The sequence below is a fragment of the Variovorax sp. CF079 genome, from assembly GCF_900101545.1.
Lineage (GTDB): Bacteria > Pseudomonadota > Gammaproteobacteria > Burkholderiales > Burkholderiaceae_C > Variovorax.
On sequence record NZ_FMZU01000002.1, the window covers coordinates 330,611 to 384,071 of the forward strand.

At 66.5% G+C, this 53,461-nt stretch carries 60 protein-coding genes (2 of these 60 cut by a window edge); 18 read left to right on the plus strand and 42 right to left on the minus strand.

Features of this window, described 5'->3' with window-relative positions:
• Window positions 1-379: the 5' end (the start) of an exodeoxyribonuclease III gene (gene xth, locus BLS74_RS04050; RefSeq protein ID WP_093103278.1), read on the minus strand. Its footprint begins 401 nt before the window's first position; the window shows 379 of its 780 coding nt (coding positions 1-379); its start codon is at window positions 377-379; its stop codon lies off the left edge, out of view.
• A gap of 299 nt (window positions 380-678) precedes the next feature.
• On the opposite strand from xth, the gene BLS74_RS04055 reads away from it, so the two are divergent.
• Both BLS74_RS04055 and BLS74_RS34285 read left to right on the plus strand, forming a co-directional pair.
• Window positions 679-1,761, plus strand: coding sequence for a type IV toxin-antitoxin system AbiEi family antitoxin (locus BLS74_RS04055; protein ID WP_093103132.1), 1,083 nt, complete (start codon window positions 679-681; stop codon window positions 1,759-1,761).
• Window positions 1,749-1,910, plus strand: coding sequence for a hypothetical protein (locus BLS74_RS34285; RefSeq protein WP_170855474.1), 162 nt, complete (start codon window positions 1,749-1,751; stop codon window positions 1,908-1,910). The genes BLS74_RS04055 and BLS74_RS34285 overlap by 13 nt, the downstream gene beginning before the upstream one ends.
• A 109-nt stretch (window positions 1,911-2,019) precedes the next feature.
• Here the strand turns inward: BLS74_RS34285 and BLS74_RS04060 are convergent, their stop codons facing one another.
• The 3 genes from BLS74_RS04060 to BLS74_RS04070 form a co-directional block, all read right to left on the minus strand.
• Window positions 2,020-2,454: a hypothetical protein gene (locus BLS74_RS04060; protein ID WP_093103134.1), complete on the minus strand. Its 435-nt coding sequence runs from the start codon at window positions 2,452-2,454 to the stop codon at window positions 2,020-2,022.
• Between the two features lie 241 nt (window positions 2,455-2,695).
• Complete coding sequence (locus BLS74_RS04065) at window positions 2,696-2,857, minus strand: hypothetical protein (protein WP_348272414.1); 162 nt, start codon at window positions 2,855-2,857, stop codon at window positions 2,696-2,698.
• Window positions 2,858-2,992: 135 nt separating this feature from the next.
• Window positions 2,993-3,901, minus strand: coding sequence for a LysR family transcriptional regulator (locus tag BLS74_RS04070; RefSeq protein WP_093103135.1), 909 nt, complete (start codon window positions 3,899-3,901; stop codon window positions 2,993-2,995).
• Window positions 3,902-3,985: 84 nt separating this feature from the next.
• Between BLS74_RS04070 and BLS74_RS04075 the strand changes: the two genes are divergently transcribed.
• The 4 genes from BLS74_RS04075 to BLS74_RS04090 are packed head-to-tail and all read left to right on the plus strand — an operon-like array spanning window position 3,986 to window position 7,107.
• On the plus strand, window positions 3,986-4,981 hold the full coding sequence (locus BLS74_RS04075; RefSeq protein WP_093103280.1) for a 2Fe-2S iron-sulfur cluster-binding protein: 996 nt from the start codon (window positions 3,986-3,988) through the stop codon (window positions 4,979-4,981).
• A 29-nt stretch (window positions 4,982-5,010) separates the two neighbouring features.
• Entirely contained in the window at window positions 5,011-6,273 is a 1,263-nt protein-coding gene (locus BLS74_RS04080) for an aromatic ring-hydroxylating dioxygenase subunit alpha (protein WP_093103137.1), read from the plus strand.
• A gap of 2 nt (window positions 6,274-6,275) precedes the next feature.
• Window positions 6,276-6,749, plus strand: coding sequence for an aromatic-ring-hydroxylating dioxygenase subunit beta (locus BLS74_RS04085; protein WP_093103138.1), 474 nt, complete (start codon window positions 6,276-6,278; stop codon window positions 6,747-6,749).
• A 22-nt stretch (window positions 6,750-6,771) separates the two neighbouring features.
• On the plus strand, window positions 6,772-7,107 hold the full coding sequence (locus BLS74_RS04090; protein ID WP_093103140.1) for a non-heme iron oxygenase ferredoxin subunit: 336 nt from the start codon (window positions 6,772-6,774) through the stop codon (window positions 7,105-7,107).
• A 24-nt stretch (window positions 7,108-7,131) separates the two neighbouring features.
• On the opposite strand, the gene BLS74_RS04095 is transcribed toward BLS74_RS04090, so the two are convergent.
• The 6 genes from BLS74_RS04095 to BLS74_RS04120 are packed head-to-tail and all read right to left on the minus strand — an operon-like array spanning window position 7,132 to window position 10,919.
• The gene (locus BLS74_RS04095; RefSeq protein WP_093103141.1) at window positions 7,132-7,626 is read right to left on the minus strand and encodes a dihydrofolate reductase; all 495 of its coding nucleotides are present in this window, start codon (window positions 7,624-7,626) and stop codon (window positions 7,132-7,134) included.
• A gap of 3 nt (window positions 7,627-7,629) precedes the next feature.
• Window positions 7,630-8,460 (minus strand): thymidylate synthase, encoded by an 831-nt coding sequence (locus BLS74_RS04100; protein WP_093103143.1) that lies wholly within the window; start codon window positions 8,458-8,460, stop codon window positions 7,630-7,632.
• A 1-nt stretch (window position 8,461) separates the two neighbouring features.
• Window positions 8,462-8,776 (minus strand): CcdB family protein, encoded by a 315-nt coding sequence (locus tag BLS74_RS04105; RefSeq protein ID WP_093103145.1) that lies wholly within the window; start codon window positions 8,774-8,776, stop codon window positions 8,462-8,464.
• Window position 8,777: 1 nt separating this feature from the next.
• The gene (locus tag BLS74_RS04110; protein WP_093103146.1) at window positions 8,778-9,047 is read right to left on the minus strand and encodes a type II toxin-antitoxin system CcdA family antitoxin; all 270 of its coding nucleotides are present in this window, start codon (window positions 9,045-9,047) and stop codon (window positions 8,778-8,780) included.
• A gap of 46 nt (window positions 9,048-9,093) precedes the next feature.
• Window positions 9,094-10,518: an FAD-binding oxidoreductase gene (locus tag BLS74_RS04115; protein WP_093103148.1), complete on the minus strand. Its 1,425-nt coding sequence runs from the start codon at window positions 10,516-10,518 to the stop codon at window positions 9,094-9,096.
• A complete protein-coding gene (locus BLS74_RS04120; protein ID WP_093103150.1) occupies window positions 10,515-10,919 on the minus strand; it encodes a DUF2069 domain-containing protein in 405 nt (134 codons plus the stop codon). Before BLS74_RS04120 ends, BLS74_RS04115 begins: the two co-directional genes overlap by 4 nt.
• Window positions 10,920-10,970: 51 nt before the next feature.
• On the opposite strand from BLS74_RS04120, the gene BLS74_RS04125 reads away from it, so the two are divergent.
• The 3 genes from BLS74_RS04125 to BLS74_RS04135 are packed head-to-tail and all read left to right on the plus strand — an operon-like array spanning window position 10,971 to window position 13,276.
• A complete protein-coding gene (locus BLS74_RS04125) occupies window positions 10,971-12,188 on the plus strand; it encodes a YihY family inner membrane protein (RefSeq protein ID WP_093103151.1) in 1,218 nt (405 codons plus the stop codon).
• Between the two features lie 37 nt (window positions 12,189-12,225).
• Window positions 12,226-12,609 (plus strand): thioredoxin family protein, encoded by a 384-nt coding sequence (locus BLS74_RS04130; protein ID WP_244503741.1) that lies wholly within the window; start codon window positions 12,226-12,228, stop codon window positions 12,607-12,609.
• A 4-nt stretch (window positions 12,610-12,613) separates the two neighbouring features.
• The gene (locus tag BLS74_RS04135) at window positions 12,614-13,276 is read left to right on the plus strand and encodes an NAD(P)H-binding protein (RefSeq protein ID WP_093103155.1); all 663 of its coding nucleotides are present in this window, start codon (window positions 12,614-12,616) and stop codon (window positions 13,274-13,276) included.
• Here BLS74_RS04135 and BLS74_RS04140 read toward each other — a convergent pair.
• Together BLS74_RS04140 and BLS74_RS04145 are read right to left on the minus strand one after the other, a co-directional pair.
• Window positions 13,260-14,072, minus strand: coding sequence for an alpha/beta fold hydrolase (locus BLS74_RS04140; protein WP_093103156.1), 813 nt, complete (start codon window positions 14,070-14,072; stop codon window positions 13,260-13,262). The genes BLS74_RS04135 and BLS74_RS04140 overlap by 17 nt on opposite strands.
• On the minus strand, window positions 14,072-15,382 hold the full coding sequence (locus BLS74_RS04145; RefSeq protein ID WP_093103158.1) for an O-acetylhomoserine aminocarboxypropyltransferase: 1,311 nt from the start codon (window positions 15,380-15,382) through the stop codon (window positions 14,072-14,074). The genes BLS74_RS04140 and BLS74_RS04145 overlap by 1 nt, the downstream gene beginning before the upstream one ends.
• A gap of 138 nt (window positions 15,383-15,520) precedes the next feature.
• Between BLS74_RS04145 and BLS74_RS04150 the strand changes: the two genes are divergently transcribed.
• Entirely contained in the window at window positions 15,521-15,970 is a 450-nt protein-coding gene (locus BLS74_RS04150) for a CBS domain-containing protein (RefSeq protein ID WP_093103159.1), read from the plus strand.
• 4 nt (window positions 15,971-15,974) lie between these two features.
• Here the strand turns inward: BLS74_RS04150 and BLS74_RS04155 are convergent, their stop codons facing one another.
• The 3 genes from BLS74_RS04155 to phaZ are packed head-to-tail and all read right to left on the minus strand — an operon-like array spanning window position 15,975 to window position 19,295.
• Window positions 15,975-16,958 (minus strand): Bug family tripartite tricarboxylate transporter substrate binding protein, encoded by a 984-nt coding sequence (locus BLS74_RS04155; RefSeq protein ID WP_093103161.1) that lies wholly within the window; start codon window positions 16,956-16,958, stop codon window positions 15,975-15,977.
• Window positions 16,959-16,960: 2 nt separating this feature from the next.
• Window positions 16,961-18,043 carry an adenosine deaminase family protein gene (locus BLS74_RS04160; RefSeq protein ID WP_093103162.1) on the minus strand — a complete coding sequence of 361 codons (1,083 nt, stop codon included), beginning with the start codon at window positions 18,041-18,043 and terminating at the stop codon, window positions 16,961-16,963.
• Window positions 18,044-18,077: 34 nt separating this feature from the next.
• Window positions 18,078-19,295 (minus strand): polyhydroxyalkanoate depolymerase, encoded by a 1,218-nt coding sequence (gene phaZ / locus BLS74_RS04165; RefSeq protein ID WP_093103164.1) that lies wholly within the window; start codon window positions 19,293-19,295, stop codon window positions 18,078-18,080.
• Between the two features lie 122 nt (window positions 19,296-19,417).
• On the opposite strand from phaZ, the gene BLS74_RS04170 reads away from it, so the two are divergent.
• Complete coding sequence (locus tag BLS74_RS04170; RefSeq protein ID WP_093103165.1) at window positions 19,418-20,080, plus strand: glutathione S-transferase; 663 nt, start codon at window positions 19,418-19,420, stop codon at window positions 20,078-20,080.
• Between the two features lie 6 nt (window positions 20,081-20,086).
• Here BLS74_RS04170 and BLS74_RS04175 read toward each other — a convergent pair whose 3' ends face one another.
• The 4 genes from BLS74_RS04175 to BLS74_RS04190 all read right to left on the minus strand — a co-directional run bounded on the left by BLS74_RS04175 (window position 20,087) and on the right by BLS74_RS04190 (window position 23,622).
• A complete protein-coding gene (locus tag BLS74_RS04175) occupies window positions 20,087-21,106 on the minus strand; it encodes an SRPBCC domain-containing protein (RefSeq protein WP_244503742.1) in 1,020 nt (339 codons plus the stop codon).
• Window positions 21,103-22,041, minus strand: a complete 939-nt coding sequence (locus BLS74_RS04180; RefSeq protein ID WP_093103167.1) for an SAM-dependent methyltransferase — start codon at window positions 22,039-22,041, stop codon at window positions 21,103-21,105. Before BLS74_RS04180 ends, BLS74_RS04175 begins: the two co-directional genes overlap by 4 nt.
• A gap of 22 nt (window positions 22,042-22,063) precedes the next feature.
• Entirely contained in the window at window positions 22,064-22,975 is a 912-nt protein-coding gene (locus BLS74_RS04185) for an NAD-dependent epimerase/dehydratase family protein (RefSeq protein ID WP_093103168.1), read from the minus strand.
• Window positions 22,976-23,043: 68 nt separating this feature from the next.
• Entirely contained in the window at window positions 23,044-23,622 is a 579-nt protein-coding gene (locus BLS74_RS04190) for a GbsR/MarR family transcriptional regulator (protein WP_093103170.1), read from the minus strand.
• Window positions 23,623-23,749: 127 nt separating this feature from the next.
• Here BLS74_RS04190 and BLS74_RS04195 point away from each other — a divergent pair, with 127 nt between their 5' ends.
• Window positions 23,750-24,838: a PA0069 family radical SAM protein gene (locus BLS74_RS04195; protein ID WP_093103171.1), complete on the plus strand. Its 1,089-nt coding sequence runs from the start codon at window positions 23,750-23,752 to the stop codon at window positions 24,836-24,838.
• Between the two features lie 9 nt (window positions 24,839-24,847).
• Window positions 24,848-25,381, plus strand: a complete 534-nt coding sequence (locus tag BLS74_RS04200) for a gluconokinase (RefSeq protein ID WP_244503743.1) — start codon at window positions 24,848-24,850, stop codon at window positions 25,379-25,381.
• Here BLS74_RS04200 and BLS74_RS04205 read toward each other — a convergent pair.
• Genes BLS74_RS04205 through BLS74_RS04235 form a run of 7 tightly spaced genes read right to left on the minus strand, consistent with a single transcriptional unit; the run spans window position 25,345 to window position 31,051 of the window.
• Complete coding sequence (locus tag BLS74_RS04205) at window positions 25,345-25,956, minus strand: 3'-5' exonuclease (RefSeq protein ID WP_093103174.1); 612 nt, start codon at window positions 25,954-25,956, stop codon at window positions 25,345-25,347. The two genes, BLS74_RS04200 and BLS74_RS04205, sit on opposite strands and share 37 nt — an antisense overlap.
• Entirely contained in the window at window positions 25,953-26,303 is a 351-nt protein-coding gene (locus BLS74_RS04210; RefSeq protein ID WP_093103176.1) for a TfoX/Sxy family protein, read from the minus strand. Before BLS74_RS04210 ends, BLS74_RS04205 begins: the two co-directional genes overlap by 4 nt.
• Window positions 26,300-27,163: an S-formylglutathione hydrolase gene (gene fghA, locus BLS74_RS04215; RefSeq protein ID WP_093103177.1), complete on the minus strand. Its 864-nt coding sequence runs from the start codon at window positions 27,161-27,163 to the stop codon at window positions 26,300-26,302. Before fghA ends, BLS74_RS04210 begins: the two co-directional genes overlap by 4 nt.
• The gene (locus BLS74_RS04220) at window positions 27,160-28,080 is read right to left on the minus strand and encodes an alpha/beta fold hydrolase (protein WP_093103179.1); all 921 of its coding nucleotides are present in this window, start codon (window positions 28,078-28,080) and stop codon (window positions 27,160-27,162) included. Before BLS74_RS04220 ends, fghA begins: the two co-directional genes overlap by 4 nt.
• Window positions 28,073-29,182: an S-(hydroxymethyl)glutathione dehydrogenase/class III alcohol dehydrogenase gene (locus tag BLS74_RS04225; RefSeq protein ID WP_093103180.1), complete on the minus strand. Its 1,110-nt coding sequence runs from the start codon at window positions 29,180-29,182 to the stop codon at window positions 28,073-28,075. The genes BLS74_RS04220 and BLS74_RS04225 overlap by 8 nt, the downstream gene beginning before the upstream one ends.
• Before the next feature lie 45 nt (window positions 29,183-29,227).
• Complete coding sequence (locus BLS74_RS04230; RefSeq protein ID WP_093103281.1) at window positions 29,228-30,064, minus strand: amidohydrolase family protein; 837 nt, start codon at window positions 30,062-30,064, stop codon at window positions 29,228-29,230.
• Window positions 30,065-30,076: 12 nt separating this feature from the next.
• A complete protein-coding gene (locus BLS74_RS04235) occupies window positions 30,077-31,051 on the minus strand; it encodes an aldo/keto reductase (protein WP_093103182.1) in 975 nt (324 codons plus the stop codon).
• Window positions 31,052-31,103: 52 nt separating this feature from the next.
• On the opposite strand from BLS74_RS04235, the gene aroQ reads away from it, so the two are divergent.
• Window positions 31,104-31,559, plus strand: coding sequence for a type II 3-dehydroquinate dehydratase (gene aroQ, locus BLS74_RS04240; protein WP_093103183.1), 456 nt, complete (start codon window positions 31,104-31,106; stop codon window positions 31,557-31,559).
• Window positions 31,560-31,565: 6 nt separating this feature from the next.
• Complete coding sequence (locus BLS74_RS04245; protein ID WP_093103185.1) at window positions 31,566-32,207, plus strand: DNA-3-methyladenine glycosylase I; 642 nt, start codon at window positions 31,566-31,568, stop codon at window positions 32,205-32,207.
• Here the strand turns inward: BLS74_RS04245 and BLS74_RS04250 are convergent.
• The 5 genes from BLS74_RS04250 to BLS74_RS04270 form a co-directional block, all read right to left on the minus strand.
• Entirely contained in the window at window positions 32,200-33,717 is a 1,518-nt protein-coding gene (locus tag BLS74_RS04250) for a SpoVR family protein (protein WP_093103186.1), read from the minus strand. The two genes, BLS74_RS04245 and BLS74_RS04250, sit on opposite strands and share 8 nt — an antisense overlap.
• Window positions 33,714-35,006 carry a YeaH/YhbH family protein gene (locus BLS74_RS04255; protein WP_093103188.1) on the minus strand — a complete coding sequence of 431 codons (1,293 nt, stop codon included), beginning with the start codon at window positions 35,004-35,006 and terminating at the stop codon, window positions 33,714-33,716. The genes BLS74_RS04250 and BLS74_RS04255 overlap by 4 nt, the downstream gene beginning before the upstream one ends.
• A gap of 22 nt (window positions 35,007-35,028) precedes the next feature.
• The gene (locus tag BLS74_RS04260; RefSeq protein ID WP_093103189.1) at window positions 35,029-36,951 is read right to left on the minus strand and encodes a PrkA family serine protein kinase; all 1,923 of its coding nucleotides are present in this window, start codon (window positions 36,949-36,951) and stop codon (window positions 35,029-35,031) included.
• A gap of 423 nt (window positions 36,952-37,374) precedes the next feature.
• Window positions 37,375-38,361, minus strand: coding sequence for a tripartite tricarboxylate transporter substrate binding protein (locus tag BLS74_RS04265; protein ID WP_093103191.1), 987 nt, complete (start codon window positions 38,359-38,361; stop codon window positions 37,375-37,377).
• 38 nt (window positions 38,362-38,399) lie between these two features.
• Window positions 38,400-39,269, minus strand: coding sequence for a fumarylacetoacetate hydrolase family protein (locus tag BLS74_RS04270; RefSeq protein ID WP_093103192.1), 870 nt, complete (start codon window positions 39,267-39,269; stop codon window positions 38,400-38,402).
• A 121-nt stretch (window positions 39,270-39,390) separates the two neighbouring features.
• Between BLS74_RS04270 and BLS74_RS04275 the strand changes: the two genes are divergently transcribed.
• The 3 genes from BLS74_RS04275 (at window position 39,391) to BLS74_RS04285 (ending at window position 41,855) form a co-directional block, all read left to right on the plus strand.
• The gene (locus tag BLS74_RS04275) at window positions 39,391-40,062 is read left to right on the plus strand and encodes a FadR/GntR family transcriptional regulator (protein ID WP_093103194.1); all 672 of its coding nucleotides are present in this window, start codon (window positions 39,391-39,393) and stop codon (window positions 40,060-40,062) included.
• A gap of 108 nt (window positions 40,063-40,170) precedes the next feature.
• On the plus strand, window positions 40,171-41,169 hold the full coding sequence (locus tag BLS74_RS04280; protein WP_244503744.1) for a tripartite tricarboxylate transporter substrate binding protein: 999 nt from the start codon (window positions 40,171-40,173) through the stop codon (window positions 41,167-41,169).
• Window positions 41,166-41,855 carry a molybdate ABC transporter substrate-binding protein gene (locus BLS74_RS04285; RefSeq protein ID WP_093103195.1) on the plus strand — a complete coding sequence of 230 codons (690 nt, stop codon included), beginning with the start codon at window positions 41,166-41,168 and terminating at the stop codon, window positions 41,853-41,855. The genes BLS74_RS04280 and BLS74_RS04285 overlap by 4 nt, the downstream gene beginning before the upstream one ends.
• Window positions 41,856-41,865: 10 nt before the next feature.
• On the opposite strand, the gene dnaJ is transcribed toward BLS74_RS04285, so the two are convergent.
• The 11 genes from dnaJ to BLS74_RS04340 form a co-directional block, all read right to left on the minus strand.
• A complete protein-coding gene (gene dnaJ / locus BLS74_RS04290; protein ID WP_093103197.1) occupies window positions 41,866-42,999 on the minus strand; it encodes a molecular chaperone DnaJ in 1,134 nt (377 codons plus the stop codon).
• 82 nt (window positions 43,000-43,081) lie between these two features.
• Entirely contained in the window at window positions 43,082-45,016 is a 1,935-nt protein-coding gene (dnaK, locus tag BLS74_RS04295) for a molecular chaperone DnaK (RefSeq protein ID WP_093103199.1), read from the minus strand.
• Between the two features lie 104 nt (window positions 45,017-45,120).
• The gene (gene grpE / locus BLS74_RS04300) at window positions 45,121-45,690 is read right to left on the minus strand and encodes a nucleotide exchange factor GrpE (protein ID WP_093103200.1); all 570 of its coding nucleotides are present in this window, start codon (window positions 45,688-45,690) and stop codon (window positions 45,121-45,123) included.
• Between the two features lie 130 nt (window positions 45,691-45,820).
• Window positions 45,821-46,171, minus strand: a complete 351-nt coding sequence (locus BLS74_RS04305; RefSeq protein ID WP_093103202.1) for an FKBP-type peptidyl-prolyl cis-trans isomerase — start codon at window positions 46,169-46,171, stop codon at window positions 45,821-45,823.
• Between the two features lie 40 nt (window positions 46,172-46,211).
• A complete protein-coding gene (locus BLS74_RS04310; RefSeq protein ID WP_093103203.1) occupies window positions 46,212-46,571 on the minus strand; it encodes a winged helix-turn-helix transcriptional regulator in 360 nt (119 codons plus the stop codon).
• 174 nt (window positions 46,572-46,745) lie between these two features.
• Window positions 46,746-47,597 carry an archaetidylserine decarboxylase gene (gene asd / locus BLS74_RS04315; RefSeq protein WP_093103205.1) on the minus strand — a complete coding sequence of 284 codons (852 nt, stop codon included), beginning with the start codon at window positions 47,595-47,597 and terminating at the stop codon, window positions 46,746-46,748.
• 67 nt (window positions 47,598-47,664) lie between these two features.
• Window positions 47,665-48,657 (minus strand): Bug family tripartite tricarboxylate transporter substrate binding protein, encoded by a 993-nt coding sequence (locus BLS74_RS04320; protein ID WP_093103206.1) that lies wholly within the window; start codon window positions 48,655-48,657, stop codon window positions 47,665-47,667.
• Window positions 48,658-48,702: 45 nt separating this feature from the next.
• Window positions 48,703-49,800 (minus strand): lactonase family protein, encoded by a 1,098-nt coding sequence (locus BLS74_RS04325; RefSeq protein ID WP_093103208.1) that lies wholly within the window; start codon window positions 49,798-49,800, stop codon window positions 48,703-48,705.
• 28 nt (window positions 49,801-49,828) lie between these two features.
• Window positions 49,829-50,593, minus strand: coding sequence for an SDR family NAD(P)-dependent oxidoreductase (locus tag BLS74_RS04330; protein WP_093103209.1), 765 nt, complete (start codon window positions 50,591-50,593; stop codon window positions 49,829-49,831).
• Between the two features lie 13 nt (window positions 50,594-50,606).
• Window positions 50,607-52,181: a galactarate dehydratase gene (garD, locus tag BLS74_RS04335; RefSeq protein WP_093103211.1), complete on the minus strand. Its 1,575-nt coding sequence runs from the start codon at window positions 52,179-52,181 to the stop codon at window positions 50,607-50,609.
• Window positions 52,178-53,461 carry the 3' portion of a TRAP transporter large permease gene (locus tag BLS74_RS04340; protein WP_093103212.1) on the minus strand. 15 nt of this gene lie beyond the right edge of the window, so 1,284 of the gene's 1,299 nt are visible here — the last part of the coding sequence; the start codon falls outside the window, past its right edge; the stop codon is at window positions 52,178-52,180. The genes garD and BLS74_RS04340 overlap by 4 nt, the downstream gene beginning before the upstream one ends.

The following is a 53,461-nucleotide window of genomic DNA, read 5'->3' on the forward strand; positions in this document are numbered from 1 at the left end:
GCCAGCTCATCTTGTAGGCGAACTTCTCGGTGCCCGGCGCCTGGCCGTTGACGAAGTAGCCGTTGACGACGCGCAGCTCGCCGGCCGGCGTGTCGATGGTGGCACTGATCACGCGCGAATGATCGTCGGCAAAGCCACCGATGTTCTTCGCGATATCGCGCACCGGAGCGAGGCTCAGGATCGCGACGCCGTTGTAGGTTTTCTGGCCGAACACCGCCGCGTGATAGCCGGCCGACTGCAGCACTTCGAGCGGGAACTTGTCGTCGCTCATCTTCAGCTCCTGCAGGCACAGCACGTCGACCGGGTTGGCGATCAGCCAGTCGAGCACGTGCTGCAGGCGAGCTGTGAGGGAATTGACGTTCCAGGTGGCAATTCGCATGGTCATATTAACGTGTTGTTTTTAAATGATTTAATTTTCTTCTTCATGATTCATACCCCCTAAAGTACCCCCAACTGATTGCCTCGCTTGCTTGCTCGCCTCAGGGTTCCAACGCCTTCCGCGCCAGGGCGGAATGGTGGGCAAGGGGCGCGCACCCAGTGTATAGAAGGTCTCATGTCTACCGTTCATTCCTGAGTTGTCAGATTTTCACCCATTGGCCCACTTTCAGCATCAGTTGAAATCAGTTGTTTTGGTGAAAGTTGCTTTGACGATTTCACCAATCATGGTAATTTCAGCATATGCTGAAAGCCGATGATTTGATGAAAGATGTGGAGCGCCAGGCTGCGGGTGCTCTTCGCCTGCTCCTGGAGCATGTGCCTGCGATCAAGCTTCTGGACATCGAGCACGAGGCACTGACACCCGATCACGGGGTCGATATCGTGGCGCACATCGAGGTATATGGCAGGCGACAGGAGTTGGTCTGCGAAGTGAAGTCCAGTGGCCAGCCGCGCCACGTCCGGCTGGCGCTGCTGCAGCTACGCGATTACGTGGCGAATCAAGCAAAGGATGCCGTGCCCGTTTTCATCGCTCCCTACCTGTCGCCTGAAGCCCAGGCGCTGTGCCGCGAGCAGGAAGTGGGCTACCTCGATCTGGAAGGCAACGCGAGGTTGGCCTTCGGCAGCGTTTTCATCGAGCGCCAAGTCGCAAGCAAACCTGTTGCGGAGCGGCGTGAACTCAGGTCGCTGTTTAAGCCGAAGTCCGCACAGGTGCTGCGAGCGATGCTTCGCGATCCGCAGCGAGCATGGCGTGTCACGGAGCTTGCAGAGTCGGCGGATGTCAGCCTCGGGCACGTGAGCAATGTGCGCGTTGGCTTGCTGGACCGCGAGTGGGCACGAGTTTCAGAGGAAGGTCTGTACCTGTCCGAGCCCGACGCGCTTCTGGATGAATGGCGCGACGCCTACGAACCGCCAGTTGGCCGGCGTATGAGTTTCTACACGACGTTGCATGGCAGTTCGTTCGAGGAGGCCGCGCGGCGAGCGATGAGCTCGGATCGTGAGACGGGGCTTGTGGCATTGGCGTCCTTCTCGGCAGCGCACTGGCTCGCGCCGTATGGCCGAACCGGTACGCAGTACTTCTATGCAGACGACGCTGGTCTTGAACAACTGAAGTCGGGCCTGAAGCTGTCGTCCGCCTCGAAAGGCGAGAACGTGATGGTGACGTTGCTCAAGGACCTCGGTGTATTGCGCGATACGGTGGAGCCAGCACCTGGCGTCACCTGCACCAGTCCTGTCCAGACCTACCTGGATCTCGCCGCGGCTGGGGAGCGGGGGCGGGAGGCGGCCGACCATCTGCGACAAGAAAGGTTGAAATGGCAGAAATGACCCCAGGCGAGCCGCAGTCCGCAGCCGACTACGATGACCGCACGACGGCGGCCGTCAAGACGGTGCTGATCGAAATCGGCCAGATCCTCGGAAGCGCGCCAATGCACACTTCAGGTGGCAATTTTCATAAATTGCGCAAGGGTACCTGAGTTAGGGATCGCCCATGCCCGCGACAGCGCTGGTGCGCGCTTCTAGTTCGTTCGACTTGTCAAAGACCGCATCTGCGCCGGCCGCCAATCAGACCAAGGTGCCTGCCGCTCATTTCTTCATGGCCTTGATGTCGGCCTTGCCCTTCGCCTGTTCCGACTGGGCCTGCTTCACGCACGCAGTCTTGGCATCGCCCTTCTGGTCATCGCATTTCTCCTTGGCGACGCTGTAGGTGGCCTCCACCTTGGCCTCGGCCACCTTGCGCGCATTGCCGTCGCTGGGCTTGCGCTGCTGGTCGAACTCGGCCTTGGCGACCTTTTCCTTGCCCTTGGCTTCCGCGATGCAGACGTCCTTGGCGTTGTCCTTCATGGCGTCGCACAGCGCCTTGGCTGCCTTGTAGTCGGCTGCGATCTTGTCGCGGGCGGCCTTGTATTCGGCGTCGACCGGATCGATCTTCCCCGGTGGTGAGGGAGTCAGCTGTGCGCTGGCCTGGACGGCAAACAGGCACAACGATGCAATGGTGAACATCGACAGAAGCTCTTTCATGGTGGTCTCCTCGTCGCTATCCAGACAGGGTGCAGAGGGCTGATGCGGCGGCGTGCCTGCATGCGGTCCGGCGTCAACAGCAATGTAGAAATCGACGGGTCCCGCAAAGGTAGGACGCTCCGTGGAGCGATCGTAGGTACATGCCGACGCGAGACTTGTCTTCATCGACCTTGACGACGTTGCTCGATTCGGTGCTCAGGCCATTTCCGGTGTCTCGGGGACTTGCTCATGTCGTACTTTCCTAGAGCTGACGGTTGAAATGGCTGAGGAACCAATCGCGCGCCAGCGCGGAAACAGCGCCGAGCGCGTCGGGCTCTTCGAACAGGTGGGTCGCGCCAGGCACGATCGCAAGCCGCTTCTGGCTGTGCAGCAACGCGAGCGCTTGCCGATTCAAGTCGATCACCGCCTCGTCGTTGCCGCCGACGATCAGCCACGCGGCTCGGCGTTGCGAACGGGCTGGGTCCCGATCGGAACTTCATCCGCCGCCGGGGTTTGTGTCACCGCGCCGTGCGGCGTGAAGTTTCGGCTTCGTGCAGGATCAGGTGTCGGCAAAGCGGTCGAATAACACACCCCGCAGCCACTGGTTGCCCGGATCGCGGTGGAAGCGCGCATGCCAGAACGCGTTGATCGCGATCTGCGGCAGCGCCACCGGGTGCGTGCGCCAGACCAGCCCGAAGGGCTCGGCGATGCTTTGCGCCAGGCGCTCGGGCACGGTGGCGATCATCGGCGTGGAGCGCAGGATGTGGCCGATGGCCACGAAATGCGGCACCGTGAGCCGGATGCGCCGCGCGACGCCCTGCGCGGCCATCAGCTCGTCGACCTGGCCGTGGCCGGTGCCCGCGGCCTTGACCAGCAGGTGCTCGGCGGCGCAGAAATCCTTCAGCGTCAGCTTCGGCTTGGTCGCGAGCGCATGCGTGGCGCTGAAGAGGCACACGTAGCGCTGCTTGAACAGCCGGCGCTGGAAGATGCTGGCCTTCAACTGCGGCAAGAGGCCGATCGCGATGTCCACCTGGCCGGCCTCCATGGCATCGCGCAGGTTGACGGCGGTGTTGCGCACGGTGCTGATGGTCACGCCCGGCGCAGCGCGCGACAGCACCTCCATGAGCACCGGCGCGAAATAGATCTCGCCGATGTCCGTCATCGCGAGCGTGAAGCTGCGCGTGCTGGTGGCCGGATCGAAGACGGTCTGTTGATTGAGCGCGCCGTGCAGCGTGCCCATCGCGTAGGCCACGGGCTCCGCGAGCGACAGCGCGAAGGGCGTGGGTTCCATGCCGCGCGCGGTGCGCAGGAACAGCTCGTCGCCGAAAGCCCGGCGCAGCCGCGCCAGCGCATTGCTGATGGCAGGCTGCGAGAGGCCGAGCGATTCCGCCACGGCCGAGACGCGCTTCTCGGCCAGCATCCGGTCGAAGACCAGCAGCAGGTTGAGGTCGATGTCCCGAAGCTCCATGCCGCACCTTTATTCACAACGGTGATTCGATGAATTCACGAGATTCTATTGGCCAATGTGAGAAGGATGCCGATGATCGGCGCCATGGAACTGCATATTCGCCCCTTCGCACGCACCATCGAGGTCCGCCCGGGCGCGAACCTGCTGGAGGTGCTGCGCGAGCACCAGGTGCCGGTCTCCTACAGTTGCATGGCCGGGCGCTGCGGCACCTGCCGCTGCAAGGTGGTCGAAGGGCGGGTGCTGGACGCAGGGCAGGGGCAGGACGCGATGCGGCCCGAGGGCCTGCGCGAAAGCCATGTGCTGGCCTGCCAGAGCACACTGACCGAGAACTGCACCATCGAGATTCCCGAGCCTGACGAAGTGGTCGTGCACCCGGCGCGCATCGTCAAGGCCACTATTGCGGAGATCGAGACGCTCACGCACGACATCCGCCGGCTGCGCCTGAAGCCGGCCAAGCCCTTGTCGTTCTCGCCGGGCCAGTACGCCCAGCTGCAGTTCGCGCCCGAGCATGTGCGGCCTTATTCGATGGCCCGGCTCAGCGGCGACGCGGAGCTGGAGTTCCACGTGCGGCGCGTGCCCGGCGGCCGCGTGACCGACTATGTGTTCGAGCAACTGAAGCCCGGCGACGCGGTCCGTGTCAGCGGCCCGATGGGCGCCGCCTACCTTCGCACGCGGCACACCGGCCCGATCCTGTGCGCGGCCGGCGGCACGGGGCTGGCGCCCGTGCTCGCCATCGTGCGCGGCGCCATCGAGGCCGGCATGCCCAACCCGATCCACCTCTATTTCGGCGTGCGATCGGACGCCGACGTCTACGGCCTCGAAGAATTGCGCGAGCTCCAGGCGCTGCATGCGGGACTCAAGGTGCACGTGGTCGGCGTGTCGGGCGCGATGCGCCCGGGCTCGCGCCAGGGGCTGATCACCGACGCCATCCGGTCCGACTGGCCCGGCGGCTTCGAGGGCTGGCGCGCCTACCTCTGCGGCTCGCCCCCGATGGTGGAGGCGGTCACGCTGCTGCTCAAGGATCGTGGCCTGGCCGCAGAGAAGATCCATGCCGATGCCTTCTACATGCAGGGCACCTGAGACAGAGAAAGCGAGAAAAGGAGACTCCCATGACCACCCCCCAATCCATCGTATTCCCCGAGAAGATCCACTGGGAGTCGGAGAAGACCAGCCGCATTCCCTTCATGGCCTACATCGGCGAGGACCAGCACAAGAAGGAGCTGGAGCGCTTTTTCTACAACAAGCACTGGTGCTACGTCGGCCTGGAAGCCGAGATCCCCAACGCCGGCGACTTCAAGCGCACCGCGATCGGCGAGCGCTCGGTGATCATGGTGCGCGATGCCGAAGGCGGCATCAACGTGGTGGAGAACGTCTGCGCCCATCGCGGCATGCGCTTCTGCCGCGAGCGGCAGGGCAATCGCAAGGAATTCGTCTGCCCCTACCACCAGTGGAACTACACACTCAAGGGCGACCTGCAGGGCGTGCCCTTCCGGCGCGGCGTCAAGCAGGACGGCAAGGTCAACGGCGGCATGCCGGCCGACTTCAAGCCTGAAGAGAACAGCCTCAACAAGCTCAAGGTGGCCACGCGCGGCGGCGTGGTGTTCGCCTCCTTCGACCACGAAGTGGAGTCGCTGGAAGACTTCATGGGGCCGGCCATCCTGCATTACTTCGACCGCCTGTTCGACGGCCGCAAGCTCAAGATACTCGGCTACAACCGCCAGCGCATTCCGGGCAACTGGAAGCTGATGCAGGAGAACATCAAGGACCCGTACCACCCGGGCTTGCTGCACACCTGGTTCGTCACCTTCGGCCTCTGGCGCGCGGACAACAAGTCCGAACTCAAGATGGATGCGCACGGCCGCCACGCCGCGATGATCTCGACGCGCGGCAGCGCGGGCAAGGCCGCGCAGGTCACGCAGGTGTCCAGTTTCAAGGAGAGCATGCAACTGAAGGACCCGCGCTTCCTCGACATCGTGCCCGAGCCCTGGTGGGGCGGCCCGACCGCGGTGATGACCACGCTGTTCCCGAGCGTGATCCTGCAGCAGCAAGTGAACAGCGTGTCGACGCGCCACATCCAGCCGGTGGGCCACGATGCCTTCGATTTCGTCTGGACGCACTTCGGCTTCGAGGACGACAGCGAGGAGATGCAGCAGCGGCGCCTGCGCCAGGCCAACCTGTTCGGGCCGGCCGGTTTTGTCTCGGCCGACGACGGCGAGGTCATCGAGTTCTCGCAGCAGGGCTTCGAGCAGAAGCCTTATCACCGCACGCTGGCCGAGCTCGGCGGGCGCGAGGTGGAAGACACCGATCACATGGTGACCGAGACGTTGATCCGCGGCATGTACAAGTATTGGCGCAAGGTGATGGAGGCATGACCATGGCGCCGCATGACTACTTCGAGCTGAGCCAACTCTACGCCGACTACGCACGTGCCGTTGACTCGGGCAACTGGGATTTGTGGCCCGCCTTCTTCATCGACGAGTGCAGCTACCGCCTGCAGCCGCGCGAGAACCACGAGCGCGGCCTGCCGCTCGCCACCTTGTCCTTCGAGAGCAAAGGCATGCTGGAAGACCGCGTCTACGGCATTCGCGAGACGCTGTTTCACGACCCCTACTACCAGCGCCATGTAGTAGGCCTGCCGCTGGTGCATGGCGTCGACGAGGACGGCACGATCCGCAGCGAAGCCAACTACGCCGTGTTCCGCACCAAGCTCAGCGAACTCTCCACCGTCTTCAATGTGGGCCGCTACATCGACACGGTCGTGCGGCGGCCCGAAGGCCTGAAGTTCGCTTCACGCCTCGTCGTCTACGACAGCGAAATGATCCCGAACTCCATCATCTATCCGATCTGAGACGAGGCCCACGAGGATGAACATGAGCACTACTTCCTGGATCGACGCCGCCGCCGTCGACGAACTGCCGGCCGACGACGTGTTGGGCATCGAGGTCGAGGGACGCGACCTCGCGCTCTACAGCGTGGACGGCGAGGTCTTCGCGACGAGCAACACCTGCACGCACGGCCAGGCCCGCCTGTGCGACGGCTTTCTCGAAGGCCACGAGATTGAGTGCCCCTTGCACCAGGGCAAATTCGACGTGCGCACCGGCAAGGCGATGTGCGCGCCGCTCACCGAGGACCTGCGCAGCTATCCGGTGAAGATCGAGGCCGGGCGCGTGTACGTCGCGCTCGACGAGATCGAATGGGCGCCGTGATGTGCGGAGAGCGGTTGCCGGCCTTCAGGGCCGTTCGAGCGTGACGAAGGCGTAGGGCAGGCCGTTGGCCGCGATGTGCGACTCGCGTGCGGTCTCGCGCCAGGACACGTCGAAGCGCGGCGCCCAGGCGTCGCCTTCGTAGTCGCGCCCGATCTCGGTGACGAGGGCGCGCTGCGCCAGCGGCTCGGCCTCGGCATAGATCTGTGCGCCGCCGATCACCCAGACCTCGGGCAACTGCTCGTCTTCGCAGCGGATCAAGGCCTCGCGCAGGCTGCCGGCACGCTCTGCGCCGTCGCTCTGCCAATCCGCCTGGCGCGTGATCACGATGTTGCGGCGGCCCGGCAGCGGGCGGAAGCGCGGCGGCAGCGAGTCCCAGGTCTTGCGGCCCATGATCACCGGCGCGCCGGCGGTCTGTTGCTTGAAGTGCGCCATGTCCTCGGGCAGATGCCAGGGCATCACGCCGTCGCGGCCGATCACGCCGTTGGCGGCGCGTGCGAGGATCAGGTTGATGCGCGTCATGGTTCAGACGGCCACGGGTGCCTTGATGGCCGGGTGATGCTGATAGTCGACGACCTCGAAGTCCTCGTATTCGTAGTCGAAGATCGAGGCCGGCTTGCGCTTGATGACCAGCGTCGGGTAAGGGTAGGGCGTGCGGCTCAGCTGCAGCGCCACCTGCTCGGCATGGTTGCTGTAGATATGGCAGTCGCCGCCGGTCCAGACGAAATCGCCGACGTCCAGATCGCATTGCTGCGCGATCATGTGCGTGAGCAGCGCGTAGCTCGCGATGTTGAAGGGCACGCCGAGAAAGATGTCGGCGCTGCGCTGATAGAGCTGGCACGAGAGGCGGCCCCGTCCTGAGCCTGTCGAAGGAGCCACATAGAACTGGAAGAAGGCATGGCAGGGCATCAGCGCCATCTTCGAGAGCTCGGCCACGTTCCATGCGCTCACGATGATGCGGCGCGAATCCGGGTTAGTCTTGAGCGTGTCGATCACCTGCTGGATCTGGTCGATGTGGCCGCCGTCCGGGGTCGGCCAGCTGCGCCACTGAACGCCGTAGACCGGACCCAGGTCACCGTCCTCGCGCGCCCATTCGTCCCAGATGGTGACGCCGCGCTCCTTCAACCAGTTGTTGTTGCTGGAGCCGGTCAGGAACCACAGCAGCTCCTGGATGATGGATTTGAGATGCACCTTCTTCGTGGTGACCAGCGGAAAGCCTTCGTTCAGGTCGAAGCGCATCTGGTGGCCGAACACGCTCTTGGTGCCGGTGCCCGTGCGGTCGCTCTTGTGCACGCCGGTCATGTCGACGTGGCGCATGAAGTCTTCGTATTGGGAGCGGATGGGGCGGGTGGTCATGTCAGTAGCCTGGAAACAGGGTATCCAGGGCGTCTTGGATTTCGAGTTGTCTATCGGCGAGGTTGGTGACGGGGCGGCGCAGATCGCTGATCGGCACGGCGCCGATCGAAGCCGTGTCCATGATCACCGCCTTGCCTGCCACCTCGAGCTCCGGATTCAGGTTCCGGACGCGGGTGGTGAACCTGCCGCGTATATAGAGAGGCACCACCACGCGTGTTTCGAGGACATCCAGAAAGCCGTTCTGAACGTCGAGCATGAATGGAATTGTCGTGCGGTCTGCGGGATCGGGATTGGCGTAGACGTCGAAGCGAGCCATCTCAGCCTTTTTTGCCATCGCCGAGGCTGCGTGCAAAACTGCGGTACTTGGCCAATGGCAGACCTTCCTTCGCAATCCGCGCGTTGTAGGCCTCCATGGCTTCCTTGTTCTCCGCAGCCCACTTTTCCCAATAGCGGCGTTTGACTTCTTCGGCAAGCAAACCGTCCACCGTCTGCGAGACGTTCATACCCAACTCGCGCGCCATCTCGAGAACCTTGCTATTGAGCGACAGGTTGGTGGCTTTCTTGGGCGCGTTGTCGAAGCGAAGCATGGGGTCTTCCTTGCTCATGGAGCATGCGCATATTTTACGCGCACGCTTACTCTGCGCGAATCACCCGACCCGGATTCAGGATGTTCTGCGGGTCCAGCCCGCGCTTGATGGCGCGCATCATCTCGAGCGCGACCGGCGACTTGTGCTTTTCGAGCTTGTCGACCTTGAGCGAGCCGACGCCGTGCTCGGCCGAGAAGGAGCCGTCGAACTTCTCGACCGCGTCGTAGACCAGCGTGTTGATGCGCTCTTCGTGCTCGCGCAGGAAGGCGCCGTTGTCGCCGCCGGCGGGCGCCTGCACGTTGTAGTGCAGGTTGCCGTCGCCGAGGTGGCCGAAGTTCACCAGCCGTACGCCCGGCACCTCGCGTTCCAGCAGCGCGTCGGTCTCGGCCACGAAGGCCGGGATGCGCGACACCGGAATCGAGATGTCGTGCTTGATGTTGAGCCCTTCCTCGGCTTGCGCCAGCGGAATGCTTTCGCGGATGTGCCAGAGCTGGTGCGCCTGCGTGAGGTTCTCGGCCACCACCGCGTCGCTGACGCAGCCGGCCTCGAAGGCGGTTTCGAGCAGTGCCTCGAAGCGGCCACGGGCATGGTCTTCGGATTCGTTGTCGGAGTTCTCGAGCAGCACGCAGTAGGGCGCCGCCGCATCGTCGATGAAGGGCACGCGCAGCTGCGGCATGTGCTTGTCGACCAGGCTCAGCGCGAACTTGCCCATGACCTCGAAGCCCGTGAGCCCCGGGCCCAGGCGTTTGTGCGCCAGGCCGAGCAGCGTCACCGCATGGTCGAGTGAAGGCACGGCCGCCCAGGCGGTGAGCCGCGCGGCCGGCAGCGGGTAGAGCTTCAGGGTGGCGGCGGTGATGATGCCCAGCGTGCCTTCGCTGCCGATCATCAGGTCGCGCAGGTCGTAGCCGGTGTTGTCCTTGCGCAGGCCGCTGGTGCCTTCCCAGATGCCGCCCTGCGGCGTGACGACCTCGAGCCCCAGGCACAGCTCACGCGCATTGCCGTAGCGCAGCACCTGCGTGCCACCCGCATTGGTCGCCAGGTTGCCGCCGATGGTGCAGCTGCCTTCGGCCGCCAGGCTCAGCGGGAACAGGAAGCCGGCCCTTTCGGCGGCTTCCTGCAGGGTCTGCAGCACGCAGCCGGCATCCACCGTCATCGTGAGGTTGGCGGCGTCGATGCCGCGGATCGCGTTCATGCGCTGCAGGCTCAACAGCACCTGGGTGCCGCTCTCGTCGGGGATCGAGCCGACCGCAAGCCCGGTGTTGCCGCCCTGCGGCACGATCGTCGTGCCGGCGGCCGCGCAGGCCTTGACCACCTCGGCCACCTGCTGCGTGCTGGCTGGCCGCACCACTGCCAAAGACTTGCCGCGCGAGCGCTTGCGCCAGTCCTGCTCGTAGGCGCTGAGGTCTCCCTCGGTCAGCACATGGGCGGCACCGACGATGGTGCGCAGCTTGTCGATCAACGATGCGCTCATGGCGCGGCTCCTTCCAGATTGCGGGCCCGCGCCGCGTGGCGCAGGCGAAGACGAACATGCCAGGCGCAGGCGGCGAAGAGCGCCAGGCACAGCGCCACCTCGATCAGCGCAAGCACCTGGCTCGTGCCGTCGGCGTCGCTCCAGGCGCGCACCACGCCTTCGGTGAAATAGAGCCAGACCATGAGGCTGACCCAGCGGTAGGTGTACATCCGGTTCTTGAGCAGGCCCGCGAGCGGCACCACGAGCGGCAGCACCTTGAGCGCCAGCCAGGAGCCGCCCGGGCGAAGCGGCGCCAGCCACATTTCCCAGGCCAGGCCGAGCACGATCAGGCCGACCAGGCTGCCGACGGCGAGCCAGCGCGTGGCGGAAACGGAAGGAGGGGAGGCGTTGGGAGCGGTCACGGCAAGGGGAGATCGATCGGGCGGCGCCGGAGCGGCAGAGGACCCGATGGCATGATACCGGCCATGAATCGCCGGCAACTCTGGAGGGATCTTTCGCACTTTCCCTGGGGCAATACCGCCGCGGTGCTGGGCGAACGTTTTCGCGAGGACCGGCTGGGCCTCACGGCCAGCAGCCTGACCTTCACCACCACCATCGCGATGGTGCCTTTCTTCACCGTCGCGCTGGCGCTGTTCACGGTGTTCCCGATGTTCTCGGCCATGCAGGGCCGGGTGCAGCGCTGGCTGATCGAGAGCCTGATCCCGGACAACATCGCACGCCAGGTGCTGGGCTACCTCAACCAGTTCGCGAGCAAGGCCAGCGGCCTCGGCGTCGCCGGCCTGGTGCTGCTGCTGGTGACCGCCATCGCGCTGATCCTGACGATGGACAAGACGCTCAACAACATCTGGCGCGTGCGCACGCCTCGGCCCTTCGCGCAGCGGGTGCTGATCTACTGGGCCGCGATCACGCTCGGGCCGCTGGTGCTGGCCCTGAGCCTGAGCACCACGGCCTATGTCTTCTCGGTCTCGCGCGATGTGGTGGGCCGCGGCATGCTCAAGCTGGTGTTCGACACCTTCGAATTCGTGCTGCTGGCCGGCGGCATGGCCTCGCTCTATCACTACGTGCCCAACACCCACGTGAAATGGGTGCACGCCTGGGCCGGCGGCATCTTCGTGGCTGCCGCGATCGAGATCGCCAAGCGCGTCCTGGGCTACTACCTGAGCCTGGTGCCGACCTACTCGGTGCTCTACGGCGCCTTCGCCACCGTGCCGATCCTGTTGGTGTGGATCTATGTGGCCTGGGTCATCGTGCTGCTGGGCGCGGTGATCGCGGCCTACTTGCCCAGCTTGCTGACCGGCGTCGCGCGACGCGGCGGCACGGCCGGCTGGCCGCTGCAGCTTGCGGTGGAAACGCTGCAGCAGCTGGCGCGCGCGCAGACGTCGCCGGCCAAGGGGCTGGGCGCGGCCGAGCTGGTGGCGCGCATGAAGGTCGACGCCCTGCAGCTCGCGCCGGTGCTGGAAACGCTGGTCGCGCTCGACTGGATCGGGCCGCTGGCCGAGGAGCCGGCCAACGAGGATCCGCGCTACGTGCTGCTGGCCGACCCCCGCAGTACGCGGCTCGAACCCTTGCTCAAGGAATTGCTGATGCCGCAGGCGCCGGCCCTCGATAACCTGTGGCAGAAAGGTCCCTTGCGGACGTTGCTGCTGCAGGATGTGCTTCCGTATCGATAATGGCATCGCTTTCCGTTCCACCCTCATTCATTCGACCTTGAACGATTCCACAGTTCCCGCGAGGCTGGCTCTGGCCGACGATGCCCTGTGGGTGGTCTGCCTGTGCGCCGAATGGTGCGGCGCCTGCCGCGAGTACCGGCCGCTGTTCGAGCAGGTGGCGCGCGCGCATCCGCAGTTCCGCTTTGCCTGGGTCGACATCGAGGATCACGCCGACCTGGCCGACGATTTCGACGTCGAGACCTTCCCGACCATCCTGGTGGCGGGCGAGTCCGGCACCCGCTTCCTCGGCCCGCTGCTGCCGCATGCCGAAACGCTGGCGCGCATGCTCGGCGCGTTGCAGCCGGGGCAGGCGTCGGCCGCCGAGGTTTCAACCCTGCTCCGCGCACTGGCGCGCGAGCCCGATACCTTCTGCGTCGGCTAGCGCCATGAACGTCCTGCTCTTCGGCGCGACCGGCATGGTGGGCCAGGGCGTGTTGCGCGAATGCCTGCTCGACGCCGGCGTGTCGCGGGTGCTGAGCGTCGGGCGCAGCACGACCGGGCAGACCCATCCGAAGCTGCGAGAACTGATCGTGGCGGACCTCTTCGACTTGAGCGCCGTCCGGGAACAGCTCGCGGGCTTCGATGCCTGTTTCTTCTGCCTCGGCGTCTCGTCGGCGGGCATGAGCGAAGAGGCCTATCGGCACGTCACCTACGAGCTCACGCTGGCCGCCGCCAAGGTGCTGGTGCGGCTCAATCCGCAGATGACCTTTGTCTATGTGTCCGGCGCCGGCACCGACAGCAGCGAGCGCGGCTCCAGCATGTGGGCGCGCGTCAAGGGCGCGACCGAGAACGCGCTGATGCGCCTGCCTTTCAAGGCCGCCTACATGTTCCGCCCCGGCTTCATCCAGCCCTTGCACGGCGTGCGTTCCAAGGTGGCGCTCTACCGCTGGATCTACGTGCTGGCCCGCCCGATCTTCGGCCTGATCAAGCGTCTGGCGCCGCGCCACGTGACCACCAGCGAACAGGTGGGCCGCGCGATGCTGGTCGTCGCCCGGCGCGGCGCGCCCACGCCGCTGGTCGAAACCGCGGACATCAACGCGCTGCGCTGAGAAAGTCCCGCAGCGCGAACAGCACCTCGTCCGGCGCTTCCGACATCAGCTGGTGGCCGGCCCTGACGGTGAGCACCTGGGCCCGGGGCGCTTTCGCGCTCAGCGCACGGGTCGCGCGCGCCGGCGTCATCTGGTCCGCGTCGCCGAGCAGGAACAGGATCGGGCACTGCACGGCCGCGATCGCCGCTTCGCCGTTCGCATAATCGTTGCAGGCCTTGAAGCCGATGTGGAACACGTTGGCGTCGCGGTTGCTGGCCAGCACCCGCCGCATCAGCGCGCGCGAACCGCCGTAGAGCCAGGTGCCCGGGCCCAGCGAGGACGGTGGCGGCGCCAGCAGCGAATGCGAAAAGGTGTTGACCATGTCGATCGCGCGCTGCGGATCGTTCAGTGCGCCGTCGAGCAGCGCGGGTGACACGGTCATCGGGTAGGCCGTGCCGACCAGCGCCAGGTGCGTGACCCGCTCCGGCGCGCGCGCAGCCGCTTCGAGCGCGATCAGCGAACCGAAGCTGTGGCCGACCAGAGCTGCCTTGCCGATGCCGGCCGCATCGAGCAGCGCGACGACGAATTGCGCCGCCTCCTCGACGCTCGCGGGCGGCGGGCCCTCGCTCCTGCAATGCCCGGGCAAGTCGATCGCCAGCACGTTCCAGCCGTGGTTGGCGAACCAGCGGCTTTGCAGGATCCACACGCTGTGGTCGTTGAGCACGCCATGGATGAACACCACGCTGGGCTTCGCGGCATCGAAAGTCTTGCCGCCGGTGTAGCAGTAGCTGCGGTGACCGTTGACGAGCAGATCCATCACGCGCCTGCCTTTTCTGCGGCCTTCAAGGCACGCTTGAGATCGTCGATCAGGTCGGCCGGGTCCTCGAGCCCGATCGACAGACGGATCGTGCCCTGCGAAATGCCTGCGCCGGCCAGCGCCTCGTCGGTCATGCGGAAATGCGTGGTACTCGCCGGATGGATCACCAGGCTGCGGCAGTCGCCCACGTTCGCGAGATGGCTGAAGAGCTTCAGCGCCTCGATGAACTTCTTGCCCTGCTCGCGGTTGCCCTTGAGGTCGAAGCTGAAGACCGCGCCGGCGCCCTTGGCGCCGTGGCGCAGCAGCTTGGCCGCCAGCGCATGGCTCGGATGCGTTTCGAGCAGCGGATGTCCCACGTGCGCCACGAAGGGATGCGCCGCCAGGAACTCGACCACCTTCTGCGTGTTGTCGATGTGGCGTTCCATGCGCAGCGGCAGGGTCTCGATGCCCTGCAGGATCAGCCAGGCCGTGTGCGGGCTCATCGAGGCGCCGAAGTCGCGCAGCCCCTCGCGCCGAGCGCGCAAGAGGAAGGCGCCGACCGTGCTTTCCTCGCTGAAGACCATGTTGTGGAAGCCGTCGTAGGCCTGCGTCAGCTCGGCGAACTTGCCCGAGCGCTCCCAGTCGAAACTGCCGCCGTCGACCACCACGCCGCCGATCACGGTGCCGTGGCCCGAGAGGAACTTGGTGGCCGAGTGGTAGATCAGGTCGGCGCCCCAGTCGAAGGGCTTGATCAGGTAGGGCGAGGTCAGCGTGGAATCGACCAGCAGCGGCACGCCGGCCGCGTGCGCGATCTCGCTCACCGCCGGGATGTCGAGCACGTCGAGGCCCGGGTTGCCCACGGTCTCGCCGAACAGCAGCTTGGTCTCCGGCCGGATCGCGGCGCGCCAGCCGTCGAGGTCGCCCGGCTTCACGAAGGTGGTCTGGATGCCGAAGCGCCGCAGCGTGTAGTGCAAAAGGTTTTGCGAGCCGCCGTAGAGCGCGGTGCTCGCCACGATGTGCGAGCCTGCGCCCATCAGCGTCGCGATCGAGAGGTGCAGCGCGGCCTGGCCGCTGGCGGTCGCGATCGCACCGATGCCGCCTTCGAGCGCGGCCACGCGCTGTTCGAGCACCGCGTTGGTCGGGTTGCTGATGCGCGAGTAGACATGGCCCGCGCGTTCGAGGTTGAAGAGCGCGGCCGCATGGTCGCTCGACTCGAAGACGAAGGAGGTGGTGAGGTGGATCGGCACCGCGCGTGCGCCGGTGGCGGGGTCGGGTGCGGCGCCGGCGTGCAGTGCCAGCGTATCGAAGCCGGGGTCGGAATAGCCGGGCATGGGAGCCTTTCGATGGTCGTTTCTGCAATGCCCCGTGGCGCGCGCAATGCCTGCGACGCCGACATGGGCCTGTGGACGGGCGGCCATTGTGGGCTATATTCAAATCGGCACGCCGCCGAGCAAGTGAGGAGCACCACGATGAAAGTCAGCGACATCCTGCGCGTGAAGGGCAACACGCTCTACACCGTCACGCCCGACGAACCCCTGTCCGATGCGGTCAACACCATGGCCGACAAGGACATCGGCTCGCTGGTGGTCATGGAGCATGGCGACCTGGTGGGCATGCTCACCTTCCGCGAAGTCATCGTCGCCATCGTCGGCAACGGCGGCCAGGTCGGCGGCACGCTGGTGCGCAAGGCGATGGACGACCATCCCGTCACCTGCACGGCCGAAACCGACCTCGACGAAATCCGCCGCATCATGCTCGAGCGCCATGCGCGCTATATGCCGGTGATGGACAAGCGCATGCTGATGGGCGTGATCAGCTTCTACGACGTCGCCAAGGCCGTGGTCGACAGCCAGAACTTCGAGAACAAGATGCTGAAAGCCTATATCCGCGACTGGCCGGCGGAAGACGAGTCCTCGTAGCTCTTCACTCCTTGATGTTCGCCGCCTGCACGATCTTCTGGTTGCGTGCGTACTCGGCGTGTACGAACTTGCCGAGTTCTTCAGCCGAACCGCTGCCCGGTAGCGCGCCTTGCTCCGTCAGCTTGGTGCGCACCTCGGGGTCCTTCAACACCGCATTGAGCTCTTGGTTGAGGCGGGTGACGATCGCCGGCGGCGTGTTGGCCGGCGCGAAGATGCCGGTCCAGCTCAGCATCGAATAGCCCTTGAGGCCCGGCATCTCGTCGAAGGCCGGCACGTTGGGCAGCGCGTCGAGACGCTTGCTGCCGGTCACGCCCAGCGCCTTCAGGCGGCCGCCGTTCACATGCGGGATCGCGCTGGTGCTGACCAGCATGGCCAGGTCGATCTGGTTGCCGATCACATCGGTGGCGATCTGCGCGCCGCCGCGATAGGGCACATGGGTCACGTAGATGCCGCTTCTTTCCTTGAGCAGCTCCATCGCGAGCTGCAGCACCGTGCCTACGCCCGAGGTCGCGTAGTTGTACTTGCCCGGCGCGGCCTTGGCGAGCTTGACGAAGTCGGCGTAGCTCTGCGCCGGCAGGCCCGGCCGCGCGACCAGCACCATCGGCGCGGTGTTGAGCATGCCGACCGGCGCCAGGTCCTTCAGCGGGTCGAACTTGAAGGCGGCGGGGTTGATGAGCTTGCCGATCGCGATCGCGCTGTCCGGCCCCGCCACCAGCGTGTAGCCGTCGGGCGCCGCGTTGGCGGCCTTGGCCACGCCGATGGCGCCGCCGGCGCCGGTTACGTTCTCGATCACGACCGACTGCTTGAGCCGTTCGCCTAGCTTGGTGGCGACCAGGCGCGCATTGAAGTCCACGCTGCCGCCGGCAGAGTAGGGAACGATCAGCGTGATCGGCTTGGCGGCGGGCCATGCGGGCGCTTGGGCGAATGCCGCGCCGGGCAGCGCGGCCAGGAGCATCGAGGCGAGGAGCAGGGGCTTGGGTCTAGGCATGGTCAGTCTTCGGAAGTGATCTGGTCTTGCGGCAGCTGTGCGCGCAGCGCATCGAATTCGGCGCTCCATTGCACGCGCCATTCGCGGCGCGTCGTGTCGTCGATCCACGCGCCGTCGAGCCCGTTGTGCATGAAGCCGCGCAGATCGTCGAGGCCGAAGCCGAAGTCGCGCACCATCATTCCCCAGGCTTGCGTGGGCGTGACCTTGTGCAGCGTGGGGTCGTCGGTGTTGGGATGGATGCGCAGGCCCAGGCCGGGCATGCGGCGGATCGGATGGTCCAGCGCCCAGCGCTCGGGCGGCAGCGTGCGCAGGTAGTAGGAGTTGGTCGGCACCACGGTGAAGAGCACGCCGCGCTCGGCGCACTCGCGTGCGAACTCGGGCTGGTCGACCACCGTGTAGCCGTGGTCGATGCGGTCGACCTGCAACACGTCGAGCGCGGTGCGCACGTTGGTCCACGGCATGCCGAACTCGCCCGCGTGCGCGGTCGTCTTGAGGCCGGCGCGCCGCGCGTCGCGGTACGCCTCCTGGAAGAGCTCGGGTGGCCGGTCGACCTCGCGGTAGTCGATGCCGATACCGATCACCTCCTCGCAGAGGTTGGCCGTGACCCAGCCGACCATCTCGACAGCAGCCTCGGGGCTGGCCTCGCGGTCGATGGCCGCGATCAGCCGGCCGGTGATGCCGAACTCGTCTTTTGCGTCATGGATGGCGCGCACGATGGCCTCTTGCGCGCTGCGGTAGGCGATGCCGGAGTCGCGCACAGTGCCGGTCGGGTTCCAGAAGAACTCGGCGTAGCGCACGTTGTGGGCCGCCGCGTCCTCGAGGTATTCGAAGGTGAGCCGGTGCAGGTCGTCGGGCACGCGCACCAGCCACGCATCGAGCGCGCGCAGCACGCGAAGCACGCCGACCGGCTTCTCGCCGCGCGTGTAGAAGCCTTCGATCTCTTCATCGGCCAGCGGCCGCCCGGCGCGGCGATTGAGCGCCGCGAAGCTGTCGTGCCGCACTGTGCCGAACAGGTGGCAATGCAGCTCGAGCTTCGGGATCGCATGCAGGAAGGCATCGAGCGGGGAGGCGGGCGCGGGCGTCATCCGGGCCAGTCTAGACCAGCGCCAGCCAGTGGAGTCAGTGCACCTCGGCAGCCGTGTGGATCGCCTCGCGCACCCGCGGATAGATCTGCGCATTCCACTTGCTGCCGCTGAAGACGCCGTAGTGCCCCACGCCCGCCTGCAGGTGGTGGGTCTTGAGGTAGGGGCGCACGCCGGTGCAGAGGTCTTGCGCTGCCACCGTCTGGCCGACCGCGCAGATGTCGTCGCGCTCGCCTTCGACGGTCAGCAGTGCGGTGCGGCGGATGGCAGCGGGGTTGACCTTGCGCTCGCCCACGGTGAGCGCGCCGCGCGGCAGGTCGTAGGTCTGGAACACGCGCTCCACCGTCTCCAGGTAGAACTCGGCCGGCAGGTCGTTCACCGCCAGGTACTCGTCGTAGAAATCGCGGATGGTGGCGGCCTTCTCGATTTCTCCTTCGACCAGGTACTCGAAAAGCTTCTGGAACTGCTGCTTGTGGCGCTCCGGGTTCATGCTCATGAAGGCGGTGAGCTGCAGGAAGCCGGGGTAGACGCGCCGCATCATGCCTGCATGCGGCCAGGGCACGCGGCTGATCAGGTTGCGTTCGAACCAGCCGATCGGGCGCTCGTTCGCAAGCTTGTTGACGGCCGTCGGGTTGATGCGGCAATCGACCGGCCCGGCCATCAAGGTGAGGCTGCGCGGCGTGGACGGGTTGTCGTCCTCGGCCATCAGCGCGGTGGCCGCCAGCGCCGCCACGCAGGGCTGGCAGACCGCAACCATGTGCACGCCGGGTCCGACGGCCTCGAGAAACTTGATGAGCTGCAGCGTGTAGTCGTCCAGGCCGAAGCCGCCATGCCAGAGCGGCACGTCGCGGGCGTTGTGCCAATCGGTCAAATAGACGTCGTGGTCCCGCAGCAAGGTGCGCACGGTTTCGCGCAGCAGGGTCGCGAAATGGCCCGAAAGTGGTGCGGCCAGCAGCACCGGCGGATGCACCGCGCTGGTGTTCTTGCGGAAGTGAAGCAAGGTGCCGAAGGGCGCGACCAGCGCAACCTCTTCATGCACGGCCACTTCTTCGCCGTCGACCGTCACGCTCTGGATGCCATAGGCCGGCCGCGTGTGGGTGAGCCGCATGCGCGAGTAGACCTCCATGGCGGCGGCGATGCGCCGCGCCGCGCTGCGCTGCGAATTCTGCTGCCACAGGGAACTGCCGAGGTACTGCGCCGCGAGCCGCGATGGCGAAAGCAGGTCGGCGCTGGTTTGGTAGGCCCTGTACAACATATATACCTCTCGCAGGCAATTTGCGGGCCAAGGCGCGCGCCGGGGTGGGTGCGGCATGCACTGTTCTGGCACAGGCCTTGCACACACTGCAGGGCCTATCCCGGCAGCCGAGGAGCGTCCCCATGGCGAGCAGCAAACCCGTTCTCACGATCAGCAGCAAGAACTACGGCGCATGGGCGCTGCGCGGCTGGCTGATGTGCCGGCTGGCGGGGCTGGACTTCGTCGAGAAGGTGATCCCGCCCGACGACCCGGCCATGAAGGCCGAGATGCTGCTGCTGTCGGCCTCGATGCTGGTGCCCTCGCTGCAGCACGGCAGCGTGAAGGTCTGGGACACGCTCGCGATCGGCGAATACCTGAACGAGATCAAGCCCAAGGCCGGGTTGCTGCCGGCCGACATCAAGGCCCGCGCCCACTGCCGCGCGATCTGCGGCGAGATGCATTCGGGCTTCGGCTCGATGCGCGGCGCCTTGCCGATGAACATCAAGGCCAGGTTTCCCAACTTCAAGATCTGGTCGCGCGCGCAGACCGACATCGATCGCATCGCCCTGATCTGGCGCGAGTGCCTCAAGGCCTACGACGGCCCCTTCCTGTTCGGCAAGGAGCCCAGCATGGCGGACGCGATGTACGCACCGGTGGTCACCCGCTTCATGACCTACGACGTCGCACTCGACCGCGCCTGCGCCGCCTACTGCAAGCGGATCGTCGAATTGCCGGCCATGCAGGAGTGGATCGAGGCGGCCAAGCTGGAGCCCGAGGAGATCGACGAGCTCGACGCGGAGTTCTGATCAGGATCACGCGGAAGGCGCTTCGCTGCGCGCCTTGTAGAAGCGCAGGATGTGCTCGGAGAAATCACCCAGCAGGAAGTGCGCGACCCGGTCCGCATACCAGTTGAAGCGCGTGCTGACGCGCCAGGACACGTCGATGCGCAGCTCGGTGCCGCCATCGCGCGGCGAGAGCGTATAGGCCGAATCGCGCAGGTCGAAATAGTGGCCGCCGATCACCACGTGGTCGTCGAGCGCGCCGGCGGGAAAGGAGTCGGGCGCGAAGCGGTAGCGCCACTTCACGCGCCGCGACGGTTCCCATTCGGTGATGAGCTCGTCGAAGTGCACGTCCTTCTGCCAGCGCACTTTGCGTACCCGGCCTTCGGGGCTTTCCTCGGTTCGTCCTTCCATGGGCATCGGCACGCCGATCCGGTAGGCCCAGGCATCGCCGACTTCGTCCGGCCGGATGTCGCGCGCATCGTTGAGCGATTGCCAGACCCGCTCGGCCGGCGCTGCGATGAAGATCGTGCGCGAGGTGCTCGAGAGCTGCTGGGGATCGGGCAGCGAGGGCTCGATCGCGCCGAGCAGCAGTGGCAAGGCCGCGATGCCGTAGAGCGTCGGCCGCGGCCAGTCGGTGACGCGGCAGACCACGCCCATCATCAGGCCGCCCAGGCTGCCCATGAGCGCGAACAGCGGCACGATGACGATGGCGCAGATCAGGCCCTCGATGTAGATCATCAGCGTGCCGCCCACGAACAGCGCCGTGGCGCACCACGGCGCCCAGAGGTAGTACCAGAAGCTGCGCCGGCGGCTGCGCTCGGCGAGATAAACCGTGACCGCGCCGCAGAGCACCGGTGCCAGGTAGATGAAGCTGCCGAGCATGGCCGAGTAGCGTTGGCCCGGCGAGCCGCTGAAGGCCAGGCGCATGACCAGGGCCGCGGCCGCGCCCCCGAACAGCGGCAGGAGCCAATGGAAGGGCAGCTCGACCGCCGGCGGTGCGGCGACGTGGTGAGCGCTTCGCTGGTGCGCCGGATCTGCCTCCTCGCTCATGCGCGGCCCGCCTCGCTCGCGTCGCGCACGGCGGTCACCATGCAGTAGTCGAAGTCGCGCCAGAACAGGCCCAGCGCGAGGGCGCAATAGCTGGCGACGATGTGCTTGCGGCGCCAGGGCGAGAGGCGGCCGCGCGCCTTCCAGAGCTCGGCCAGCGTGAAGCGCGTGGCGAGCACAGGAATGTGCAGCGCGCTCGGTGCCACGCGCCAGCGCAGCGACTTCACTTCGACTTGTGCGAAACCGTGGCTCTGCAGCGTTGCGGCGAAGTCGTCGCGCGTGGCCAGCGTGGGCACGGCCCAGCTGTCGGCCCAGAGCCGGTGCAGCCAGCCGGCGATGCGGCCGGGCTGGCGGCGCAGCAGGAAACCGTCGATCACCACCAGCCGCGCGCCGGGCTTGAGCAGGCGCGCGGCTTCGGCGACGAAGTCGGCCTTGGTGGCGCCGCTCGCATAGCAAGCGCTCTCGACCGCCCAGGCGCCATCGGCCTGCGCGGTGGGCAGCCCGGTGCGCGTGTAGTCGGCCTCGACGTGCGCTACGCGGTCGGCCACGCCGGCGCCGGCATCGAGCCGGGCCGCGATCGTGTTCTGCACCGCCACGTTGGTCACGGTCACCGCGTAGAGCTTGGGGTGCTCCATGGCCAGCGTGCGCGCGGTGGCGCCGGCACCGCAACCGAGGTCGACCACGCAGGCCGGCCGTGCGGCGTCGAGCTGCAGCGCGCGGCCCACGGCACGGTTCATCTCGACCAGCATGCCCTCGCGCCGCAACGGATTCAGGCTTGCGCGCCAGAAGCCGAAGTGCATGTTGTAGCCCGGGCTCCACGCGCGGTAGTCATCGGCGACCTCGGTGAAGTAGTCCTGCGTGTCGCTCGGCGTCACGGGGGCATGCGAGGGCGCGGCAGGTGCCGGCAGCGCGATGCGTTGCGGGAGGGTGTCGCTCATGAAGTGCTTTCCTGAAGTTGATTCACAAGGTGTCGGCGAAATCGCGCAGGTCGCGCGGCTCGGTGCCCAGCCAGCCGCGCAGCGGCGCATTGCTCGCGACGTTGTCGAGCTCGAGCATCACGCGGGTGTCGGTGCACCACGGCACGCCGGGTACGAAGTCGCCGGCGCGCGAACTCAGCACGCCCACCCATGCAGGCAGGCGCAGCACGCGGGCCGGCTTCGGCGCGCCGCCGCGCCGCGCGCTGCGCAAGGTGGCGATCAGCTCGGCCAGCGTCATCGCGCGTGCCCCGCCGAACTCCACCACGCCGCGGGAGGGCGAGGCCGGGTCGGCCAGCACCGCCACGGCACGTGCGAGATCCTCGACATAGACCGGCTGCAACTTGGCAGCAAGCGCGGGGGCGGGCATCGCCAGCACAGGCAGTGCGGCCAGCGTGTGGAACAGCTTGGTCGCATCGCCGCCCTGGCCGAGCACGACCGAGGGCCGCAGCGCGATCCACGACGGGCCGCCGGCGGGCAGGGCTTGCAGTACAGCTTCGGCGGCGCGCTTGGTGCGCGCGTACTGGGTCGGGTTGTCTTTGTCGTTGCGGCCGATGCCCAGCGCCGAGATCTGGACGATGCGGCGCACGCCGGCCTGCGCGCAGGCTTGGAAGAGCGCGGCCGGCGTGTCCGTGTGCACCGCCTGCATCGGCCGGCGCGCGCTGTCGCGCAGCACGCCGACGGCGTTGATCACCGTGTCGAAGCCCGCCAGGCGCGGCAGCCAGGTCGCGGCATCGGTGTCGCGCGAGTAGTCGATCGGCAGGTGGGGCAGGTCGGTGCGCAGGCGCGTTGCGCTGCCGCAGGTCACCTGGTGTCCCGCCTTCTGCACCGCGGCGGCGATGCGGCTGCCGATGAAACCGTTGGCACCGCAGACGAGGATGTTCGATGAAGTGGTCATGGCGCTACTCCGGGTCTGAGTTCTTCTCGATGCTTCAGTCAAAACAGAAATAAACACGCAAAAAAATGTCAGAGCATGGGCAGGCTGGCATGGTGCGCGCCAGGATCGTCCTTGCCGCGGTTCGCATCGCCGCGCACGAACTTCTGCACGCTTGCGCCCAGCGTCAGCACCTTGTCGAGGGTGCCGGGCGACAGCCGCAGCATCTCGTCGGCCCAGGTGCCCAGCTTGGCCATGAGTTCCATGGTGGAGCGGATGCGGTCCTGCGCGTCGGCCGGCTCCTTGCCGAAGTCGGGGCTGGCGATGATCTCGCGCAGCACCCGCACGGTGGGGTCGAACTCGCGCTCCTTGCGCTCGCGCACCACGGTGCGGAACAGCTCCCACACGTCGACGCTGGTCTCGAAGTAGTCGCGCCGGTCGCCCAGTACGTGGGTCACGCGCACCAGGTTCCAGGCCTGCAGTTCCTTCAAGCTGTTGCTCACGTTGGAGCGGGCCACGTTGAGCGTTTCGGAAAGCTCCTCGGCATGCAGCGGCTTGCCATGGGCGAAGAGCAGGGCGTGGATCTGCGAGACGGTGCGATTGACACCCCACAGGGAGCCCATCTCGCCCCAGTGAAGCACGAATTTGCGTTGGATTTCGGTCAGTTGCATGGTGTGGCCTTGCGATCGAGTTTATGGTTTTCGAAATTTCTGTCAATAAAGAAATGAAAGTCTGATGCGGCGCTGGCCAATTGGTGAAATACTGTATGTTCATACAGTTTCCAAGAGGCATTTCACCATGGCCGATGTTTTCATTCCCGTCCATGCCCTCAAGGGCCGAGGCGCGGCCACCCGCCTGCCGCACCGCTTCGAGCGCGACGTGCGCGATGCCTACGACGACGGCTGGGGCACGCTCGAAGAAGGCGCGGCCGAGCCGCTGCCGCCGCTTCAAACAGAGGTGCGTTTCGAAGACGTGAAGTCGGTGTTGTGCGAGAACGATTCGCCAGACATCTACTTCGATCGATCGATCAATCCGTATCGCGGCTGCGAGCACGGCTGCATCTACTGCTTCGCACGGCCCACGCACAGCTACCTGAACCTGTCGCCTGGCCTGGACTTCGAGACCAAGCTGATCGCCAAGCGCAACATCGTCGAGGTGCTGCGCGCCGAGCTCGGCCGCAAGAGCTACCGGCCCAGCCACATCGCGATCGGCACCGCCACCGATTGCTACCAGCCGATCGAGCGCGAGCTGCGGCTCACGCGTTCGGTGATCGAGCTCTTGAAGGAAACGCGCCATCCCTTCGGGCTGGTCACCAAGTCGAGCGCGGTCGAGCGCGACCTCGACTTGATCGCGCCGATGGCGGCCGAGCATCTGGCGGCGGTGTACGTGACCATCACCTCGCTCGACGGCGAACTCGCGCGCAAGCTGGAGCCGCGCGCCGCGGCGCCGCACCGGCGGCTGCGCACCGTGCGCACGCTGGCCGAGGCCGGCGTGCCGGTGGGTGTGAGCGTGGCACCGCAGATTCCCTTCGTCACCGAGGACATGGAGCAGGTGCTCGAAGCCGCGTGGGAGGCCGGTGCGCGCAGCGCCTTCTACACGGTGATCAGGCTGCCCTGGGAGGTGGCGCCGCTGTTCAAGCAGTGGCTGGAGCTGCACTACCCGCAGCGTGCGGGCCGCATCATGGCGCGCATCCACGAGATGCGCGGCGGCAGGGATTACGACGCCGACTTCGCCACACGCATGGTGGGCAGCGGCCTGTGGGCCGACCTGATCCGCCAGCGCTTCGAGAAGGCGACCCGGCGCATCGGCTTCAACCGCGAGCGCATCGCGCTCGATCTCAGCGCGTTTCGGCCGCCCGGCGAAGCGGGACAGGGCAGTCTGTTCTAAAGTCGATGCATGGATCGTTTCTGGATCGTTGTCATGGGGGTCTCGGGCTGCGGCAAGTCGAGCCTGGGTGCGGCGCTGGCCGCCGAGTTCACATTGCCGCTGATCGAGGGCGATGACTTTCATCCGCCGGCCAATGTCGAGAAGATGCGCGCCGGCATTGCGCTCACCGATGCCGACCGCACCGGCTGGCTGGCCACGCTGGGTCGGGAACTCGCCGGCCACCGGCAGGGTGCGGTGCTGACCTGCTCGGCGCTCAAGCGCGACTACCGCGAGCGGCTGCGCGCCGCGGCGCCGGGGCTGCACTTCGTGTTCATGGATCTGTCACGCGAGGAGGCCGAACGCCGTGTCGCGGCGCGCGCGGCGGAGCACATGTTCCCGGCCAGCCTGGTCGCCAATCAGTTCGCGACCCTCGAATCGCCGGTCGGGGAGCCGGGGGTACTGGCCGTCGATGCGTCGGCGCCGATGGACCGGCTCGTGGAGCAGGTCCGGGCCTGGCTGCAGCAGGATCAGCGCGCCGGCGGCGTGAGCCCCAGCGCCTCGTAAACGCGGATCGCCGCGTAGGCATCGTTGGCCGCGTAGCGCAGCTGCGCATCGGTCAGCTGCTTGTGGGCCCAGTTCGAGGTGGTGGCCTTGCGCGACTTCACGAAGCGGCGGTCGAATACCAGCGCCACGGCCGTCTTCACGCCGACCGACTTGCGGTAGCCGCGGCGGCGGAACTCGCTGTCCAGATCGAAGACGGCCTGCGGCTCGATGCCGAAGCGCTGCCGGATCAGGCTCAGGTCGGAAGAGAGGCCGAAGCCGACCTTGGTCAGTTCGGTCGAGGCGAGCAGCCCGGCCAGGACCTCGTGGAACTCGCTGCGGTGCAGCTGGAAGAGCCAGGCCGCATCGCGCGTCGCGAACTGCAGCACGTGCGGGCCGCCCGAGACCTCGAACTTCGCGAAGGTTGGCTTGGATTCGGTATCGAAGCCGACCACGCCGCTGGCTCGCAGCGCCGCCACGGCCTGTTCGGCCTTTTGCGGCGCGTCGACCACGTGGATCTGCTGCAGGCCCAGGCCTTCGAAGACTTCGAGCAGCGCGATCTGCTCGCGTTCGGGCAGCGGGGGCGGCATTCCGGTCATGGTGCTTTCGATCGTTTCTTTGGCGCGGTGCCGGATCGCAAGGCGGCTTCCCAGGCGCGCCGGGCCCACAGCGCGGCCTCGTCGCGGTCGTCGAACACCTCGGCCGGCGCTTCCCGGTAGGACGTCTGCATGGTCTTCCCGTTCCTCGTGTATTCGAAAGCCGGCAATCGCAGCCGGTCGAAATGCGCGACGCTTTGCGGGTCGGCCTTGAGGTAGAGCGTGTCGCGCGCCACCAGCGCGAACATGCGCCCCTCGTGGTAGATGCCGTGGCCGCCGAACATGCGCCTGGCTTCGATGCGGCCGAAGCGCTCGAAGACCTCATGCAGGCTCCGGACGAACTCGCTCAAGTCAATGCCCCGGCATGGTGGCGCAGGTGGTCCGCCATGAAGCTCTGGATGAAGTAGTAGCCATGGTCGTAGCCGGCGTGTCGGCGCAGTTGGAGCGGCTGGCCCGCTGCGCGACAGGCGGCCTCGAACAGGTGCGGATGCAGCTGTTCTGCCAGGAATTTGTCGGCCAGGCCCTGGTCGACCAGGATGCCGGCCGGGTAGGGCGGTGCGGTCTGCGACTGCATCAGCGCGCAGGCATCGTGCGCGAGCCAGGCGCTGCGCTCGGCGCCGAGGTAGCCGCCGAAGGCCTTCTCGCCCCACGGGCACTGCGTCGGCGCGCAGATCGGCGCAAAGGCCGAGAGCGACTTGAAGCGACCCGGATGCCGCAGCGCCAGGGTGAACGCGCCATGGCCGCCCATCGAGTGGCCGAAGAGGCCGATGCGCTGCCCGTCGATCGGCAGGGCTTGCGCGACCAGCGGCAGCAGTTCATGGACCAGGTAGCTTTCCATGCGCCAGTGCTGCGCCCACGGCGCCTCGGTGGCGTCGAGGTAGAAGCCGGCGCCGATGCCGAAGTCCCAGCTCGCACTCGCGCCGGGCAGGCTCTCGACGGCGGCGCCGCGCGGGCTGGTGTCGGGCGCGATCAACGCCAGGCCCAGCTCGGCGGCCATGCGCTGCGCGCCGGCCTTGACCATGAAGGTCTCCTCGTTGCAGGTAAGGCCCGCGAGGTACATCAGGGCCGGCACCGGGCCCTGTTCCGCTTGCGGAGGCAGGAACACCGAGAAGCGCATCGGCAGCCCGATTTCGCGCGAGGCGTGCTCGTGAAAGCTTTGCATGCCGCCGAAGCAGCGGTGTTCGGAGAGGGTCTTCAGGCTGTCGGTCATCGGCCGATGTTGCCATGCACGAGATCGCGCACGGCATCGACGAAGGCCTGCGGTTTTTCCTGCGGCAGGTTGTGGCCGGCGCCCTGCACGACGCGGTGCTCGTGCCGGCCGATGAAATGGTGGCCGTGGTCGGCCGTGCCGCCGACCGGCATCACGCCGTCGTCGGTGCCGTCGAAGGTGATGCTCGGCACGCTGATGTCCGGCTGCTCTGCGAGGCGGGCCTCCAGGGCCGCGTACGCCGGGTCGCCGGCCGCCAGGCCATGGCGGTGGCGGTAGGAGTGGATCACGATGTCGACGAAATCGGGGTTGTCGAAGGCCGCCGCGCTGCGCTCGTAGGTCGCGTCGTCGAACTGCCAGATCGGCGACCACATGCGCCACAGCAGCTTGCACAGCGCGCGCCGGTTCTGCGCCAGGCCGGCGCGGCCGCGCTCGGCGTGGAAGTAATACTGGTACCAGTACCGCGCCTCGTTTTCCGGCGAGATGGGCTGCCGCGCCGCCGCGATGTTCTGGATCTTGTAGCTGTTGACCGAGATCAGGCCCGTGCAGCGCTCGGGCCACAGCGCCGCGGCCACGCAGGCCGCGGTTCCGCCCCAGTCGTAGCCCGCGAGCACCGCGCGCGGGATGGCCAGCGCATCGAGCAGGTCCCGCACGTCGGCGCCGATCGCGGCCTGCTCGCCCGATCGCGGCGTGCCCGCGTCGGCGAACTGGGTCGGGCCGAAGCCGCGCAGGTAGGGCACGACGACGCGGCAGCCCTCGGCCGCGAGCTGCGGCGCCACCTCGACGTAGGACTGCACGTCGTAGGGAAAGCCGTGCAGCAGCAGCACCGGCGGGCCATCGGCCGGGCCGCTTTCGTGGAAGGCGATCTTGAGCACGCCGGCCTGCACGCGGCGCAGGCTGCCCAGAGCGTTTTCATTCATAGAGCACCACTCCCCGGATCGACTCGCCGCGCTTCATCAGGTCGAAGCCCTTGTTGATGTCCTCCAGCGGCATGGTGTGGGTGATCAGGTCGTCGATGTTGATCTTGTTCTCCATGTACCAGTCGACGATCTTCGGCACGTCGGTACGCCCGCGCGCGCCGCCGAAGGCCGAGCCTTCCCACTTGCGGCCGGTGACCAGCTGGAAGGGTCGCGTGCTGATCTCGGCGCCGGCCTCGGCCACGCCGATGATGATGCTGCGGCCCCAGCCCTTGTGCGTGCATTCGAGCGCCTGGCGCATCACCTTCGTGTTGCCGATGCACTCGAAGCTGTAGTCGGCGCCGCCGTCGGTGAGCTGCTGAACAGCATCGACCACGTTCTCGGTGTCCTTGGGGTTGATGAAGTGCGTCATACCGAACTTGCGCGCCATCGCCTCGCGGGCAGGGTTCAGGTCGACGCCGATGATCTTGTCGGCGCCCACCATCTTCGCGCCCTGGATCACGTTGAGCCCGATGCCGCCGAGGCCGAACACCACCACGTTGGCGCCGGCTTCCACCTTGGCGGTGAAGATCACGGCGCCGATGCCGGTGGTGACGCCGCAGCCGATGTAGCAGACCTTGTCGAAGGGCGCATCCTCACGGATCTTGGCCAGCGAGATCTCGGGCGCGACCGTGTAGTTGCTGAAGGTGCTGGTGCCCATGTAGTGGAAGATGGGCTTGCCGTCCAGGCTGAAGCGGCTGGTGGCGTCGGGCATCAGGCCCTTGCCCTGGGTGCCGCGGATCAGCTGGCACAGGTTGGTCTTGCGCGAGAGGCAGAACTTGCACTGGCGGCATTCGGGCGTGTAGAGCGGAATGACGTGATCGCCTTTCTTGAGCGTCGTGACGCCGGGGCCGACGTCGACCACGATGCCCGCGCCTTCGTGGCCGAGGATGGCCGGGAAGATGCCTTCGGGATCGGCGCCCGAGAGCGTGTAGTAGTCGGTGTGGCAGATGCCGGTGGCCTTGATCTCGACCAGCACCTCGCCGAACTTCGGACCTTCGAGGTCGACGGTTTCGATGGACAGAGGAGCGGCGGATTTCCAGGCGACGGCGGCTTTGGTTTTCATGGGGAGAGCAGGAAGTGGAGAGGCGCGGAGGACGGTCCCCGCGCGTCACTTTATGCCATAGAAGCCCGCCGCGTTCGTGCCCCATACCTGCTCTTGTTCGGATGGCGGGAGGGCTTTGAGCAATTCCCTGGACACGGCCTCCCATTGCAGGTAGTCGCCTGCCAGCTCGAGCACGGGCCAGTCGCTTCCCCACATCAGGCGCGAGGGACCGAAGCAGGCCAGCAGGTGATCGACATAGGGACGCAACGCGTCTGCGTCCCAGCCTGGCCCCGCCTCCGTGGCGAGGCCCGAGAGCTTGCAGCACACCTGCGTCTGCTTGCCGAAACGCGCGATCTGCGTGGCCCAGGGCTCGAAGGCCCCACCAGCGATGTCGGGCTTGGCGGCGTGGTCGATGACCATGCGCAAATTCGGGTGCTGCAGCGCGAAAGCCAGTGCGGCGTCGAGCTGCTGCGGCTTGATCAGGAAGTCCAGGCTGAGATCCAGCTCGGTCATGGTCTGGATGGCAGGCTGCAACTGCGCGCCGAGGATCCAGTTCGGATCGGCGATGTCCTGCAGCATGGGTCGCAATCCCTTGAAGAGCGGCTCCTGCGCGAGGCGGCGGATGCGCTGCGGCGCGTCGGCCGCGTCCAGATCGGTCCAGCCGACGACCGCGCGCACCCGGCTGGCGGGTTGTGCGGCCAGAGCCAGCAGCCGCCAAGTTTCTGCCTCGCTCGGCGCGGCCTGGATCAGCACCGTGCCGTCGATGCCCGCGCGGTCCAGGAGCGGTGCGAGGTCTTCGGGCGAGAAGTCGCGATAGAGCACGTGCAGCGCCGGCGTGTCCTGCAGCCAGCCGTAGTCACGATGCGCGAGCGACCAGTAATGCTGGTGGGCGTCGATGCGGATCGCCGCCATGGCTCAGTGTTCCCTGGCCAGCGCGTCCCACAGTGCCGCGGGAATGGGCGCCCGGCTGTGCGCCACGCTCTGCGTGATCTCCGCGGGGCTGCGCGCACCGACCACCACGGCGGCCGCGCAAGGGCAGGCCAGCGCGAACTGCAGCGCCGCGGCCGGCAACGCAACGCCGAAGCCTGCGCAGATGCCGGCGAGGCGCTCGACGTGCTCGCGCACGGCGGGTGGCGCAGGCCGGTAGTCGAAGTGCGCATTGGACGTGCTGCCGCTCGCGAGGATGCCGGAGTTGAAGACGCCGGCCAGGATCAGGCGGACCTTGCGCGCGACGCACAGCGGAACCAATTCGCGCGCGGCCGAAGCATCGAGCAGGGTGTAGCGGCCGGCCAGCATCATGCAATCGAAGTCGCCCGCGGCCAGCGCATCGCGGCACACCTCCCACTCGTTGACGCCGATGCCGATCGCACCGAGCACGCCTTCGGCGCGCAGGCGGTCGAGCGCGCGGTAGGCGCCTGTCATCGCTTCGCGAAAGCGCTCGGGCTGCTGCTCGCCATGGGTGTGGCGGTCGATGTCGTGGATGAAGGCGATGTCGATGCGCGCCAGGCCCAGGCGCTCCAGGCTCTCTTCGATCGATCGCATCGCGCCGTCGAAGCTGTAGTCGAAGTGCGGCACGAACGGGAGGCCTTGCACATAGCCGTCGCGCTCCTCGGGCGCGGCCGGGTCGGGACGCAGCAGGCGGCCGACCTTGGTCGACAGTGCGAAGCTGTCGCGCGGCTGCTTCCCGAGCACGCGGCCCAGGCGCTGTTCGCTGAGGCCGTGGCCGTAGAGCGGGGCGGTGTCGAAGTAGCGCAGGCCCTGTCGCCAGGCTTCCTCGATGGTGCGCTCGGCGCTTTCGTCGTCGAGCGGCGCAAAGAGATTGCCCAGCGGCGCGCCGCCCAGACCCAGGCGCAGTGGGCCGGCGAGTCGTTCGAAAAGGGTGTCGTTCACGCCTGCATTCTCGGCGGTAGCTGCCCTGGCGAACACCTGCTACAAACGGGCCATGAAAAAGATCCTCGTCCTCAACGGTCCCAATCTCAACCTGCTCGGAACGCGCGAGCCCGCGCAGTACGGCCACGAAACCCTGGCCGACGTCGAGCGCATGTGCCAGGAGGCGGGCGCGAAGCTCGGCGTCGAGATCGAGTGCCGCCAATCGAACCACGAAGGCCAGCTGATCGACTGGATCCACGAGGCCGGTCGAGAGGTTGCCGCCGGCCGCATGTTCGGCGTGGTGATGAATCCCGGCGCCTACACCCACACCTCGATCGCGCTGCACGATGCGATCAAGGGCGCGAGCGTGCCGCTGGTCGAGCTGCACATCTCGAACGTGCATGCGCGCGAGGAATTTCGCCACCATTCCTACATCTCACCGGCGGCGCGCGGCATCATCGTCGGCTTCGGCGTCAAGGGCTATCCGCTCGCGATCGAAGCGCTGGTGCGCGTGAGCGAAGCGGCGTAGTCGCCGATGTCAGTGTCTCCGGGGCTTTTCGCCGGCGCCGACGGCACGCTGCGCTGCCGCTGGTGCGAATCCACGCCGGCCTACCAGCACTACCACGACAAGGAATGGGGCTTCCCGGTCACGGACGACCGGCGGTTGTTCGAGAAGCTGTGCCTCGAGGGTTTCCAGGCCGGGCTGAGTTGGCTCACCATCCTCAACAAGCGCGAAGCCTTCCGGCGCGGCTTCGCCGAGTTCGATGCCGAGCGCGTCGCGCGCTTCGGCCCCAAGGATGTGGAACGGCTGCTCGGCGATGCAGGCATTGTGCGGCACCGCGGCAAGATCGAGTCGGCCATCAACAACGCGCAACGCGTGCTGGAGCTGCGCGAGGAATTCGGTTCGCTGGCGGCCTACGCATGGGGCTTCGAGCCCGACCCGGCATCGCGGCCGCGCCGCATCACGCAGAAAGCCTTGCAGGCCATGAGCACGTCGCCCGAATCGGTGGCGATGTCGAAGGACCTGAAGAAGAGGGGCTGGAGCTTCGTCGGCCCGACGACGGTCTACGCCTTCATGCAGGCCATGGGGCTGGTCAACGACCACGTCGAGGATTGCCACGCGCGCGAACTGGCGCTGGCGGCGCGCGCGAAGCTTCGGATGCCGCGCCCTAGGTAGCTTGCGGGCCGGCCACTTTCCGGTGGTTCACCCGGCCCTGGCTGTCGACGCTCTCGAGATGCACGTCGAAGCCCCAGAGGCGGGCGACATGCTTGAGCACCTCCTGCGCATCGTCGTGCAGCGGGCGGTCGTTGTGCTGCGTGTGGCGCAGCGTGAGCGCGCGGTCGCCGCGCAGGTTGACGCTCCAGACCTGGATGTTGGGCTCGCGGTGGTTGAGGTCGTACTGGCGCGACAGCGATTCGCGCAGCAGGCGGTAGCCGCTGTCGTCGTGGATGGCCGACACCTCGAGCTCGGGCTCGCCCTCCTTGTCGCGGATCGCGAAAAAGCGGAAGTCGCGCATCAATTTGGGCGAAAGGAATTGGCCGACGAAGCTCTCGTCCTTGAAATTGCGCATGGCGTAATCCAGCGATGTCAGCCACGGCGAGCCGGCTATGTCGGGGAACCAGCGCTTGTCTTCCTCGGTCGGGTTTTCGCAAATGCGCCGCAGGTCGGTGTACATCGCAAAACCCAGCGCATAGGGATTGATGCCGCTGTAGGCGCGGTGGCCGACCGGCGGCTGGAACACCACATTGGTGTGCGACTGCAGCCACTCCATCATGAAACCGTCGGCCAAAAGGCCTTCGTCGTACAGCGTATTGAGCAGGGTGTAGTGCCAGAAGGTGGCCCAGCCCTCGTTCATGACCTGCGTCTGGCGCTGCGGATAGAAGTACTGCCCGATTTTGCGCACGATACGCACCACTTCGCGTTGCCAGGGGTCCAACAATGGTGCATTTTTCTCGATGAAATAGAGCAGGTTCTCCTGTGGCTCGGACGGAAAGCGCTTGGCGGCCTCTTCGTCCTCGGCGCTGCGCCCGCTTTTCCGGGGCAGGGTGCGCCAGAGGTCGTTGACCTGCTGCTGGAGATGGTGCTCGCGTTCCTCGCGGCGCACCTGTTCCTGGTTCAGCGACAGTTTCTGCGGGCGGCGATAGCGGTCCACGCCATGGTTCATCAGCGCGTGGCAGGAGTCGAGCAGGTCTTCGACGGCCGCCACGCCATGGCGCTCCTCGCATTCGCTGATGTAGTTCCTGGCGTAGACCAGGTAGTCGATGATGGACGAGGCGTCCGTCCACATCTTGAAGAGGTAGTTGCCCTTGAAGAAGCTGTTGTGGCCGTAGGCGGCATGGGCGATCACCAGGGCCTGCATCGCCATGGTGTTCTCTTCCATCAGGTAGGCGATGCAGGGGTCGGAGTTGATGACGATTTCATAGGCCAGGCCCATGTGGCCGCGACGGTAGTTCTTTTCGGTCGAGATGAACTGCTTGCCGTAGGACCAGTGGCGGTAGATGACCGGCATGCCCACCGAGGCGTAGGCGTCCATCATCTGCTCGGCCGTGATGATCTCGAGCTGGTTGGCGTAGGTGTCGAGCTTGTAACCGCGCGCCACGCGGGCGATCTCGCCGTGGTAGCGCTCGATCAGTTCGAAGGTCCAGTCCGAGGGGCTGGGCAGGGGCTCTCGTTTCTTTGCGTTCACGCCGGCACCCCCTCTTTCTTGAACAGGTCGCGGAACACCGGGTAGATGTCCTGCGCATCGGCCACCTTGCGCATCGCGAAGTTCTTGTGGGTTTCAACCAGCTGGCTGTATTCCTCCCACATGTTCTGCTCGGCGTCGGCGACCTGCACGTAGGCGTAGTAGCGCACCAGCGGCAGCAGATGATCGGTCAGCAGCTCGCGGCAGCGGCCGCTGTCCTGGTGCCAGTTGTCGCCGTCGCTGGCCTGGGCGCCGTAGATGTTCCATTCGTTGCTCGGGAACCGCGCGCGGACGATCTCGTGCATCAGCGTCAGCGCGCTGGAAACCACGGTGCCGCCGGTTTCGGTGGCATGGAAGAACTCCTCTTCGCTCACCTCGCTGGCCTGGGTGTGGTGGCGGATGAACACCAGTTCGATCTTCTCGTAGTGCCGGGTCAGGAACAGGTACAGCAGCATGAAGAAGCGCTTCGACATGTCCTTGCGCGCTTCGTCCATCGAGCCCGACACGTCCATCAGGCAGAACATCACCGCCTTGGCCGAGGGCACCGGCACCCTGACGCGGTTGCGGTAGCGCAGGTCGATCGGGTCCAGGTAGGGCACGTGCTTGGCCTTGGCGCGAAGCTCCTCGAGCAGGGCTTCGGTTTCGCGGATCTCGCGCTGCACCAGCGCATCCGCCGCGCGCGGGCTGCGCTTGAGGTGCAGCAGGTGCGCCTCGAGTTCGCGGATCTCGCGCCGCGGGGCGCCGCCGAGCGCGATGCGCCGCGCCAGCGCGCCGCGCATGGAGCGCACGACGTGCAGGTTGGTGGGCATGCCGTCGCTGGTGAAGCCGGCGCGGTGGGTCTTCCATTCCGGCACCTCGGCCAGCTGGGTGCGGATCAGGTGGGGCAGGGCGAGGTCCTCGAAGAAGACCCGCATGAACTCTTCCTTGGTGAGGCGGAAGACGAAGTCGTCTTCGCCGCCTTCGCCATCGCCGGCCTGCGAGCCGCTGCCCGCGCCGCCGCCGCCCTGCTGCGGCCGCTCGATGCGGTCGCCCTTGACGTACTCGCGATTGCCGGGATGCACGTACTCGCGGTCGCCGCCCTGGCCATGGCCGAACACTGGCTCGGAGACATCGCGCTTGGGCAAGGTGATGTCCTCGCCCTGCTCGAGATCGCGAATGCTGCGGCCGCTGACGGCGCGCCGCACGGCTTCGCCGATCTGCTCGCGATAACGCCGCAGGAAACGCTCGCGGTTGCCGATGGACTTGTTCTTTCCCGACAGACGGCGGTCGATGATCTGCTGCAGCATGGCCACGGCAGGAACTCCTTTCAGCTCATCATGAGCTCTTGCGAACGCGCAGATACCACTCGCACAACAGGCGGACCTGCTTGGCGGTGTAACCCTTCTGCACCATGCGGTTGACGAAATCCTCGTGCTTCTTCAGCTCGTCGGCACTGCTCTTGGCATTGAAGCTGATGACCGGGAGGAGCTCTTCGGTGTTGGAGAACATCTTCTTCTCGATCACCGTGCGCAGCTTCTCGTAGCTGGTCCATAGCGGGTTTTTGCCCGCGTTGCCGGCGCGCGCGCGCAGCACGAAGTTGACGATCTCGTTGCGGAAGTCCTTGGGATTGCTGATGCCCGCGGGCTTTTCGATCTTCTCGAGCTCGGCGTTGAGCGAGCCGCGGTCGAAGACTTCGCCGGTGTCCTGGTCGCGGTACTCCTGGTCCTGGATCCAGTAGTCGGCGTAGGTCACGTAGCGATCGAAGATGTTCTGGCCGTACTCGGAGTAGCTTTCCAGGTAGGCGGTCTGGATCTCCTTGCCGATGAACTCCGCATAGCGCGGCGCCATCAGCTCCTTGATGTAGGAGAGGTACTTCTGCTCGGTCTCGGGCGCGAACTGCTCGCGCTCGATCTGCTGTTCGAGCACATACATGAGGTGCACCGGATTGGCGGCAACCTCGCTGCTGTCGAAGTTGAAGACCTTGGAGATGATCTTGAACGCGAAGCGGGTCGATACGCCGCTCATGCCCTCGTCGACGCCGGCGTAGTCGCGGTACTCCTGGATCGACTTGGCCTTGGGATCGGTGTCCTTGAGGTTGTCGCCGTCGTAGACCTGCATCTTGCTGAAGATGCTGGAGTTCTCCGGCTCCTTGAGCCGCGTCAACACCGAGAACTGGGCCATCATGCGCATCGTTCCGGGCGCACAGGGCGCCAGCGAGAGCGAGGAGTTGCGCACCAGCTTCTCGTAGATCTTGATCTCTTCGGAGACGCGCAGGCAGTACGGCACCTTGACGATGTAGATTCGGTCGAGGAAAGCCTCGTTGTTCTTGTTGTTGCGGAAGGCCTTCCATTCGCTTTCGTTGCTGTGGGCCAGCACGATGCCGTCGAAGGGAATGGCGCCGAAGCCTTCGGTGCCCTTGAAGTTTCCTTCCTGCGTGGCGGTCAGGAGCGGATGCAGCACCTTGATGGGCGCCTTGAACATCTCGACGAATTCCAGCAGGCCCTGGTTGGCCAGGCACAGGCCGCCGGAGTAGGCGTAGGCGTCGGGGTCGTCCTGCGCGAAGGTCTCGAGCTTGCGGATGTCGATCTTGCCGACCAGCGAGGAGATGTCCTGGTTGTTCTCGTCGCCCGGCTCGGTCTTGGCCACGGCGATCTGCCGCAGCACCGAGGGATAGCGCTTGACGATCTGGAACTGCCGGATGTCGCCGCCGTACTCCTCGAGCCGCTTCACGGCCCAGGGCGACAGGATGCGCTGCAGGTAGCGGCGCGGGATGCCGTATTCCTTCTCGAGGATCTCCCCGTCTTCCGCGGCGTCGAAGAGACCGAGCGGCGACTCGTTGACCGGCGATCCCTTGATCGAATAGAAGGGCACCTGCTCCATCAGCTGCTTCAAGCGCTCCGCGATCGAGCTCTTGCCCCCGCCGACGGGACCGAGCAGGTAGAGGATCTGTTTCTTCTCTTCCAGGCCCTGTGCGGCGTGCCGGAAGTACGAGACCACCTGCTCGATTGCATCTTCCATGCCATAGAACTCCCTGAACGCAGGGTAGATCTTGATGACCTTGTTGGCGAAGATGCGCGACAGGCGCGGGTCGTTGCGCGTGTCGACCAACTCGGGTTCCCCGATCGCCTGGAGCATGCGCTCGGCGGCCGTCGCGTAAGCCCCGGGCTCGCGCTTGCAAATCTCAAGATATTCCTGCAGGGACAGGACCTCTTCGCGGGTCCGCTCGTAGCGGGCGGCGAAGTTACTGACGACATCCATAGACACCTCCATCGAGTCAGCGGGGCGCTGCCCGGAGTTTCCGTGCTGCACACGTTGCATCGTTCGCAGGAATGGTGCCAGGTATGGTGTGCACGCTTCGGATTCACTCCTCAAGCAGGAACTTGGTCAAAGCATAGAACAAAGAGCGCGTCCAGCAAATTGCTTTTCAAATAAGAATTGGCGCGTTGTTTAAAAGTTCCAACGAGAAACCGGAAGCATTAGTCAGATCGACCGAAAAATGTGTGACGCGCGAAGTCGGCCCCGGGGCAGGCTCTTCGTCGATCGTGCACGCAGGTTCTTTTCATATGCCTTGAAACAGCAGTCGGGATACAACGCCCCGCCCTTGGTTATAGGCTACGCGCGACGTGAAAGCATCAGTAGTAGGCCGGTTGCTCGCAAGGCCGCGAGGAAAACCGCCTGCCGCTACTCGACCTTGCCGATCTTCCGGACGGCCTCGGTCATCATGGCGGCATCGGCGTTCCAGTACGACTGGAACTCCGGAGCGTCGAGGTAGGCGATGGGACTGCCCGCCTTCTCGATGACCTGCGCTACCGCCGGGTCCGCGGCGGCCTTGGCCGAGGCCGCGCGCAGCCGCCGCACGATGTCGTCCGGCGTGGCGGCGGGAACGAAAAGTCCCGACCACTGCGCGAACTTCACCTTGAACCCCGACTGCTCGAAGCTCGGTATCTCGGGCAGCGCAGCCAACGGGCGCTCGCCCCAGTGCGCGAGTGCGCGCAGCTTGCCGGCCTTGATCTGCTGGACCACGGTCGACGGCCCGCTCGCGACCGCATCGACCTGCCCCGCGAGCAGCGCGACCACGGCGGGCCCCGCGCCGGTGTAGGGGATGTGGGTCATGCGAAAGCCGGCCGCATTCTTCAGCATCTCCATCGGCACGTGCATCGTGCCGTAGTTGCCCGAGCTGCCATAGTTGTAAGCGCCGGGCTTGGTGCGCGCGTCGGCGATGAACTCCGCCAGCGTCTTCCACGGCGCGTCCGCGCGCACGACCAGGACCGTCGGATCGGCGGTGAAGCGCGCGATCGGCTTGAACTGGCTCGTCTGGTAGGCAGGCTTGCGCTCGAGGATGGCGTCGGCCTCCGGCAGGATGGAGATCGAGGACAGGCTCAGCAGCACGGTGTAGCCGTCGGCTGGTGCGCGGGCCGCGAAGCCGATCCCTACCGCGCCGCCTGCGCCGGCCTTGTTCTCGACGATCACGGATTGTTTCAGTTCGCGCGACAAGGCCTCGGCCACGGGCCGTGCCACCGTGTCCGCAACGCCGCCCGGCGGAAAAGGCACGACCATCGTGATCGGCTTGTCGGGCCAGCCTGGCTGCGCGATCGCCGCCATGGCCGTGGCGCAGCAGGCGGCCGCGAGGAACGCGGCGCGCAGCAGCGCGTGTGGGTATGCATGCATGAGCTTGTCTCCATTTGTTGTAATGGGTACGTCCGCTTTCAGGCGAAGCGGTTTTCCAGCGTGCCGAGCCCGTCGATCTCGATGCGTACCGTGTCGCCTGCCTTCAGGTACTGCGGCGGCGACAGTCCCATGCCGACGCCGGCCGGCGTGCCGGTGGCGATCACGTCGCCGGGATACAGGGAGATGCCGCGCGAACAAGTCTCGATCAGCGACGGAATGTCGAAGATGAAGTCGGTGGTCCGCGCATCCTGGCGGAGCTCGCCGTTGACCCAGCAGCGCACGCGGGTGCGCGTGCCGTCCAGCGTGTCGGCGCTCACGATCCAGGGCCCCATGGGGCAGAAGGTGTCGAAAGACTTGCCCAGGTCCCATTGCTGGTGGCGCATCTGCACGTCGCGCGCGGTGACATCGTTGACGATGGTGTAACCGAACACGTGCGACAGCGCCTCGTCGCGCGCGATGTTGCGGCCGCCCTTGCCGATGACCACGGCCAGCTCGGCTTCGTAATCGATCTGCGCCGACACCGACTCGCCCGGCAGCCGGACCTCGTCCTCTGGCCCGATCACGCATTCCGGCACCTTGGTGAACACGATCGGCCAGGCATCGGCCTTGGCCGTGTTGTTCCTGAAGACCGAGCCCGACAGCTCCTGGGCGTGCGCGTGGTAGTTGCGTCCCACGCAGAAGATGTTGCGGCGCGGCAGAGGCAGGGGGGCTTGGAGCCTTACTTTGCTCAGGGCAAGCGGCGCACCCGCAGGAGGCAAGGCCGCGCCGGAGGCTCGGTCTTCGATCAGGGACAGTGCGCCGCGTTGCACTTGGGCGTCGCTGAGTTCGAGCGGACTGACAGTCGCTCCGTCTTCCGAGACCAGGCCGACCTGGCGCCGGCCTTGATACTGATAGGTGGCAATGCGCAAAATGATCTCCTTATGGAGACCAAATGCTACCAATCGAGTACCAAGTGCACAATAGTGTCGCGCGCGCCGCGGTTGATACGATCGGCGCACTCCTCCATTTCATCCACCCAGCTTCGCGACCGTGTACAGCGCCCTGACCCTGCGGGAAGCCATTCTCGAAAACCTGAAATCGCGCACCTGGCGAGCCGGCCATCGCCTGCCGACCGAGCGCGAACTGTGCGGGCAGTTCGGGCTCAGCCGCGGGGCGGTGCGCCGCGTGCTGGCGGACCTGAAGGGGCGGGGCTTGATCACCCAGACGGTGGGCAGCGGGACCTATGTCAGCGAAGCGGTTGCGCAGGCGCTCGCGGAGCTCAGCCATGGCGAGTCGCCGCTCGCGACCAGTCCTGCCGAACTGATGAGCGCGCGCCTGGTGCTCGAGCCCGCGATCATCGCGATGGTGGTCGGCAATGCCACGACCGCCGATTTCGCCCGGATGGAAGAGTGCTGCGACAGGGGCGAGGCGGCCGCGAGCCTCGAGGAATTCGAGCTATGGGACGGCAGGTTGCACGAGGCCATCGCCGGCGCCGCCCACAACGCCTTCATCTCGGCCGTGTTCCAGCGCATGAACGAGGTGCGCGCGCAAAGCGAGTGGGGGATGCTCAAGCGCCGCAGCGCGACGCCGGAGCGTCGGCTCGACTACCAGCGCGAGCATCGCGAGCTGGTCGCCGCGCTCAAGGACCGCGATGGCGCGCGCGCCGTGCAGCTTTGCCTGGAGCACCTGACGCACGTGCGTCGCAACCTGCTGGGGTACTGAGGGCCCGGACAAACCCGGCCTCGCATTGACCCGCTCGCCGCCGGCCGCTATTCTGGTTTTCAATTGGCACTGTTTGGTACCAATTCGTACCAATCATTGGAGAAGGCCGTGAAAAGACTTGCCACAGGCTGGCTGTTCAAGAAGACGGTCTGGAAGTACGTCGCCGCGGCACTGCTCCTCGTGATCGCGCCGTGGACAGCGGCCCAGGATTACCCCTCGCGCGCCGTGCGCATCGTCGTTCCCTTCGCTGCCGGCGGGCCCGCCGACGTTTACGCGCGCTTCATCGCCACGCGGCTCCAGGAAGCGCTCGGCCAGGGTTTCGTGGTGGACAACCGGCCCGGTGCGGGCTCGGTGATCGGCACCGATGCCGTGGCCAAGAGCCCGGCGGACGGCTACACGCTGCTGTTGATGTCCAACGCGCACACGGTCAACGAGTCGCTGATCCCGAACAAGCCCTTTCAGCTGATGCGCGACTTCCTGCCGGTTGCGGCGCTCAACTATTCCGACCTCGTGCTCGTCACCCGCAGCGGCTTGCCGGTGAACGATCTGGCCCAGCTGATCGCGCTGGCGAAGTCGAAGCCCGGTGCCTTGTCCTATGCGTCGTCGGGGCCCGGGACGCCGTATCACATGGCCGGCGAACTCTTCAAGGCGATGGCCGGTGTGTCGATCCTGCACATTCCCTACCGCGGTAGCGCCGGCGCGCGCACCGATGTGCTGGGCGGCCAGGTCGACATGATGTTCGACGCCGTGCCGACGATGGTGGAGCATGCGCGCGCCGGCAAGGTGAAGGCGATCGCCACCACGGGGTTGACGCGCTCCGCCGTGACGCCCGAAGTACCGACCGTCGCCGAGGCCGGCGTACCGCGGTACGAGGCGACCATCTGGCTCGGCCTGATGGCACCCCGGGGCACGCCTGCAGCCGTCGTCGATCGGCTGAATGCCGAGCTCGTGAAGATCGTGTCCAACCCCGAGGTCGTGCGCGCGTGGAAGGCGCAGGGTGCGACGCCGATGGCCATGAACCCGGCGGAGTTCACCCGCTACATGAACGAAGATATCGAGAAATGGGCCCGCATCGTGAAGATCTCCGGCGCCAAGGCCGACCAATGAACCTTCTTTGCGCGGGCGCCGCGCAGGGCCTGGTCAAGGCCTTGCAGGATGCGTTTTTCGAGGCCACGGGCGAAAAGGTGGAAGGCCGTTTCGGCGCCGTCGGTGCGATGAAGGAGGCGCTGCTGGCGGGCGAGCCCTGCGACGTGCTGCTCGTCACCGCGTCGATGGTCGTGGCACTGCAGGCCGATGGCCGGCTGGTGCCGGGCAGCGAAGCGGCGCTGGGGCGCGTGCGCACCGGCGTCGCCGCGCGAAGCGGCGAGCCGCTGCCCGCCATCGCGACGCCCGAGGCGCTGAAGGCCAGCCTGCTCGCGGCCACCGCCATCTATTTCCCCGACGCCGAGCGCTCGACCGCGGGCGTCCATTTCGCCTCGGTGCTGGCCAGGCTGGGGATCGCGGACATCGTGTCACCGCGCCTTCGCACCTTCCCGAACGGCGCGACGGCGATGCGCGCACTGGCTGCGGCGCCGGAGCCGGGCGCCATCGGCTGCACGCAGATCACGGAGATCAACTACACGCCCGGGATCGCGCTGGTGGGCGCCTTGCCCGAAGCCTTCGAACTCGCGACCGTCTACACCGCGGCGGCGAGCGTCAACGCCGTTGAGCCCGAGTCGGCCCGGCGCTTCATCGAATGGATCGCGGGGCCCCGCTCGCGCGCGCTGCGGGAGCAGGGCGGCTTCGAACCTTAGGCTCGAGCCGTCAGCTGAAGAACTCCTTGGCCTTGTCGAACCAGCCCTTGTCGGTTGGGCTGTGCTTGTCGCCGCCCTTCTTGAGCGATTCGTCGAGTTCTTTCAGCAACTTGCGCTGGTGCTCGGTGAGCTTGACCGGTGTCTCCACGCGGATGTGGCAGTAGAGGTCGCCCGGGTAGCTGGAGCGCACGCCCTTGACACCCTTGCCGCGCAGGCGGAACTGCTTGCCGCTCTGCGTGCCGTCGGGGATGTCGATGGCGGCCGCGCCCTTGAGCGTGGGCACGTTGATCTCGCCGCCGAGCGCGGCGGTGGTGATGCTGACCGGCACGACGCAGTGCAGGTCGTCGCCGTCGCGCTCGAACAGTTCGTGCTTCTTGAGCCGGATCTCAATATAGAGGTCGCCGGGCGGCCCGCCGTTGGTGCCGGGCTCGCCGTTGCCGGTGCTGCGGATGCGCATGCCGTCGTCGATACCGGCCGGGATCTTGACCTCGAGCGTCTTGTTGTTCTTGATCTTTCCCTGGCCATGGCAGGTGGTGCAGGGCTCGGGAATGATCTTGCCGGTGCCGTGGCAGGTCGGGCAGGTCTGCTGCACGCTGAAGAAACCCTGGCGCATCTGCACCGCGCCCTGGCCGTGGCAGGTGGTGCAGGTGATGGGCTTGGTGCCGGGCTTGGCGCCCGTGCCCTTGCAGGTGCCGCAGTCGTCCCAGCTCGGGATGCGGATCTGCGCTTCCTTGCCTTCGGCCGCTTCCTCGAGCGTGACTTCCATCGCGTAGCTCAGGTCGCTGCCGCGGAACACCTGGCGCCCGCCCTGGCGGCCGCCGCGGCCGCCGAACACGTCGCCGAAGATGTCGCCGAAGGCTTCCGCGAAGCCGCCAAAGCCTTCCGCGCCCGGCCCGCCGCGCATGTTGGGGTCGACGCCCGCATGGCCGTACTGGTCGTAGGCGGCGCGCTTCTGCGCGTCCGACAGCATCTCGTAGGCTTCCTTGACCTCCTTGAACTTGGCCTCGGCTTCCTTGCCGGTGTCGCCATGGTTGCGGTCGGGATGGTGCTTCATCGCGAGCTTGCGATAAGCCTTCTTGATTTCTTCCTCGCTGGCGTTCTTCGGGACGCCGAGGGTTTCGTAGTAGTCGCGTTTGGTGGCCATGGTCGGTGGGCTTGGGGGGCGAAAACGGAAAAAGGCCGGACCGCCTTGTCAGGAGATCCAGCCTTGCATCAGGGTCGAAAAATCAACCCTTCTTGACTTCCTTGACCTCGGCGTCGACCACGTTGTCGTCGGCCGGAGCGCTTGCAGCTTCCGGGCCAGCGCCCGCCGCGCCGCCCGCGGCCCCGGCGGCCGCCTGGGCGTCGGCGTACATTTTCTCGCCGAGCTTCTGGCTGGCCGTCATCAGCGTGTTGGTCTTTTCCTCGATCGCTGCCTTGTCGTCGCCCTTCAGGACTTCTTCCAGCTCCTTGATGGCGGTCTCGATCTTTTCCTTCTCGCCGGCATCCAGGCTCGCGCCGTGTTCGCCGAGCGACTTCTTCACGCTGTGCGCCATCGCTTCGCCCTGGTTGCGGGCCTGGGCGAGCTCGACCTTCTTCTTGTCCTCGGCCGCGTTGAGCTCGGCGTCCTTCACCATCTTCTGGATCTCGTCCTCGGAGAGGCCCGAGTTCGCCTTGATGGTGATCTTGTTTTCCTTGCCGGTGCCCTTGTCCTTGGCGCCGACGTGCAGGATGCCGTTGGCATCGATGTCGAAGCTCACCTCGATCTGCGGCGTGCCGCGCGCGGCCGGCGGAATGCCTTCGAGGTTGAATTCGCCGAGCAGCTTGTTGCCCGAGGCGATCTCGCGTTCGCCCTGGAACACCTTGATCGTCACGGCCGGCTGGTTGTCTTCCGCGGTCGAGAAGGTCTGCGCGAACTTGGTCGGGATCGTGGTGTTCTTCGTGATCATCTTGGTCATCACGCCGCCCATGGTCTCGATGCCGAGCGACAGCGGGGTCACGTCGAGCAAGAGCACGTCCTTGCGGTCGCCCGAGAGCACCTGGCCCTGGATCGCGGCGCCGACGGCCACGGCCTCGTCGGGGTTCACGTCCTTGCGCGGCTCCTTGCCGAAGAATTCCTTCACCTTCTCCTGCACCTTGGGCATGCGGGTCATGCCGCCGACCAGGATCACGTCGCTGATGTCGTTCACGCTGACGCCGGCATCCTTGATGGCGGTGCGGCAGGGCGCGATGGTGCGCTCGATCAGCTCTTCGACCAGCGATTCGAACTTGGCGCGCGTGAGCTTGATGTTCAGATGCTTCGGGCCCGAGGCATCGGCCGTGATGTAGGGCAGGTTGATGTCAGTCTGCGCGCTGTTCGAGAGTTCGATCTTGGCCTTCTCGGCCGCTTCCTTCAGGCGCTGCAGCGCGAGCACGTCCTTGCTGAGGTCGACGCCCTGGTCCTTCTTGAACTCGCCGATGATGTAGTCGATCACGCGCTGGTCGAAGTCCTCGCCGCCGAGGAAGGTGTCGCCGTTGGTCGACAGCACTTCGAACTGCTTCTCGCCGTCGACATCGGCGATCTCGATGATCGAGATGTCGAAGGTGCCGCCGCCCAGGTCGTACACGGCGATCTTGCGGTCGGCCTTGTCCTGCTTGTCGAGGCCGAAGGCGAGGGCCGCCGCGGTCGGCTCGTTGATGATGCGCTTCACGTCCAGCCCGGCGATGCGGCCGGCATCCTTGGTGGCCTGGCGCTGGCTGTCGTTGAAGTAGGCGGGGACGGTGATCACGGCCTCGGTGACGGGCTCGCCGAGGTAGTCTTCGGCGGTCTTCTTCATCTTGCGCAGGATTTCCGCGCTGATCTGCTGGGGAGCGAGCTTCTTGCCGCGCACTTCGACCCAGGCATCGCCGTTGTCGGCCTTGGTGATCGTGTAGGGCATCAGGTCGATGTCCTTCTGCACTTCCTTTTCCTCGAACTTGCGGCCGATCAGGCGCTTGACGGCGTAGATCGTGTTCTTGGGGTTGGTGACGGCCTGGCGCTTGGCCGAGGCGCCGACCAGCACTTCGCCGTCTTCCTGGTACGCAACGATCGACGGCGTGGTGCGCGCGCCTTCCGAGTTCTCGATCACACGGGTCGTGTTGCCTTCCATGATCGACACGCACGAGTTGGTGGTGCCGAGGTCGATGCCGATGATTTTGGCCATGATGTTGTTGCTCCTGAACGCGAAAAATATGTTGTTGTGAACTTGTGGATAACCCGGCTCGATTCAAGGGACGGAGCGGGGATTTCCTGTGGGTTTCGTGTGATTCAGTTAGGGGCGCTGACGGTCACCAGCGCAGGTCGCAGCACGCGGTCGGCGATGGTGTAGCCCTTCTGCAGAACGCCCACGATGGTGTTGGGCTCCTGCCCCTCGACCGGCACGACCGAGATCGCCTGATGCTGGTGCGGATCGAACTTGCTGGCCTGGGCCGGCGCGATCTCGATCACCTTGTTGCGTTCCAGCGCGCTCTTGAGCTGGCGCAGCGTGGCTTCGGCGCCTTCGCGGACCTGCTCGGGCGTGGCGTCCTTGTGGTTCAGGCCGGCTTCGAGGCTGTCCAGCACCGGCAGCAGGCTTTCGGCGAAGGACTCGATGGCGAACTTGCGGCCCTTGCTCACCTCCTCGTCGGCGCGGCGGCGCGCGTTCTGCACGTCGGCCTGCGCGCGCAGGTACTGGTCGGCCAGTTCGGCGTTCTTGGCCCGAAGCTCGGCGATCTCGGCCGTGGCGGCTGCCAGCGCGTCGGCCTCGTTGGCGGCTTGCGCGGCTTCCAGCTCTTCGGGGCTGGGCTCGCCCTGCAGGAAGTTCTCTGGATTCGATTGGGGGTTTTGCGGGTCTGACATGCTCAAAAAGCCGGCGTCCACGCCGGAAAACAAAACAATAGCGGGCCAGATGGGGCTGGGTGCGGGGTTTTCAAGGCAAAAAAATGCGCCCATCCAGGCGCATTTCGCTCGGGGCGGCGGTGCCGCCCGTTCAGTGGGCGTCGAGCAGCTCGACGTCGAACTTCAAGGTTGCATTCGGGGGAATCACGCCGCCGGCGCCGCGTGCGCCGTAGCCGAGGGCGGGCGGGATGATCAGGGTGCGCTGGCCGCCGATCTTCATGCCGGCGACGCCTTCGTCCCAGCCCTTGATGACCTGGCCGGCGCCCAGCGAGAAGGCGAAAGGGTCGTTGCGGTCGCGGCTGGAATCGAACTTGGCGCCCTGCACGCCGTCGTTGTAGAGCCAGCCGGTGTAGTGCACATGCACGTGCTGGCCGGCCTTGGCTTCGGCGCCGTCGCCGACGGTGGTGTCTTCGTACTGCAGGCCGGAGGGAGTGATGGGCATGAGATGCTCCTTTGGGGGATGAAGGAAAAAGGCCCGCAGTTTAACGAGGCGCCGGATTCGGCCCGAGTGCGGGTGCAGCAGGCACGGCAGGCGCCGCCTTCTTGACCTGGTTCACCTGCCACTTCACGGCAAAGGCCTGGAGGTCGGACAGGCGCTTGAGCAAGTCCTGCCCGCTCAACGTGAGGCTGTAGCCCTCGCTGCCGTGGTTCACGATGCCGGCTTCGCGCAGCTCCTTGATGCGGGTGTTGAGGGTGTTGGGCGTGATGTTGCCGACGCTGTCCTGCAGCAGGCGGAAGGTCTGGGCATGGCCGTCACGCAGTGCCCAGAGCACGCGCAGTGCATAGCGGGCTTCCAGCAGCGCAAGCAATTGGTTGACGGCCGCGTTTTCCTTGCTACTCATCGAACAACATCTCCTCGGGGCGGCGGCTGCTGCACGGCGCTGTGGCGCCGCGCGTTTTTTATGTTGGGTGCTGGACCACTCGGATCGGGCCGGCGACTATATCCCAGAAGGCAGCTTGCTACAAGTTTTATAGCTATGCAATGAAGCCGGCTGCGGGTTGCAGCGGCAGCGCCTTCAGGAGGTCGAATGGTTGGCCATGAATTCGCCGAGCCGGATCGCGCCTGCCGGCGCCCATGCCGGGTTGAAGACGAGCGGCGGCGGCGGGAACAGCATCACGACCGTGGATCCGAGCAGGAAGCGGCCCATCTCTTCGCCCTTCTTGAGCACGATCTGGCGGTCAGCGTAGTCCCATTCGCGCACCTCGCCGCCGCGCGGCGGGTTGACCACGCCATGCCACACGGTCGCCATGCTGCCGACGATGGTGGCGCCGACCAGCACCAGCACGAAGGGGCCGCGCGCCGACTCGAAGATGCACACCACGCGCTCGTTGCGCGCGAAGAGGCCGGGCACGCCGCGCGCCGTGGCCGGGTTGACCGAGAACAGCTCGCCCGGCACATAGACCATGCGCAGCAGGCGCCCGTCGCAGGGCATGTGGATGCGGTGGTAGTCCTTCGGGCTCAGATAGAGCGTGGCGAAACTGCCGTGCTCGAACTGCGCCGCCAGCGCCGCATCGCCGCCGACCAGCGCGGTGATGGTGTAGCTGTGGCCCTTGGCCTGGAAGATCTGGTCGCCCTCGATGGGGCCGAACTGGCTGATCGCGCCGTCGACCGGCGACACCAGGTCGGCTTGCGCGATCGGGCGCGCGCCGGGCTTCAGGGCCCGGGTGAAGAACTCGTTGAAGCTCGGGTAGCTCGCGATGTCGCTGTCCAGCGCCTCGCCCATGTCGACGCCGTACTTGGCGACGAAGCGGCGGATGATCCAGGTCGTGACCGCACCGCGCTCCTTGCCCGCGACCCAGCCGGCAAACGAAGTCAGCGCCTGTTTGGGAAAGAGGTACTGCGGCAGGACGAAGAGGCGGTCGGACAAGAAGGCGCTTCCAAAAAGGGGAAGGCGATTCTATCGAGCGCCCCGCCTGTCGCCAGTGGGACGGCGGCTACTCCGCCTTGATCGCCGCCGCCTTGATCACTTGCGCCCATTTTTCGACCTCGGCCTTCTGGAAGGCGGCGATCTGCGCGGTCGTCATGTCGGCCGGTTCCATGCCGAAGCCCTTGAGCTTGTCCTGCATCTCGGGCTGGGCGAGGATCTTGCGGATCTCGGTGTGCAGGCGATCGACCACCGGCGCCGGAGTCCCGGCCGGCACGAAGATGGCCTGCCAGGAGAGCACCTCGAAGTCCTTCAGACCCGGCAGGCCCGACTCCGCCACCGTCGGCACGTCCGGCATCGAGGCCAGCCGCTTGGCCGAGCTGACCGCGATCGCGCGCAGCTTGCCGCTCTGGATGTGCGGGCCGGCCACCACGGTGGTGTCGAACATCATGTCGACCTGGCCGCCGATCACGTCCTGGATCGCAGGGCCGCTGCCCTTGTAGGGCACGTGCGTGAACTTGACGCCCGACCTGTACGACAGCAGCTCCAGCGTCAGATGCTGCGAGGTGCCGGTGCCGGCCGAAGCGGACGAGAGCCCGCCCGACTTGGTCTTGCTGGCCTCCAGCACATCCTTCAGCGTCTTGTAGGGGCTCGCCTGGTTGACCACCAGCACCACCGGGTTGGTGCCGATCAGCGTGACCGGCGCAAAGGACTTCTGCGGGTCGTAGCCGATCTTGGGGTAGAGGCTCACGTTGATCGCGTGCGAGCTGATGGTGCCGCCCAGCATCGTGTAGCCGTCGGGCGCGGCGCGCGACGCGATCTCCGAACCCACGCTGCCGCCGGCACCGCCCTTGTTGTCGATCACGATGCTGGTGCCCAGCGCGGGCCCGAGCTTCTGGCCGATCAGGCGGCCGAGCACGTCGGTGGTGCCGCCGGCCGGGAAGGGCACGAGGTAGGTGATGGCCTTGCCGGTCGGCCATTGGCCTTGAGCGAAAGCGGGCAGGGCGGGCAGGCCCGCGGCGAGCGAGGCGATGGCGGTCTGGATGAGGGTGCGGCGTTGCATGACAGTGTCTCCTTGGCGTTCAGGTACAAAAAACTCAGCGCGAGCTCACGGCAGCTCGACGATCTCGACCCAGTTCGGGTTCTTGCCCAGCGGCAGTCGCTGGGGCGTGCCGAGGGCACCGCTCGCAGCGTCGATCGGGTGCACCGAGGCGCTGTGGGACTCCTGGCCGACGGCGATCAGGAAACGGCTGCTCGGATCGATGGCGAAGCCGCGCGGCGTCTTCTCGGTCGGTGTCTGGCCCAGCGCTTGCAGCCGGCCGGTCGAGGCGTCGACCTTGAAGCCCGACAGCGTGCTGGACGTGCGCTCCGATGCGTAGAGATAGCGGCCGTCGGGCGTGAGATGAAGATCGGCGGCCCAGGGCTTGCCGGTGAAGCCCGCGGGCAGCACGGTGGCGCTCTGCTGGAGTTGCAGCGTGCCGCGGGCGGCGTCCCAGGCATACACATGCAGGCCGGCGTCGAGCTCGTTCAGCAGGTACACGTTGCGCTGCGCCTTGTCCCAGACGAAGTGGCGCGGTCCCGACTTCGCCGCGCCGGTCGTCAGCGGCGGGTCGTTGGGCGACAAGACCCCGGTCTGGGCGTCGAAGCGCCAGCTCGAGACGTTGTCGCCGCCCAGGCTGGTCGCCAGCACGAAGCGATTGCCGGCATCGGCGTGAATCGCGTGTGCGTTGGGTGCCGTGGGAAGCAACTGCTGGATCGGGCCGACGTTGCCCGCCTTGTCGATGCTGTTGACCGTGATCTTGTGCCCCGGGTAGGAAGCCGCGAACAGCCAGCGCCCCGTGGCGTCGGTGTCGATGTTGGCCATGCTGTCGGCCAGCGGCGCCTCGCCCAGCTTCTTCAGCTTGCCGCTGGTGCCATCGATCGCGAAACTCGCGACGCGAAAGGGCTGCGAGCGAAGTGCGGCGTACAGGAAGCGCTTGTCGGGGCTCACGGCCATTGGCATCACCATGCCGCCGACGTTCACCGACTCCACAGGCTTCAGCGTGCCCTGGCCGCGGTCGAGCTCGAGAACGGAGATCTCCTGGCTGTCCGCATTGGACACGTAGACCCAGGTGGCGGCCGAAACGTTGCCGCCGATCGCGGCGAGTCCGGGCACGAGCAGCAGCGCGAGGCGGCGCAGCGCGCGAGAAGTGATGGCTGGATGCATATTTTTCTTCCTTAGGGGTTCAGCCGGTTCAAGGCATGTACTGGCCGCCGTTGACTTCGAGAATCTGGCCCGTCACGTAGCTCGAAAGCTGCTCCGAGGCGAGGTAGAGAAAGGCGCCCACGCAGTCGTCGGGCTCGCCGATGCGGGCCATCGGGATCGTGGCCTTGAAGGACTCGAGCATCTGGGGCGTCGAGAACTGGTCGTGGAAGGGCGTCTGGATCACGCCCGGCGCCACCGCGTTGACGCGGATGCGGTCGAGTGCAAGCTCCTTGGCCAGGCCGCGGGTCGCCGTGCTGACGAAGCCCTTGGCGCCGGCATACAGGTAGGCGCCGGGCCCGCCGCCGTGGCGCGCCGCGACCGACGAGACATTGATGATGCTGCCGCCGCGGCCCTGCGCGCGCATCAGCGGCACCACTTCGCGGCAGAAGGCGAGCACCGAGCGCGCGTTGATGTGCAGCACCTCGTCGAAGAGCGCGTCGTCGAAGTCGGCGATCGGCACGCGCTTGACCAGGCTGCCGGCGTTGTTGACAAGGACGTCGATGCCGCCAAGTCGTGCGACGGTTTCGCGCACCACGCGCCGGATCGCTTCGGTGTCGCGTACGTCGCCCTGCAACGCGAAGGCTTCGCCGCCGGCGGCGGTGATCGCGTCCACCACCTCCTTCGCGGGGCCGGCCGAGCGGTTGTAGTGGACGGCCACGCGCATGCCGCGCGCCGCGTAGGCCCGTGCGACGGCGGCACCGATGCCGGTGCTGGCGCCCGTGACGAGGGCGGTCTTGCCTTTCAGATCTTCCATGCGATTCTCCTTTTCAGGTGACGGGCGCCGGGTTGAACAGCACCAGCGCGTTGTGCAGCTTCCAGTGCTCGGCCCAGGTCTTCTTGCGGCCACTGGCCACGTCGAGCATCAGCCGGAACAGCTCCCAGCCCACGTCTTCGATCGTGGCTTCGCCGTCGGCAATGCGGCCGGCGTTGACGTCCATCAGGTCGTGCCAGCGGCGCGCGAGATCGCTGCGCGTGGCGACCTTGATCACCGGCACCTCGGCCAGCCCGTAGGGCGTGCCGCGGCCGGTGGTGAACACGTGCAGGTTGATGCCGGCCGCGAGCTGCAGCGTGCCGCAAATGAAGTCGCTGGCCGGCGTGGCGGCATAGAGCAGGCCCTTCTGCCGCGCCTTCTCGCCCGGCGCGACGACGCCCGAGATCGGCGAGCTGCCCGACTTCACGATCGAGCCCATCGCCTTCTCGACGATGTTGGAGAGCCCGCCCTTCTTGTTGCCGGGCGTGGTGTTGGCGCTGCGGTCGACGCGGCCCTTGTCGAGGTAGGCGTCGTACCAGGCCATCTCGCGGATCATCGCCTCGGCCACCTCGGGCGTGGTCGCGCGGGAGGTGAGCTGGTCGATGCCGTCGCGCACCTCGGTCACCTCCGAGAACATCACGGTCGCGCCGGCGCGCACCAGCAGGTCGGTGCAGAAGCCGACCGCCGGGTTGGCGGTGACGCCCGAGAAGGCATCGCTGCCGCCGCACTGCACGCCGACCACCAGCTCGCTGGCGGGCACGGTTTCGCGCCGGCGGGCGTTGAGGCGCTCGAGATGCTCCTCGGCCTGGCGCAGGATCGAATCGACCATCGACATGAAGCCGATGTGCGCCTCGTCCTGCAGGCACACCACGTCCAGCCCGGTCTCCGCGCTGGCGCCGACGTCGGCCACGTTGCGTTCGTCGATCAAGGGAATCGTGCCGGGCGGCATCAGGCGCTCGGGCTGCAGCTTCTCGCAGCCCAGGCTCACCACCATCACCTCGCCGCCGAAGTTGGGGTTGAGGCTGATGTTGCGCAGCGTGCGGATCGGAATGATCGCGTCGGGCGCATCGATCGCAACGCCGCAGCCATAGCCGTGCTCCAGCGCCACCACGTCGTCGACGTTCGGAAACTTCGGCAGCAGCTCGGCCTTGATGCGCTGCACGGCGAACTCGGTCACGCCGGCCACGCACTGCACGGTCTGGGTGATGGCCAGGATGTTTCGGGATCCGACCGAGCCGTCGGGATTGCGGTAGCCCTCGAAGGTGTAGCCCTCGAGCGGCGCCTGCGGCGGCGGCTTGACGGTGGCGATCGGCAGGCCTTCGAGCTCCCGTGCGGCGGGCATCTTCAAGAGCCGCTCGTGCACCCAGCTGCCGGCGGCGATGGGCTTCAGCGCATAGCCGATCACGACGTCGTAGCGCCGCACCTCGCCGCCTTCGGGAATGTCGACCAGCGCCACCTTGTGCGCCTGCGGCACCTTCTCGACCAGCGCCAGGCCCGAGGGGAACACGGTGCCGGCAGGCAGCCCGCCGTCGTTGGCCACGATCGCGACGTTGTCGCGCTCGTGCATGGTGATGTAGAGAGGTTCGCTCATTTGGGTGCGGAGAAGAGCTCGGGCAGCCACAGGGAGAAGGCCGGCACGTAGGTCACGAGCATCAGGCACACCAGCAGCGCCCCGTAGAAGGGCCAGATCGATCGCATCACCTGCCCGACCGACACCCCTCCGATGGCGCAGCCGATGAACTGCGTGGTGCCGACCGGCGGCGTGTTCAGGCCGAGCGCGCAGTTGATCAGCATGACGATGCCGAACTGCACCGGGCTCATGCCGAACTGCATCGCGATCGGCAGGAAGATCGGCGTGCAGATCAGGATCGTGGCGGCCATGTCGAGGAAGGTGCCCAGCACGAACAGCAGCACGTTGATCATCAGGAAGATGACCCACGGGCTGCTCGAGACCGAGGTCATCAGTTCGCCGGTTTTCTGCGGCACCTCGTACAGCGCCATGAAGTAGCCGAAGGCCGAGGAGATGCCGATCAGCAGCAGCACCACGCCGGTGGTCTTGCAGGCCTTGGCGCAGGCCTTCAGAAAATCCTGCCAACTGAGCGACCGGTACACCAGCACCGTGACGCCCAGCGCCCACAGCACGGCGGTGGCTGCCGACTCGGTGGCGGTGAACACCCCCGACAGGATGCCGACGAGGATGATCGCGACGATCAGGAGCCCGGGCAGCGCGCCGATGAAGGCCGCCAGCACCTCGCCCCAGCCGGGGAAAGCGCCGCGGATCGGGTAGCCGCGCTTGACCGCCACGTAATACGCCGCCCCCAGATTGCACAGCGTCAGGATCAGCGCCGGAATCATCCCCGCCAGGATCAGGCTCAGCACGCTGACCGAGGCGATGCCGGTGGTGGCCAGTGTGAAGATGATGAGGTTGTGCGAGGTCGGCATCAGCGCGCCGACCAGCGCCGCGTGCGTGGTGACGTTGACCGCGTAGTCCGCGTCGTAGCCCTCGCGCTTCATCAGCGGGATCATCACCGAGCCCATGGCCGACACGTCGGCCACCGGCGAGCCCGCCACGCCGCCGAACAGCGTGCAGCCGATCACGTTGCTCATGCCGAGCCCGCCGCGCACATGGCCGATCAGGCTGTTGGCAAAGCGCACGATGCGTTGCGCGATGCCGCCGTAGAGCATCAGCTCGCCGGCGAACACGAAGAAGGGGATGGCCAGGAACGAGAAGATCTGCATCCCGCCGACCATCTTCTGGAACACCACCGCCACCGGCAGACCGGCGTAGAGCACGGTGGCGACCGAGGCGAGGCCGATCGAGAACGCGACCGGCACGCCGAGGACCAGCAGCGCGAGAAAACTAAGAGAGAG

What these genes read in the sequence shown, in the direction of transcription:
- BLS74_RS04055 (WP_093103132.1), top strand. Translation starts at nt 679, where the DNA reads ATGCTGAAAGCCGATGATTTGATGAAAGATGTGGAGCGCCAGGCTGCG.
- BLS74_RS34285 (WP_170855474.1), top strand. Translation starts at nt 1,749, where the DNA reads ATGGCAGAAATGACCCCAGGCGAGCCGCAGTCCGCAGCCGACTACGAT.
- BLS74_RS04060 (WP_093103134.1), bottom strand. Translation starts at nt 2,454, where the DNA reads ATGAAAGAGCTTCTGTCGATGTTCACCATTGCATCGTTGTGCCTGTTT.
- BLS74_RS04070 (WP_093103135.1), bottom strand. Translation starts at nt 3,901, where the DNA reads ATGGAGCTTCGGGACATCGACCTCAACCTGCTGCTGGTCTTCGACCGG.
- BLS74_RS04075 (WP_093103280.1), top strand. Translation starts at nt 3,986, where the DNA reads ATGGAACTGCATATTCGCCCCTTCGCACGCACCATCGAGGTCCGCCCG.
- BLS74_RS04080 (WP_093103137.1), top strand. Translation starts at nt 5,011, where the DNA reads ATGACCACCCCCCAATCCATCGTATTCCCCGAGAAGATCCACTGGGAG.
- BLS74_RS04085 (WP_093103138.1), top strand. Translation starts at nt 6,276, where the DNA reads ATGGCGCCGCATGACTACTTCGAGCTGAGCCAACTCTACGCCGACTAC.
- BLS74_RS04090 (WP_093103140.1), top strand. Translation starts at nt 6,772, where the DNA reads ATGAGCACTACTTCCTGGATCGACGCCGCCGCCGTCGACGAACTGCCG.
- BLS74_RS04095 (WP_093103141.1), bottom strand. Translation starts at nt 7,626, where the DNA reads ATGACGCGCATCAACCTGATCCTCGCACGCGCCGCCAACGGCGTGATC.
- BLS74_RS04100 (WP_093103143.1), bottom strand. Translation starts at nt 8,460, where the DNA reads ATGACCACCCGCCCCATCCGCTCCCAATACGAAGACTTCATGCGCCAC.
- BLS74_RS04105 (WP_093103145.1), bottom strand. Translation starts at nt 8,776, where the DNA reads ATGGCTCGCTTCGACGTCTACGCCAATCCCGATCCCGCAGACCGCACG.
- BLS74_RS04110 (WP_093103146.1), bottom strand. Translation starts at nt 9,047, where the DNA reads ATGCTTCGCTTCGACAACGCGCCCAAGAAAGCCACCAACCTGTCGCTC.
- BLS74_RS04115 (WP_093103148.1), bottom strand. Translation starts at nt 10,518, where the DNA reads ATGAGCGCATCGTTGATCGACAAGCTGCGCACCATCGTCGGTGCCGCC.
- BLS74_RS04125 (WP_093103151.1), top strand. Translation starts at nt 10,971, where the DNA reads ATGATACCGGCCATGAATCGCCGGCAACTCTGGAGGGATCTTTCGCAC.
- BLS74_RS04135 (WP_093103155.1), top strand. Translation starts at nt 12,614, where the DNA reads ATGAACGTCCTGCTCTTCGGCGCGACCGGCATGGTGGGCCAGGGCGTG.
- BLS74_RS04140 (WP_093103156.1), bottom strand. Translation starts at nt 14,072, where the DNA reads ATGGATCTGCTCGTCAACGGTCACCGCAGCTACTGCTACACCGGCGGC.
- BLS74_RS04145 (WP_093103158.1), bottom strand. Translation starts at nt 15,382, where the DNA reads ATGCCCGGCTATTCCGACCCCGGCTTCGATACGCTGGCACTGCACGCC.
- BLS74_RS04150 (WP_093103159.1), top strand. Translation starts at nt 15,521, where the DNA reads ATGAAAGTCAGCGACATCCTGCGCGTGAAGGGCAACACGCTCTACACC.
- BLS74_RS04155 (WP_093103161.1), bottom strand. Translation starts at nt 16,958, where the DNA reads ATGCCTAGACCCAAGCCCCTGCTCCTCGCCTCGATGCTCCTGGCCGCG.
- BLS74_RS04160 (WP_093103162.1), bottom strand. Translation starts at nt 18,043, where the DNA reads ATGACGCCCGCGCCCGCCTCCCCGCTCGATGCCTTCCTGCATGCGATC.
- phaZ (WP_093103164.1), bottom strand. Translation starts at nt 19,295, where the DNA reads ATGTTGTACAGGGCCTACCAAACCAGCGCCGACCTGCTTTCGCCATCG.
- BLS74_RS04170 (WP_093103165.1), top strand. Translation starts at nt 19,418, where the DNA reads ATGGCGAGCAGCAAACCCGTTCTCACGATCAGCAGCAAGAACTACGGC.
- BLS74_RS04175 (WP_244503742.1), bottom strand. Translation starts at nt 21,106, where the DNA reads ATGAGCGAGGAGGCAGATCCGGCGCACCAGCGAAGCGCTCACCACGTC.
- BLS74_RS04180 (WP_093103167.1), bottom strand. Translation starts at nt 22,041, where the DNA reads ATGAGCGACACCCTCCCGCAACGCATCGCGCTGCCGGCACCTGCCGCG.
- BLS74_RS04185 (WP_093103168.1), bottom strand. Translation starts at nt 22,975, where the DNA reads ATGACCACTTCATCGAACATCCTCGTCTGCGGTGCCAACGGTTTCATC.
- BLS74_RS04190 (WP_093103170.1), bottom strand. Translation starts at nt 23,622, where the DNA reads ATGCAACTGACCGAAATCCAACGCAAATTCGTGCTTCACTGGGGCGAG.
- BLS74_RS04195 (WP_093103171.1), top strand. Translation starts at nt 23,750, where the DNA reads ATGGCCGATGTTTTCATTCCCGTCCATGCCCTCAAGGGCCGAGGCGCG.
- BLS74_RS04200 (WP_244503743.1), top strand. Translation starts at nt 24,848, where the DNA reads ATGGATCGTTTCTGGATCGTTGTCATGGGGGTCTCGGGCTGCGGCAAG.
- BLS74_RS04205 (WP_093103174.1), bottom strand. Translation starts at nt 25,956, where the DNA reads ATGACCGGAATGCCGCCCCCGCTGCCCGAACGCGAGCAGATCGCGCTG.
- fghA (WP_093103177.1), bottom strand. Translation starts at nt 27,163, where the DNA reads ATGACCGACAGCCTGAAGACCCTCTCCGAACACCGCTGCTTCGGCGGC.
- BLS74_RS04220 (WP_093103179.1), bottom strand. Translation starts at nt 28,080, where the DNA reads ATGAATGAAAACGCTCTGGGCAGCCTGCGCCGCGTGCAGGCCGGCGTG.
- BLS74_RS04225 (WP_093103180.1), bottom strand. Translation starts at nt 29,182, where the DNA reads ATGAAAACCAAAGCCGCCGTCGCCTGGAAATCCGCCGCTCCTCTGTCC.
- aroQ (WP_093103183.1), top strand. Translation starts at nt 31,104, where the DNA reads ATGAAAAAGATCCTCGTCCTCAACGGTCCCAATCTCAACCTGCTCGGA.
- BLS74_RS04245 (WP_093103185.1), top strand. Translation starts at nt 31,566, where the DNA reads ATGTCAGTGTCTCCGGGGCTTTTCGCCGGCGCCGACGGCACGCTGCGC.
- BLS74_RS04260 (WP_093103189.1), bottom strand. Translation starts at nt 36,951, where the DNA reads ATGGATGTCGTCAGTAACTTCGCCGCCCGCTACGAGCGGACCCGCGAA.
- BLS74_RS04265 (WP_093103191.1), bottom strand. Translation starts at nt 38,361, where the DNA reads ATGCATGCATACCCACACGCGCTGCTGCGCGCCGCGTTCCTCGCGGCC.
- BLS74_RS04285 (WP_093103195.1), top strand. Translation starts at nt 41,166, where the DNA reads ATGAACCTTCTTTGCGCGGGCGCCGCGCAGGGCCTGGTCAAGGCCTTG.
- dnaJ (WP_093103197.1), bottom strand. Translation starts at nt 42,999, where the DNA reads ATGGCCACCAAACGCGACTACTACGAAACCCTCGGCGTCCCGAAGAAC.
- dnaK (WP_093103199.1), bottom strand. Translation starts at nt 45,016, where the DNA reads ATGGCCAAAATCATCGGCATCGACCTCGGCACCACCAACTCGTGCGTG.
- grpE (WP_093103200.1), bottom strand. Translation starts at nt 45,690, where the DNA reads ATGTCAGACCCGCAAAACCCCCAATCGAATCCAGAGAACTTCCTGCAG.
- BLS74_RS04305 (WP_093103202.1), bottom strand. Translation starts at nt 46,171, where the DNA reads ATGCCCATCACTCCCTCCGGCCTGCAGTACGAAGACACCACCGTCGGC.
- BLS74_RS04310 (WP_093103203.1), bottom strand. Translation starts at nt 46,571, where the DNA reads ATGAGTAGCAAGGAAAACGCGGCCGTCAACCAATTGCTTGCGCTGCTG.
- BLS74_RS04320 (WP_093103206.1), bottom strand. Translation starts at nt 48,657, where the DNA reads ATGCAACGCCGCACCCTCATCCAGACCGCCATCGCCTCGCTCGCCGCG.
- BLS74_RS04325 (WP_093103208.1), bottom strand. Translation starts at nt 49,800, where the DNA reads ATGCATCCAGCCATCACTTCTCGCGCGCTGCGCCGCCTCGCGCTGCTG.
- BLS74_RS04330 (WP_093103209.1), bottom strand. Translation starts at nt 50,593, where the DNA reads ATGGAAGATCTGAAAGGCAAGACCGCCCTCGTCACGGGCGCCAGCACC.
- garD (WP_093103211.1), bottom strand. Translation starts at nt 52,181, where the DNA reads ATGAGCGAACCTCTCTACATCACCATGCACGAGCGCGACAACGTCGCG.